Origin of the sequence: Gordonia sp. L191 (genome assembly GCF_030077625.1) — a bacterium.
Taxonomy (GTDB): Bacteria; Actinomycetota; Actinomycetes; order Mycobacteriales; family Mycobacteriaceae; genus Gordonia; species Gordonia polyisoprenivorans_A.
Map to the genome: position 1 here is coordinate 4,538,653 of NZ_CP125996.1, position 57,671 is coordinate 4,596,323.

Here is a 57,671-nt window from a genome sequence, read left to right on the forward strand (position 1 = left end):
CGACGCCGACAACCGCCGCGAGTGGCTCACCGGGCGGCAGACCGCCGGCTTCCCCGTGCTCGTCGCCGTGGACGATGATGTCGCGGACTCCGCCGATAATCCGGCGGCAGCACATGTCCTGGGCTACGCGACCTACGGTCCGTACCGCCCGCACGACGGCTACCGCCACACCGTCGAACACTCGGTCTATGTCCGCGAGGGACAGCAGGGACGCGGTATCGGAAGCCTGTTGATGGATGCGCTGATCACCCGCGCCCGCGAGAATCGGGTACATGTGATCGTCGCCGGTATCGACGCCGCCAACACCGGGTCGATCCGGCTGCACGAACGGCTCGGTTTCTCCCGGGTGGGGTTGCTCACCGAGGTCGGGACGAAGTTCGGGTCATGGCTTGACCTCGCATTCCTCCAGCTCACGCTCGACGATCGGGCGCCCGCCGACGACTGATCGCCCGCCGCCGGGCACCTTGATGAGGCCGCGGGTGAGTGCCACCCCGAACAGGCACAGCACTCCGCCGACGATGCGCAGTGGTGTCGGGATCTCCGAGAGCAGCAGCCACGACAGGACGATGACCAGGGCCGGAACGACGAGGGTGGTCGCGGCCATCGCGCCGGCGTCGGTGCGCGAGAGGGCATACGCCCAGGTGGTGAACGCGATCGCGGTGGGTCCGACGCCGAGGAACACCATCCAGGCGAGGTCGGCGGCCGAGGCCGAGGAAACCTCACCGATCGCGGCGGGCACGAACGGCAGGGTGACCACCAGACCGGCGACCGCGCCCCAGAAGGTCGCGGTCAGGGCGTCGACGGTGGCCAGCGCCACCTTCTGCAACAGCACGCCGGTGGCGTAGAGGACCGCGGCGAGCAGACCCAGCCCGACGCCGAGCCAGTCGGCGTGCGCTCCCCCGCCGCCGAACGTGATGAGTACGACGCCGGCGAAGGCGATGGCGATCCCGACGCTCAACTGGGTGGAGAACCCTTCGCCGAGAAAGAGTCCCGCGAAGACCGCGACGAGGATCGGGGCGAAGTTCACCAGCAGCGAGGCGGTCCCGGCGTCGATGTGGCGTTCGGCCCAGTTGAGCACCACGCTGTAGACGCCGAACCAGGCCACCCCGTAGGCCAGCACGAGTACCAGGGCCCGGCCGCGCGGCGGGCGGAACGCCGAGCGTCGAGCGCCTCGTCGGGTCTTCATGCCGGCGATGGCGACGATCACCGCGAGGGCGGCCACCGCGACGGCCAACCGCCCGAGCGCGAGCACGCCGGGCGAGAATGCGTGCCCGGCCGAACGGATCGCGATGAACGACAGTGCCCACAGCGTGACCGTGGTCAGTGCGGCCAGCGCCGGGAGATTCAGGGTGCGCGATCCGAGGGTCATGTGTCTCATCGTCGACCATTGGAGACTTCAGCACAATTTCATATTTCTACAATGACCCATCAGTGTGACTGTATGGTCGTGGGCATGATCGATCCGCATCGCCTCCGCATCTTCCGCGCCGTGGTCGCCGAGGGGTCGATCGGCGGCGCCGCCGCCGCCCTCGGGTACACCCCGTCCGCGGTCAGCCAGCACATCGCCGGGCTCCAGCGCGAGACCGGACTCACGCTGATCGAACGGGTCGGGCGGGGAATCGTCCCGACCGATGCCGGAACCACGCTGGCCGCCGAGTCCTCGGCGGTCTTCGATGGTCTCGCACGCCTCGACGGTCTGGTCGCCGATCTGCGGCACGGCAACGCCGGCACCCTGCGCGTCGCCTACTTCGCGTCCGCGGGCGCCGCGTGGATGCCGGAGGTCATCGCGACCATCGGTCGCGAGTTCCCGGACACCCGACTCGATCTCCGGCTGATCGAACTGGCCGATCCCGAGGCGAGCGCACCCGACATCGAGATCTACGTGGAGAGCCCGGAGAGCGCCCTGCGCCGCGCACCGATCGTCACCCCGGTTCCCGGCTTCGACTCCGTACCGCTGGTGACCGAGGACTATCTGGTGGTCGTCGGCGAAGGCTCGGCATACGCCGGTCGCGACCGGGTGACCCTACGCGAACTCGCCGACGACGCCTGGATCGACAACGACGTGGCACGCGGACCGTGTCGCGAAGGCCTGCTGAAAGCTTGTGCCGCTGCGGGTTTCACCCCGAACTTTCGGGTCGAGACCCACGACTACGGCACGGCCATGCGCTTCGTCGCCGCCGGTGTCGGGCTGACCGTGGTGCCGGCATTGGCGGTGATCGACCTCCCTGCGGGCGTGCGCACCGTGGCGATCGCCGAGCCCACCCCGCGGCGGGCACTGGCGTTGCGCCGCCATCATCGGGCGCGGCAGAATCCGGTGGCCGAGCGCGTCATCGGCCTGCTCTACGAGCAGGTGCACCGCACGCATCCGACGGTGCAGCCCTCGTCACTGGCACCCGCCGACGTCTGACGAACCGCGAAACCTAGTCGGCGACAGCCAGTTTGCGCAACCGCGGCGCGAGATCCTTCTCGAAGTTCGCCAGGAACCGCCGCTGATCGTGGCCGGGCGCGTGGAACACCAGGTGGTTGAGGCCGGCGTCGGTGTAGAACTTGACCTTCTCGACGGCCTCGTCGGGGTCGGAGGCGACGATCCAGCGCTTGGCGACCTGCTCGATCGGCAGTTCGTCGGCCAACCGCTCCATCTCCGTCGACGAGTTGACACTGTGCTTCTGTTCCGCGGTCAGCGACAGCGGAGCCCAGAATCGGCAGTTCTCCAGCGCCAGTTGCGGATCGGGATCGTAGGAGATCTTGATCTCGATCATCCGGTCGATCTTGGCGAAGTCGCGCTCGGCCTTCTCCGCGCCCTCCTTGACCGCCGGGATCAGCTTCTCGGTATAGAGTTCTGCGCCCTTGCCGGAGGTGCAGATGAACCCGTCGCCGGCCCGTCCGGCGTAGCGCGCGACGACCGGCCCACCGGCCGCCACGTACACCGGAATCGGTTGTTCGGGAACGTCATACATGTACGCACCCTGGGTGTGGTAAAAATCGCCGTCGAAGTCGACCTGGTCACCGGTCCACAGTTGACGCATCAGGGCGATGGCCTCGCGCAGTCGCGCGAAGCGCTCCTTGAACTCCGGCCACTCCCCCTGGAATCCGGTCGCGTACTCGTTGAGCGCCTCACCGGTGCCCACGCCGAGCATGATGCGACCCGGGTACATGCAGCCCATCGACGCGAACGCCTGGGCGATGACCGCCGGGTTGTAGCGAAACGTCGGTGTCATCACCGAGGTACCGATCTGGACCCGCTTGGTGCGTTCGCCGACCGCGGCCATCCACGCCAGTGAGAACGGAGCATGCCCGCCGTTGTGGCGCCACGGCTGGAAGTGGTCGCTCACCGCGACCGAGTCCATCCCGTGCTCCTCGGCGGCGACCGCGATCTCCACCAATTCCCGGGGATCGAACTGCTCCGCCGACGCCTTCAGTCCGAGCTTGAGTTCCTGTGCCATGACTCCACCTCACTGCCGGCCACATCGGCGGCCACGAACCGAACGAACACTCAGTGTTCCAACCTACTCATGGAATCGATCGTCTGTCAGTGCAGCCTCCGCCACCGGCGGCCAGGGACCACCGGCGGCGGAGGGACTTAGGTAAGGCTCCATATAGACTCGCTGCGGATCCGGCGAAAGCGGCACCGAGTGCACCGGGAGAGGTGGTGACGATGACGGCAACGGCGGCAGTACCCCCGTCGACACCCCCATCGACGACGACCGCAACCCGGCGCCGTGTGCTCACCGTGTCGGTCGCGGTCGTCCTGATGCTGGTGGGCGCGGTGCTGTCGATGTGGATCGGCACGCGCTGGACCGACCCGGCCCAGGTGATCGACGCCCTGACCGCGGGTCGGGGCCATGGCGGCGACATCGGGATCATCGTGTGGGATCAGCGAATTCCCCGCACACTGATGGCCATCGCGGTCGGTGCGGCGATCGCCCTGTCCGGTGCGCTCGTGCAGGGCCTGACCGGCAACCCGCTCGGCGATCCGGGAGTCCTCGGCATCTCCGGCGGCGCCGCATTCTTCTCCGTGCTCGCGGTCTTCCTCTTCGGCCTGCAGAGCGTGTCGGCCTACGTGTGGTTCGCCGTCGCCGGCGCGATCATCGCGGCCGCCCTGGTCTTCGGGGTGGCTTCCCTCGGAGGCGGAGGCGCCAACCCGCTGTCACTGATCCTCGCCGGTGCGGCGTGCTCGGCATTCTTCATCGCCGGGACGACGGCGGTGATCCTGAACGATCAGGCCAGCCTCAACCAGTACCGCTTCTGGAGTGCCGGCTCGCTGGTGGAACGCGACCTCGGCATCCTCGCCGGTGTCGCGCCGCTGATGATCGTCGGCGTGGTCGTGGCCCTGGCATGCGGCCCGTCGCTCAACGTGCTCGCCGCAGGTCCGGAACTGGCCACCGCCCTCGGCGTCCGGGTCGGAATGATCCGCGGCGCATGCTTTCTCGCCCTGACCCTGCTGGCCGCCGCGGGCACCGCGGCAGCCGGACCGATCGCCTTCCTCGGGCTGGTGGTGCCGCATATCGTGCGGCATTTCACCGGACCCGACCATCGCTGGCTACTCGTGGCGTGTATGCCCGCCGGTGCCGCGCTGATGCTCGTCGCCGACGTCATCGGCCGGGTGGTCATGCGTCCCGCCGAGGTCCAGGTCGGGGTGATCCTCGCGTTCATCGGCGTGCCGGTCTACATCTATCTGGTCCGTCGCCGGATGGTGCAGACATGACGGCCACTCTTCCCCGCCCCGACGAACTCGTCTGGCCGCTACCGCGCATGCGTATCAAGCGCCGAGGGGTGCTGCTGACGCTGCTGCTGGCGGCGATCGTGGTCATCGCCGCCCTCGTCGAATTGGCGTCGGGACCCTATTTCATCCCGCTGGCCGACGTCGCGCAGGTCGTGGTCGGCGGCGGCGATCGCATCGACCGGGTGACGGTGCTCGACTGGCGGATGCCGCGGGTGCTGGTCGGTCTCGGCGTGGGTGTGGCGCTCGGTGCGGCCGGTGCGATCACGCAGTCACTGGCCCGGAATCCGTTGGCCAGCCCCGATTTGCTGGGCGTCTCGATGGGCGCCTCGGCGGCCGCCGTCACCATGCTCGTGCTACTGCCCGCGGGCCTGGTGATCGGCGGGGTCACCATCGGAACACTCGGGGCCGCGTTCCTCGGCGGCATCCTGGTGTCCGTCGTCATCACCGCGCTGGCCTACCGGGGCGGCCTGGAATCGATGCGGTTGGTGCTCATCGGGGTGGGGGTCAATGCCCTGGCCACCGCCGTCATCTCGCTGATGCTGGTGCAGTCGCGTCTGGCGCAGGCCGCCGACGTCGTGTCGTGGCTGACCGGCTCACTGGAGGCCCGTACCTGGGGACAGGTCGTCCCACTGTGGATCACCATCGGCGTCGGGATGTCGTTGATCGCATTGGCGGCGTTCGATTTTCGGGTCACCCATCTCGGCGACGCCGTCTCCCGCGCGCTCGGTGTACCGATCCGCACCACCCTGTTGTTGCTGTGGATCCCGGCTGTGGTGATGACCGCGGCGACGGTTGCCGCGGCCGGACCCATCACCTTCGTCGCGCTGGCCGCACCGCAACTGGCCCGGCTCCTCTACCGCAGCCCCACACCGCCGGTGATCGGCAGCGCGCTCGTCGCAGCCGCGCTCGTCCTCTACGCCGACCTCCTCGCTCGCTACGTCCTGGGATCGGCTCCGGTCGGCATCGTGACCTCCGCCCTCGGTGCGCCGTTCCTGCTCGTCCTTCTCATTCGCGTGAATCGAAAGGTGACCGTATGAGTGCGCCCACCACCGAGGCCCTGGCCGCCCGCGGAATCAGCGTCGGCTACCGCGGCACGCCGGTGATCACCAACCTGGACCTGACCATCCCGCGCGGGCGGTTGACCTGCATCATCGGCCCCAACGGCTGCGGCAAATCGACTTTGCTCAAAGCACTTTCGAGGCTGATCCCGATCTCGTCGGGTCGCGTGGAGATCGACGGACGCGCGCTCGGTGATCTCTCGACGCGAGAACTCGCCACCGCGATGGCGGTGCTGCCGCAGAGCCCGATCGCACCGGAGGGAATCCTGGTAGCCGACCTCGTCGCCCTCGGCCGCCATCCCCACCAGAGCTGGTTGCGCCAGTGGTCGGCCGGCGACGGCGACGTGGTGCACGCGGCTCTCGCCCAGACCGGCGTGGCCGACCTGGCCGACCGCACCGTCGATTCCCTGTCCGGCGGACAGCGGCAGCGCGTGTGGATCGCGATGGTGCTCGCCCAACAGACCGACACGCTGCTCCTCGACGAGCCGACGACGTTCCTGGATCTGTCCCGCAGCCTCGAGGTCCTCGACCTCATCGACGTCCTGCACACCGAGCAGCGGCGGACGGTGGTGATGGTGCTGCACGATCTGGCGCTGGCCTGCCGCTACAGCGACGAACTGGTGGTGATGCGCGACGGCGCGGTGATCACCCAGGGCGCACCGCAGGACGTGATCACCGAAGAGATGCTGTGGGAGGTGTTCGGTCTGCGCAGCCGCGTCATCGCCGATCCGGTGTCGTCGCGTCCGCTGGTGGTACCCGTCGGCGAGCGGTGCACCGACATCGTGGCGGGGGGCCGCTCAGAATCACGGGGCCGCACCGAATGACGCAGTCGTTGCCGGAACACCACGAGTCCGACACATCCACGCTGCTGCCGATCGCGACACCGCGAGAGGTGATGGCCTACCTCGGCGCCGAGTTGCGCCGGCATCTGCCGTTGAGCATCGGGGTGACACTCACCTCCGTCATCGGCGCGGGAGCCTCGCTGGTCGCGGTGCTCGCGCTCGGTTCGATCGTCGACGCGGTCCGGGCGGGCAACGACCGCGGAATCCTCGTCGACGTCGGGATCGCGGTGGTGATCGCCGCCGTGGTGACCGCCGTGTTCACCGCGCTGTCGGAGACGTTGCTCGCCACCCTGATCGCGCGCCTGCTGGCGACGATGCGCGAGCGGGTGGTGGCCGCGGTGCTGTGTCTGCCGGTCACCCGGATCGAACGGGCCGGACACGGTGACGCGCTGTCACGGGTCGGCGCCGACATCGCAGTTCTCGTCGCGGGCTCGCGCACCGCGATCCCGGCGATCTTCAGCTCGTCGGTACTCATCGCGGTCTCGGTGGCGGGGTTGTTCACCCTCGACTGGCGCTTGGCGCTGGCCGGCCTGGGCGCCGCACCGGCCTATGTCGCGGCCATGCGCTGGTATCTGCCCCGGTCCTCGCCGAAGTATCGTGAGCTCCGCACCGCCGAGGCCGATCACATCGACCGCCTCGTCGGAGGTATCGACGGGCTGACAACAGTCCGTGCCTATGGTCTCGAGACCGCCACCCGCGACCGGATCGACTCCTCGGCCCGCTCGGTACGCGACATCTCCGTCTCGGTGTTCGGGGTACTCGAACGGTTCGTCTCACGCGAGAACCGTGCCGAATTCGTCGGTCTCTCACTGATCATCGTCGTCGGGTGGCTGCTGCTGCGCGCCGGTGACGTCAGCCTCGGCCAGGTGGCCGCGGCCACCCTGCTCTTTCATCGGCTCTTCAATCCGATCGGCGCCATCCTGACCTTCTTCGACGAGGCACAGCGGTCGGGGGCGGCGATGACCCGGGTCGTCGGGGTGATCGACACCCTCGCTCCGGGAACCCGGCCGCATCTGCCGCCCGCCGAGCCGGGGCCGGTGGAGATCGTGGTGCGCGGGCTGCGACACCACTATCACGCGAACGGCGCCCCGGCCGTCGACGACGTCGATCTGACGATCCCGGCCGGCACCAGTCTCGCGCTGGTCGGCGCGTCGGGCGCCGGTAAGACCACCATCGCCTCGCTGACCGCGGGGGTGCTCACCCCGATCGGCGCGCCGCCGGATGCGATCCGCTACAACGATGTGCCGATCTCCGGTCTCGGCGAGGACCGGATCCGCGCGTTCACGAGCGTGGCGACGCAGGAGACCCACGTGTTCGCCGGGACCCTCGGCGACGATCTGCGTCTGGCACGCCCGGACGCCGACGACGAGCAGTTGTGGTCGGCGCTGGCCGAGGTGGGCGCCGATCACTGGGTCCGCGACCTCGACGAGGCCCTCGACACCCGTATCGGCTCCGGCGGCCTCGCGCTCGACCCGATGCGCGCCCAGCAGATCGCGTTGGCACGGCTGTTGTTGCGGGACACCCCGGTGGTGGTTCTCGACGAGTCGACCGCGGAGGCCGGTTCGCGCGGCGCGGCGCGGCTCGAGGCCGCGGCGGCGGCCGTCACCCGCGGACGTACCGCGTTGATCGTGGCCCACCGCCTCAGCCAGTCGGCGGCGGCCGATGCGGTCGCCGTCATCGACGGCGGCCGGGTGGTGGAATACGGCACCCACCGAGAACTCCTCGACGCCGACGGCCGGTACGCCGCGCTGTGGCGCGTGTGGTCGAGCGCGACCGAGCACGATGGGATTCGAGAGGACGGCGCCCGATGAGCCGGACACCCGACCGTGCCGCGGTCGCCCTGCTTCGTGATGCCGTCCGACGCAATCGCGGCGCGGTGGTGGTGGGCTCGGTACTGCTGTGCGTGTATCAGGCCGCCGAGGCGGCGGTGCCGGTCCTGCTCGGTGTCATCATCGATCGTGCGATGACCTCGGGTAGCTGGTGGGCACCGGTGATCTCGATCGCGGCTCTCGGCGCGGTCATCACGTGTGTGTCGGTGTCGTGGCGCACCGCCTATCGCGGGCTGCAGCGGGCCAATGCCGGACACGTGCGCCACCTGCGGGCGATGTTGTCCGCCAAGGTGATCACCGCGCGCGACAACGATTCGCCACTGTCGCGAGACGAGTACGTCACGGTGATCGCCGAGGACACCGCGCAGGCCTCCGACATCATCGAGGTGATCCCGGTGACCATCTCCTCGGCGGTCGGCGTGCTGGCCGGTGCCGTGGTGCTGACGGTGATCGATCCGCTGCTGGGCAGCGTCGCCCTGGTCAGTACGGTGGTGTTGCTGGCCGCACTGAACCTGTTGTCGCGCAAGGTTACCCACCGTACCGAGGAACAGCAGGAGCTCATCGCCCGGGCGACCGGCGCGGTGGCCGATCTGTTGCGCGGACTGCGGCCGCTGAGCGGCTTCGCCGGGCGCGGTCCGGCATATCACCGCTATCGTGCACTGTCGGCCACGACGCGTCGCCATGCCGAACACCTGGCCCGGATCTCCGGTGTGTACGAGGGCATTTCGGCTGGCGCAGCGGCCCTTCTCGTCGGCGTGGTCGGCACGCTGGCCGGCGTCCGCGCATTCTCCGGTGACATCTCCATCGGCGATCTGGTCGCGGTGGTCGGACTCAGCCAGTTCATCGCCGAGCCCCTCGGGCAGCTGAGCCGGATGCCCCGCTTTGCCGCGCTGGCACGGGGTTCGGCGCGCCGGGTGGTGCTGCTGGCTTCGGGGCGCACCGGCGACGGCGGTGCCGCGGTGACCGCCACGGCGCCGTCGGACGCGGCCGACCGCACTACGCATCCCGATCTCCTCCTGCAGGTGGACACCACCGAGATCGCGGTGACCGCAGGCGCACTCGTGGCGGTCGACTGCACCACCGATCAGGCGGCACGGGTCGCCACCGCTCTCGCCGCGGGACCCGATGCACACCACGATGCACCGTCGATCTCGGTGCGCGGCATGGAACTCCGCGATCTCGATGCGGCCGGGCTCCGCAGCGTGGTGCTCGCAGACGCGCGGCACCCGGCGATCTTCGGCGGGCGCCTCGGCGCGGTCGTCCACCCCGACGGAACGCACTACGCACCCGGTTCGGAGCCGGCGGAGATCCTCACCGAATTGGGCCTCGACGAGTTGGTCGACGACGCCGCGGCCCTGCTCGATCACCCGGTCGCCGACCGCGGCGGCAACCTCTCCGGCGGGCAGCGCCAGCGTGTGGCGCTGGCCCGCGCACTCCATGCGAATCCCGACATTCTGGTACTGGTGGATCCGACCTCCGCGGTCGACGCGGTGACCTCGGCGATTGCCGCCGATACCGTCCGCCGACGGCGGCGGGGAAAGACCACTCTCGTCCTGGCCGCGAGTCCCGCGTTTCTCCGGCTGGCCGACCATGTCGTATCTTTGGAGGACAAACAAAGGCTAGGCTAACCAAATCAGGGGTGTGTGATAGTGAAGCCAATGACCACAACTCGCGACATGGTGGGCGTGGGATTCGGACCCGGAAACCTCGGGCTCGCGATCGCCATGAGCGAATACGACGACGCAGCCCAGAACTCTCCACCGCTCGACGCGGTGTTCCTCGAACGTCGCCACACGTTCGGCTGGCACCCCGGCATGCTCCTACCCGGGACCAACATGCAGATCTCGTTCCTCAAGGACCTTGTCACCCAACGCAATCCGCGCAGCAGATTCACCTTCGTCAACTATCTGGTGGAGAAGGACAGGCTGACCGGCTTCATCAACCGGCAGACCTTCACCCCCGAACGGGTCGAATTCGCCGACTACCTGTCCTGGGTCGCCGACCACGTCGCCGCCGATGTCCGCTACGGCCGCAACGTGATCGGGATCGAACAGGTCGATCCCCACGACGCCGACGCCGACGCCCCGGCGGGAGCACGCTTTCGCGTGGTGACCACACTGGACGACGGGTCGGTCGAGACATACTTCTCGCGCACCGTCGTCGTCGCGCTCGGCCTGCGAGAACGGTTGCCGGAGTGGGCCGATCGCCCCGAGCTGACCGAGAGCGGCCGGGTGTTCCACAACCACCGCTTCCTCGACCACCTCGACGCGCTGCCGAGCGACATCGCCGGATCGGAGTTCCTGGTCGTCGGCGGTGGGCAATCGGCCGCCGAGGCCATCGACTTTCTCTACACCCGAGGCGCAGGCGTCACCTCCACATTCCACGGTTACGGCTTCGCCCCCGCCGACGACAGCCCCTTCGCCAACCAGGTGTTCGATCCCTCCGCGGTGGACGATTTCTACGCCGCGTCCGAGGATGTCCGCGCCGACCTGCTCAACCGGCACCGCTACACCAATTACTCGTGTGTCGAGCCGCAATTGCTCACCACCCTGCATGATCACCACTACCGCGAGTCGGTGACCGGCCAGAGCCGTCTGCGCCTGCGACGATCGACCGCGGTGACCGGGGCCGCGCTCACCGATCAGGGACGCGTGCAGGTGGAGTTGTTCGACCGCATTCATCGCACCCGCGACACCGTCACCGTCGATGCCGTCGTCTGCGCCACCGGATTCACCTCACCCGGCGTCGAGGGCATCAGCACCATCGGCGACACGTGCGTCGTGGGCCGCGACCACCAGGCGATCGTCGACGGCACCCGCATCGCGGGTCTGTTCGTTCAGGGGGCCACCCAGGGCACCCACGGCCTCGGGGCCACCCTGCTGTCCAACATCGCCATCCGGGCCGGTGAACTGCGCTCGGCCATCATCTCCGAACTGGCGCGGCCCGAACCGGCCGCATCGGAGTTCGCGGCGTCGGGGCGGGGCGGGCACCACTCGCACTCGGGCATGTGACCTCACCCCACCATCCCGGCTCGATATCACCCGGTCCGACTCCATAGGGTCCGTCACCACCACGGGCCGATCCGCCGGCAGTGCATGGACGTGTCTCTCGCATGCCGCCGGCGCCACAGAGAGGTTGACGATGAGTTCGCTCGGTTCGAATGTCCTCACCACCATCGCCCCGGCGTCGGTGCGCCAGATGCGCTCGCGCCTCGGTGATGTGGGGGCCGGGGCCACCGCAGCCACCGTCGCACTAGCCACCGCCTGGTGGGCCGCTCATGCCGGAGCGGTCGACGGTTCACCGGTCCCGGCGGTATCGCTGCGCGTCGTCGACGGCGGACCCACCGCCGCCAAGATCGGCGCCGCGACGCTGTTCGGATCGCACTCCCCCGGCGAGGTCGGCCTGGTCGACCTGGCCGGCGGGCTGGATACCGTTGCGACGCTGCGAAACCGCACGGACAATCCCGAGGACGTCGCCGTCATCGCCGAGGTGGGATCGGTGCGGGTCAGCACCCGCCTCGACGGCGACGGGCTCGGCGTGAGCATCGACGCACCGGTCTCGCCCGACGACCTCACCGACCTCCTCGGCGATCTCGTCACTTACCCCGACCGCCGGCTGGACTCCGTCCGGCCCGATACCGCCGAGCAGCGTCTGCGGCGCCAGCGTCGATGGAATGACACCGACGCCCCGCGGCGACGACCGGATGTGGTGGAACTGATCGCCGAGCACGTCCGGGCCACACCGGATGCGCTTGCCGTGATCGACGACCGGCATCGATTGTCGTATCGCGAACTATGGCTTCGCGCAGCCTCTCTGGTCGATGATCTCGAACACCACGGCATCGGTGACGAGGCGCTCGTCGGGATCGCGATGGACCGTGGGGCCGACATGGTGGTGGCCATCGTGGCCGCGCTGATGACCGGTGGCGCCTTCGTGCCGGTCGACCCCGCGTGGCCCGATGCCCGCCGACGCGACGTCATCGAGCGCGCGCAGGTGCGGGTGCTCGTCACCCGCCGCGGCGCATATTCGTCCCACGACCGCGCGAATGATCCGGCAATCGTTGAATTCGACTGCGATGCAGCACTACCCGACCAGGCGGTGGATCCCGTCACGCGACCGATGCGCGGAGCCGGGCTGGCCTATGTCGTGTTCACCTCGGGATCGACCGGAAAACCCAAGGGCGCCATGATCCGGCGTGAGGCCATCGTCGAGCGACTGCTGTGGCAACGCGACGAGATCCTCGGGTTCGGCCCCACCGATGCCGCATTGTTCAAGGCGCCGTTGGCCTTCGACATCTCCGTCAACGAAATCTTGCTGCCGTTGATCAGCGGCGGCCGGGTGGTGGTCGCCCATGCCGGTGGTGAGCGCGATCCGCAGTATCTGCTCGATCTGATCGCCCGCGAGCACGTCACCTTCGCCTATCTGGTCTCGTCGATGCTCGACGTGCTGCTCGCACTGGCCGACGGCGGGTCGCGGCTGGACTCGTTGCGGCACGTCTGGTGTGGCGGGGAACTGTTGACGCAGGCACTGTTCCGGCGTTTCCGGGAACAACTGCAGATCCCGATGTACCACGGATACGGTCCGGCCGAGGCGACGATCGGTGTCTCCCACGTGATCTATGCCGGCGACGAGGATCGCATGGGCCCGTCCATCGGATCGGCGAACCCCAACACCGCACTGTATGTGCTCGACGACGAGTTGCGGCCCAGTGTGGCCGGCGAGACCGGCGAACTGTATGCGGCCGGGTTCCTGCTCGGGCGTGGATATGTGGGCCAGGGTGATCTCACCGCGGCTCGCTACGTGGCCGATCCGTTCGGGCGGCCGGGTGAGCGCATGTACCGCACCGGCGATCTGGCCCGACGCCTCGACGACGGATCGCTGGAATTCCTCGGCCGCGCCGACAATCAGGTCAAGGTCCGCGGGATGCGCCTCGAACTCGAGGACGTCGAGGCCGGGCTGGCCGAGCATCCCGACGTGCGGATGCCCTGTGTGACACTGCAGGACGGCCGCCTGATCGGCTACGTCGTCTGCCATCAGGGCCGCCACCCGAGCGGGGCGGACATCCGGGAGTGGTCGCGGTCGGTGCTGCCCGACTACATGGTGCCCGCGACGGTGATGGTGCTCGACGCGTTCCCGATGACGGTCAACGGCAAGCTGGATCGGCGCGCGCTGCCCGATCCGGACTTCTCCGAAGCACTCGGCCCGGAACCCGATCCCGCGATCGGCGAGTCCGGCGCGGAGGCCTCCCCGGCGCTGGCCGCGGTGACCGCGGCACTCGCCGGAGCCCTCGGTGTCGACCGAATCGGCCCAGACACCGACTTCTTCGACGTCGGCGGGGATTCGTTGCGCGCCATCGGAGTCCTCGGCGCACTGCGCCGAGACGGCTGGAGCGCAACGGTGTCCGATGTCTTCGACGCCCGCACGCCGCGCGCATTGGCCACGCGCGTCACGCGCACCGGCCACCAGCCCGACCCCGACGATCGTCCGGACGGCGTCGTCGACGCCATGCCGATCATCCGGTGGGCGGGCGAGATCGCCGAGCACATCCACGGATTCGTGCAGGCCGTCGAGCTCCGCGCCCCGGACGATCTCGATCAGGCTGCCGCGCAGTCGATCCTGACCGCAACGGTGCGCACGCACCCGGCACTCGCGGCGACCGTCGTCACCGGGCCACGGCTGCACCTGCGGATACCGCGCGCCGAGGAGATCGGCGTCGTCCCGGTGACCGAACTGGATTCGGCCACCACGGATGACGGTATCGAGTGGCTGACCGGACAGCTCGATCCGGCACACGGCGTGGTCTTGGCCGCCGGTCTGCGCGTGGCGGCCGACGGCACCCGCGGACTTCTCCTCGTCATCCACCACCTGGTGATCGACGGCGTGTCCTGGGACATCCTCACCGACGACCTGACGCGCGCGATGGCATCGCGACGCGCGGGGTCACTCGACGACTCCGGTTCTCCGACAAACGATTCGGCTCCACCGGTGCAGACCGAGGGCACCTCGCTGCGGCGGTGGAGCGAACTGCTCGCCGCGGCCGCACCTGGACTCGAGGCCGACCGCACCTACTTCGACGAGGTGCTCGCCCGCCCCGACACCCCGCTGGCCGACGACCCCACGGAGCTGACCGCCCGCGTGGCCGACGAGATGACGCGGGTGCACGAGTTCGGCGGGCCGGCCGCCGAGGCACTGCTCGGCGAGGTCGTCACCGGATACGCCGCCACCGCCGAAGCGGTGTTGATGACGGCACTGTCGCTGACCTTGGCCCGGTTCCGATCAGAACAGCGGGGACCCGACCACCAGGGGGCGCACGCCCACACCCACACCCACAGCGTCATCGAACTCGAGGGCCACGGCCGCGAGACCCGCCACATCCCGACCCCGGGTGGCGGCGAGGCCGATCTGAGTCGCACCGTCGGCTGGTTCACCACGCTGTATCCGGTGCTCGTCGACCCCGGCGCCGTCGACCTCGACGACCCCGCGGGCGTAAGCCGCGCACTCAAGGCCGTCAAGGACCAGCTCGCCGTGGTTCCCCACCGCGGAATCGGTTACGGCATCGGACGTTATCTCGGCCCAGAAGCCGATACCGCGCCGGACCGGTCGCCGCAGGTGCTGTTCAACTATCTGGGCCGGGTCGGGACCCCCGAGGCCAAGGACTTCGCGCCGCTGGGTCCGACGGGCCAACTCGGTGAGCGTCGCGACCCGCGGCAACGCCTCCCCCGTGAACTCGAGTTCAACGCCATCACCGAACCCGGCCCCGACGGAGCCGTCCTGCGCACCACGATCTCCTGGGCCGCCGGGCGATTCGGCGACGACCGGATCGACCGGCTCCTCGACCTGTGGGAGCGCTCGCTCCGGGCGGTGTCCGGGATCGCTGCGCTGGCATCGCATTCGGCCGGCGACTTCGCCCTCACCCCGGGCGGTGAGGTGATCCTCGATCAGGACGAGCTCGACGCCATCGACGGTCCTGGCCTCGTCGACGTGCTGCCGCTTACGCCGCTGCAGCAGGGTATGCACTTCCACAGCATCTTCGACGGCGCACAGTCGAGTATGTATGTGGAGCAACAGATCCTGACACTGCGCGGACCCCTCGACGTCGAGCGGCTGCGGACCGCGGCCGCGATGTTGTTGCGGCGCCGCCCGACCCTGGCCGCGGCGTTCCGGACGACACGGTCGGGTCGGGTGTATCAGGTCCTCGACACCGACTGCGCCGATCGGCTCGAGTTCACCGTGCTCGACGCAGCCAGCGGACCGGCGAGCATCGACGAGATCGCCCGGGCCGATCGCGACCGCGGCTTCGATCCCGAGACGGCACCCCTGATGCGCTACACGGTGATCCCCGCGGGCGACGACCACGTCGTGGTGCAGACGGTGCACCACCTGATCGCCGACGGGTGGTCGGTGCCGATCGCGTTGCGCGAGTTGTTCTCCGCTTACCGGGATACCGGCTACCTGGATGCCGGCTACGGGGATACCGCTGAACGCGACCGCACCGAGGTGCCCGTACACCGCCTCGACCGCGGTTTCGCCGGTTACCTGCGCTGGATCGCCGCCCGTCCCCACGACGCCGACGTGGCGCGCTGGCGCGACGAACTAGCCGGTCGGCTCCATCCGGTGGTGGTGGCGCCGGGCGCCACGGCATCGAGTGCGCTATCCGAGATGTCTCTCGACGCACCGGAACTCGCAACACTGGCGGCACGTACCCGTGCGGCCGGGTTGCGCCTCCCCGATGTCGTGGAGGCCGCATGGGGATTGGCGCTGCGCCGAATGACCGGTGTCGACGATGGCACCGACGTGGTGTTCGGTTCGACCGTCTCCGGGCGAGACGCACCGGTGGACGGGATCGACGACGCCGTCGGCATGTTCATCAACACCGTGCCCATCCGCGCGCCGGGCGCGGCGCCCACCCGGCGCGCCCGCGACCTCGTCGAGGATCTCGCCGCACACCACGATCGGGTTCGCGACTGCCTGCACATCGGCCTGACCGACATCGCCCGCACGGCCGGACGGTCGGCGGGAGAGCTGTTCGACACCCTCGTGGTGGTGGAGATCGGCACCGGAGCCGATCAGATCGACACCAGCGCAACGGGCCTGGAGATCGTCGACATCGTCAACGAGGGCGCCCCACATTATCCGCTCACGCTGGTGATCACCTCGGACGCCCCTGCACCGCTGCGAATGATCCACGACGAGTCGGTGATCCCTCGCGCTCGCGCCGAACGCATCGCCGCGCACCTCGTCACCGCGACCACGATGCTGCTGACCGACTGCACCGTCGCGGAGGTGAGTTCGGCCCTCGATGCCCCCGATGATCACGACGAGCACGACGAGCACGACGAGCACGACGACCGGGATGATGCGACGCTCGCGCACGTGTGGAACTCGGCGGTCCGCGCGCACCATGACCGTCCGGCACTCGGCGACCTGCGGGCCCAGTCGGCCCCGGCCGCCCGCACCTACGGCGAGATCGATGCCGCTGCAACAGCACTCGCCGAGCAGATCCGCCGCGCCCTGCCGGCCTCGACAGCCGGTGACCCACCACCGCGCGTCGCATTGCTGATCGAGCGCTCGAGCCGCTTCGCCGAGGCCGTCATCGCTGCGGTACTGGCCGGGGTCACCTATGTCCCGCTCGATCCGTACTCGCCGCAGCAGCGCCTCGACCTCATCGTCGACGACTGCCGGCCCGCCCTGATCGTCGCCTCTCCCGATCATGCGGGGCTCGCGAAACGCATCGCCGACGACCACATCCCGGTCCTGTGCCCCGATCCCGACCGACGCGATTCACCCGCCGGGCCGGGCGGTGCACTCCCGCAACCGCATCGCGTCCGCCCCGACGACCCCGCATACATCCTCTACACCTCCGGCTCCACCGGAGTCCCCAAGGGCGTCGTGGTGACGCACCGCAACGTCGTGTCGCTGCTACGCAACGCCGAGAGCCACGTGGTGACCGGCCCCGACGACACCTGGTGCGTCGCACACTCCTTCGCTTTCGACTTCTCGGTCTGGGAGCTGTGGGCACCGCTGCGCGCCGGCGCGCTGGCCGTCGTGGTCGATCACGCGCTGACCCGCATCCCGGCCGATCTCGCCTGCGCACTGCGCGATGCGCGGATCACCGTGCTCAATCAGACTCCGACGGCCTTCGCCGCGCTCGACGCGACCGGCGTGACGCTTCCGGATCTGCGGTACCTGATCTTCGGCGGCGAACGTCTCGAGCCGGCGCTGACCGGCCGGTGGCTGGATCGCCACCCCGATGCGGTGGCGATCAACATGTACGGGATCACCGAGACCACGGTGCACGTCACGGCGCTGGCGATCACCGAAGGGATACGCGAGGACTCGGGCAGCCCCATCGGCCGTCCGCTCGACGGTCTGGTGACGCATGTGCTCGACGAGCAACTCCGTCCGGTGGCGGTGGGCGACACCGGCATCCTGTACGTCTCCGGACCGCAGGTGTCGGCGGGATACCACCGGCGTCCGGACCTGACCGCCACCCGATTCGTCGCAAACCCGTTCCGTACCACTCCTTTGCGAGCCGGTGGCGACCGTCTGTACTGCTCCGGTGACGTGGTGCGGGTGCGGGCCGACGGCGGCATGGATTACATCGGGCGGGCCGATCGCCAGGTACAGGTACGCGGCTTCCGGATCGAGACGGGCGAGGTGGAGGCCGCGTTACGCCGCTCCGGTGTCGCCACCGAGGCCGCGGTCGTGGCCGTCGACACCGCCGACGGCCCGCGCCTGCGTGCAGCGATCGTCGCCGACGGCGCACCGGGCTCCGGCGGGGATCACGCGGCTCGCGCGCGGCGTGCGGCCCGGGAGTCCCTTCCGGCGCACATGGTGCCCGACGAGGTGCTCGTGGTGGATGCCCTGCCGCGCACCGTCAACGGCAAACGCGACGACGACCGGCTGCGGGAACTACTCGCCGAGATCCCCGTCGCCGAGATCCCCGAGATGACAGCACCGGACAGCGGAGACCCCCACGTCCCGGACTCGCGGGTCACCGCCGTGGCGTCGGTGATCGCCGAAGCCCTCGACGTCGACGAGGTCGGCGGCGATGACGATTTCTTCATGCTCGGCGGCGACTCGATCGTGGCGATCCGGGTGGCCAACCGCCTCGCCGCGCGCGGTGTCAAGGTGACCCCGCGCGATGTGTTCCTCGGCCGGACCCCGGCACGGATCGCCGAACGCCTCGGCGCCGACGCGGTGGCCGTCATGAGCAGTGCGGCAACCGATTCCGGAGCTCGCGCGGCACCCGTGCCGACGCCCATCCTGCTCCGCCAGCACGAGTGGGGATTCCCCGGCGACCTGGTGCAGGCACGGCTGCTCCGGACGCCGCAGGGCGTCACCGCCGATCAGCTCCGCGCTGCTCTCACCGCCGTCGTCGAGGCGCACCCGATGCTCGGCGCCGTGATCACCGGCACCGAGCCCGAAGCGGCGCTGTCGATCTCGATGCCGGATTCCGGTCCGGTGGCGCCGCCGGTGCGGGAGTCGGCGTCGGCCGACCCGGCCGATGCGGTGCCTGAACTGATCGGCAACATCAGCCTCGCCGACGGCCGACCGATCGCCGCCGCCCTCCTCGACGCCGGACACGGCGTGGTGCTGCTGGCCCACCATGCGGTGGTCGACAGCGTGTCGTGGATGGTCATCATCGACGACGTCGAGCAGGCCCTTCGTGGCGGGCGTCCGGCTGCGGAGCCGAGTTCGTATGCCACGTATGCGCAGCAGGTGATGCGCGCGGCCTACAGCCCCGTCATCGCATCGGACCTCGGTCATTGGCGAGACCTGCACACCACCGAGCCTCTGGTCGCGGCAACGGTATTCGACGCAGACCGGATCACCGCCCACACCGTCGAGGTCGACGGTCCGGAGGTGGCCGTCGTCGTCGACGAGGCCGCGCCCGCGCTCGGCGGGGCGGTCACCGAGGTGATCGTCGCCCTCATGCTTGCGTCGGTCGCACGTCTGCTCGGCACCGAACCCACCCTGCTCGTCGACGTCGAAGGGCACGGTCGCCCCGATCCGGGTGAGCCGGTGCGCGGCGGCGACGCGGCACTGGACTGCGGTCGCACCGTCGGATGGTTCACCCAGATCGCTCCGGTGCGGGTGACGGCCCGCGCCGACGCCGCGGTGACTTCCCGCGAACTGACCGCGGCTCTCGCCGATCGGCCGGACCCGTTGGGCTACATGGCGTTGCGCCACGTCCACGCGCGGACGTCACGACTGCTCGCCGAGGGCGGCGCACAGATCCTGGTGAATTATCTGGGCCGCGGCGAGAGCCGTGAGGTGCTGCCCACCCCGCCGCCGTCCGCCCCGCCGCGCACCCCGTACGCCGTCGAGGCCGACGTCTGGGTCAGTGGGTCACCACCGCGCCTGGTGGTGCAATTTGCCGTGGCCGAGTCGATCTCGGATATCGCCGGCCAGGAGATCACCGCCGAAACGATCACCGACGCGGTGCGGAGCAGCGTCGGTGCGCTGGCCGCCGAGATCGACCGGACGGCCGATCGCGGCCCGGTGCAGGTGCCGCCGACGGTATTGCAGCGTGGCCTGCTGTTCCAGTCACAGGTCGCGCCGTCGGGGTCGTATCACGCGCAGACCGCGTTGACCTTCGATCGCGAGATCGACCCGGATCAGCTCGCCGAGGCGTTCGCCGACGCCGTCGTCGTGCACCCGGCGATGGGCGCGCGATTCGACCTGGCCGCGGCAACACCCACCCAGTACCTACCCGGCCGTGACGAGCGCGTGCTGTTGCCGGTCGAGATCGTCCACACCGACGGCACCTCGGCCGACGAGCACACCCTGCGAGAACGTGATCGCGCACAGCCGATTCCGCTCGATCGCTCTCCCGCAGCCCGTGCGACCATCGTCCGACGCGCAGGCCACGGAGACACGGTGTTGTTCACCTATCACCTCGCACTGCTCGACGGGTGGTCGAGGGCGCGTTTCCTCACCGAGTTCCTCGACCGGTTGCACGATCGCGAACAGTCCGCGGTGCGTACCCCACGGCCGGCACGGCCCGGCTTCGCCGAGGTTGCCACACTGCTCGAGGACCGAGATCACCAGCAGGACATCGCGTTCTGGCGTTCGGTTCTCGGCGGGATGGCCGGGCCGACACTGCTCGGCCGGCCCGCGGCGCTCGACGCGCCGCCCCCGGCTGCCGCCGAGGCATTGCCGCGCAAGATCATCCGCTCCCTCGACACCACCGAGACCGCCGATCTGCTCGCGGCGGGACGTGCACACGGCGTGACGCTGACGGCGTTGGCCACCGTTGCCATGGCGTTGACCCTGCACCGGGCGACCGGTGAGTCCGATGTGCTGTTCGGGCTGTCGGTGTCGGGGCGCGATCTGCTGGAGGTGCCCGGCATCGACGAGGTCGTGGGAGTTCTCCTCAACACCGTGCCGGTCCGTGTCGAGGTCGACGCATGGCGTCCGGTCCGGGAGATGCTGCGCAGCGTCTCCGACGATCGCGCCGCGGCGATGCCGCACGACGGGGCCGATCTCGGTGAGATCCATCGCGAGCTGGGCGTCGCCGCCCTCTTCGATTCGCTGGTGGTGATCCAGAACTTCCTCGATCCGGAGGCGGCCCGCGAGACCCGGGATCGGCACGGGATTCTCACCGAGGAGGCCGAGGACTCCACCCACTTCGCGCTGACGTGGGTGTTCACCCCCGGCGATGAGATGACGCTGAAGGTCGAGTATCGCGCCGAGTTGGTCGACGAGACCACCGCAACGGGGCTGGCCGACCACGCCATGGCTGTGCTGCGGGCACTCTCGCGCACCGCTCAGGCACCGGATACGCCGTTGGCCGCCCTGCCGGTGGCATCCGATCCTGCTGTGTCAGGCCCGAATCCGGCTGCGGTGGCGGCCGCGAACGGGCCGTGGTCGTCGACCGTGGTGGACGAGTTCGCCGCGGCGGTGCGCCGCGAACCGGAGTCGGTGGCACTGGTGTGCGGCGCGGTGCGGTGGAGTCTCGGGGAGCTTGCCGATCGGGTGATGCGGCTGGCCGGCCGGCTGGCGGCGTCGGTCGCGCCCGGCTCGACCGTCGCGATCGCGGTTCCGCGCTCCGCCGAGGTGGTCGTCGCCATCCTCGGGGTGCTGTGGTCCGGCGCGCGTTACACGCCACTGGATCTCGAGCATCCCGACAATCGGCTGCGTGCGATCTGCGACGACTGCGATCCCGACATCGTCCTGGTCTCCGACGAGTCGAGCCAGCGCATGTCGACGGTGGTTCCCGCCGACCGGCTGATGCCGGTCACCGACGATCCCGCGGCACCGGCACTCGCCGCCTCGCGCGCCCGCGCGGACGGCGACGCGTACGTGATCTATACCTCCGGGAGCACCGGAACCCCCAAGGGCGTCGTCATCGGCCACGCCGGCCTGGCCAACATGCTGGCCAATCACCGGCGTCGGATCTTCGCCCCGGCGGTGCGGGCCGCCGACCGGAGATTCCGAGTGGCCCATGCCATCTCGTTCGCCTTCGACATGTCGTGGGAGGAGTTGCTGTGGCTCGCCGAGGGTCACGAGGTGCACATCTGCGACGAGGAGTTGCGACGCGACGCCACCGGGCTCGTCACCTACGTCGCCGAGCAGCGGATCGACGTCCTCAATGTGACGCCCGGACAGGCCGATCAACTCGTGGCCGAGGGACTACTCGGGGCACAGGCACACATTCCGCCACTCATCCTGCTCGGCGGCGAGGCGGTGTCGACCACCCTGTGGGCGCGGTTACGGGCCACCGCGGGTACCCGAGGCTACAACCTGTACGGGCCCACCGAATACACCATCAACACCCTCGGCGTGGGTACCGACGAGTCGGCCACGCCGTCCATCGGACGGCCGGTGGACAACACCGAGGTGATGATCCTCGACAAGTGGCTGCGTCCGGTTCCCGACGGGGTGGCCGGCGAGTTGTACGTCACCGGTGTCGGATTGGCTCGCGGCTACCTCCATCTCGCGGCCAGGACCGCTGCGACGATGGTGGCGTGCCCGGCCGGCGCCGCCGGTGAGCGGATGTATCGCACCGGAGATCTGGTACGGCGCAACACCGACGGCCTGATCGACTATCTCGGCCGCACCGACGACCAGGTGAAGATCCGCGGCCATCGCGTCGATCCCGGTGAGGTATCGGCGGTGGTGCTCGAGCGGTTCGCCGACCGCGTCCGCGATGCGGTGACCCTCGCCCGCGACGGGGTGCTGTGCTGTCATCTGGCCGCCGACACCGACGATCCGGCGGCTCTGATCGGTCTGGTGCGCAACGGTCTGCGCGATGCGCTGCCCGATTATCTGGTGCCCACCCGGTTCTCGGTGCAGGAGCGGATTCCGTTGACACTCAACGGCAAGATCGACCATGCGAAGCTCGGCGCCGGAGAGCTCGTCGAGTCCGGCGGCCGCCCATTGGCCGGGCCGCAGGAGGAGCTCGTCGCCGAACTGATGGCCGAGGCCCTCGACTGCGACGATCTCGAGGTCGATGTCGACTTCTTCGCGGTCGGCGGCCATTCGATGTCTGCGGTTCGGCTGGCCGCGCTGCTGCGTGGCGAGTTCGGCCGGCCGGTATCGGTACGGGAGGTCTACGAGCTTCGGACCGTCTCGGCGATCGCCGCCGAATTCGGATGAGACACAATGACTGCGACCAGGTGGTCACAGCAGGTTCAGTGCCGTGTGGTGAGCTCGTCGCAGAGGTCACGGACCAGCGCGAGCCGCCACACGGCATGATCGTGGCCGCCGTCGATGACACGCATGGTCGCCCGGGCGCCGCGGTCGGCGAGCGCGGCGCGCACCGCGTCGATGTGCCGGTGCATGGCGGGCTCGCCACTGCCGACGGTGAACCGGAACGAGCGGGCCGGCGACGAGAGGTCGAACGTGTCGTCGTCGAGTTCTCCGAGGACCGCACCACCGTCGGGTCCGTCGAGTGGCCCGCCCGCCGCCGGAGCCGGCCACCAGAACGAGGGTGATTGTGCGACAACGGCATCGATACCCTGTGTCGCCGAGCCCGCGCGCGCGGCGGCCACCGCGGCACGCACCGCGGCGATTCCGCCGAGGCTCTGCGCGGCCAGGACGGTGTATCCGCGACGCAACCCGCGCCCGACGAGATCGGCGTCCACGGCGGCCAGCACCGACGTCGCCACCGCGGATGCCGTTGCGGCCGAGGTCAGTTCGTCCTCCCGCGCCGACCGGTCGAGCGGTGCGGGCAGGTAGGCCAATGCCACCGAGTCGAGCACGGACACCCACTCGGACGATCCGGCCGCCGCGGCGGCCAGCGCGGACGACAGCGGATACAGGTGCAGCCAGTCATCGCCGTCGAGCAGCAACACCACCGGGACGACGCCGTCGTCGTCGGGCCGACGCGGAACGCTCAGGTGCATCGTCGCGCGACGTCCGAGGACGCCACGATCGAGTCGAATGCGCTGCGGGCGAGCACCTTCGGCCGCCTCGGCGGCCCCGTCGGGCGAATCCGGTCGCCACAGGTCCACCCCGTCGAGCCCCGACCGCGGCGCGTGCGGATGGGTGAGCAGCGACACCAGCCCACCCGGGCTGTCGGCGTTGAACGGGTCGGCGCCGGGTGCATCGTCACCGAGTGCGATGCGATAACTGGTTGCCGGAAAGGCGATCTCGACGCGGGCGACGCCGGGCGCCTCGGGCAGCGGCAACGACGCGCCACCCACCAGCGCCGCGAGATCGTCGGCCGCGATCGGCACGAACCCGACCGTCGGACCGCCGTCCTCGCGGACGACGGTGGCGCCGCGCGCGTCGAGGTCGGTGATCAGCAAGGCCTCGGCACCGCCGTCGGGCAGAACGCGATACCGCGGCCAGCACGGCGATCTGCGCTCGTCCACGAGATCGAAGACCACCCCGGGGTGCGGTGTGAGCAGGTCAGCGGAGACGGGCATTTTGACCCTTTCGTGGAATTGACTCATAAGCTAAGGCTCCACTAACCTACCGTGGTGCGCGTAGTGACCTTCGGTTATCAGACCTGGGGACACCGGACTCTCACCGCGGCCCTGAAATCGGGGCACGACGTCGTCCTGGCCGTCACCCATCCCACCAGCTCCCACCCCTACGAGCAGATGTTCAGCGACTCCGTCGAGGATCTCGCGCAGGCTCACGGTGTACCGGTCCACGTGGCCCAGCGGGCCGACGACGCCCTGATCGACGCGGTGCACCAGGCGAAGCCCGACGTGATCCTGGCCAACAACTGGCGGACCTGGTTGCCCAAGAGCGTCTTCGACCTGCCCACCCACGGCACCCTCAACGTCCACGACTCCCTGCTGCCCGAGTACGCGGGATTCTCGCCGATCCTCTGGGCCCTGCTCAATCGGGAGAGCCGCGTCGGGGTGACGGTCCACCGCATGGACGAGACGCTCGACGGCGGCCCGATCGTGGCGCAGCAGTCGATTCCGGTGGGACCGAGCGCCACCACCACCGAACTGGTGGCGGCGACCACCGAGTTGATCGAGCCCCTGGTGCTCTCGACGCTGTCGGCCCTCGCCGAGGGCGCCCTCACCGATCATCAGCAGGACCCGGCTCGCGCCACGTATTTCCACAAGCGCTCCGACCGCGAGTCCCGGATCGACTTCACCGCGAGCGCCGCCGACATCGAGTTGCTGGTGCGCGCCCAGTCCGACCCGTACCCGAACGCGCACTTCCGATTCCGCGGTGAGCGGCTGCGGGTGATTCGCGCGCACGTCTCGCGGGGCCGCTTCGGCGGCACCCCCGGACGCGTCACCGTCGAATGCGAAGGCGGTATCGCGGTGGTGTGCGGCTCCGACGCCCCCAATCGTCCGGCCCCGGCGATCGTTCTCGATCGTCTGCGCCTCGACGACGGCCGGGAGGTACCGGCTACCGAGTACTTCGGCACGCGTGCCGGTTATGTGGACGAAATCTGATCGGCTTCGCCGAGAGAACACAGGAGATATGGTGACGTTCAACAAAATTCGTGGTGGTGCGATCCTGATGGCGCTCGTCGCCCTGGTGGCGGCGCTCCTCACGGCCTGCGGCTCGGATTCCGACGACTCGTCGTCGAGTGCGGCGCCGGCGGCCGAGCAGGGTGCATTGCCGGCGACCATCACCCACAAGTTCGGTTCCACCGAGGTCACCGCGGTACCCAAGCGTGTGGTGTCGCTGGGCTACACCGACCAGGACGCATTGCTCGCACTCGGCGTGGTGCCGGTGACGGTGCGCAACTGGGACGGCATGACCACCACCAAGGGCGCTGCGGTCGGCGCATGGGCCACCGATCTGCTCAAGGGCCAGAAGCCGGAGATCTACAACGCCGAGGAGATCGATCCGGAAGCCATCGCCGCGATGAAACCGGATCTGATCGTCGCCGTCTACTCCGGCATCGACAAGGACACCTACGACGCGCTGTCCAAGATCGCCCCGGTGATCGCGCAGAAGGCCGACTACGCCGACTACGAACAGCCGTGGGACGTGACCACCGAGGAGATCGGTGCCGCGGTCGGACAGCCCAAGAAGGCTGCCGAGCTCGTCGCAGGCGTGAAGAAGAAGATCACCGACCTCGGTGCCGCCCACCCGAATTGGAAGGGCAAGACGATCAGCGTCGCCACCTATGACGGCAGCGCACTGTCGGCGTTCTCCGCGGCCGATCCCCGCACGCAGTTCTTCACCTCGCTCGGCTTCGCGCCGAACACCCAGGTCGATCAGGCTGCCGGGGACAAGTTCTATGCGACGCTGTCGCTGGAGGAAGCCCGCAAGCTCGACACCGACGTGATCGTGTGGGATCAGCTGTCCTACGCCCCCAAGGGCAAGCAGACGATCCTGGACCAGAGCGCGCTGGCCAACCTGCCCGCGGTCAAGGACAACCACAGCGTCTACCTCGAGGGTGAACTCGAGAAGGCGTTCGGTTGGCAGACCGTGCTCAGCCTCGGTTACGTCGTCGACAACATCGGGACGCCGCTGGCGCAGGCCGCCGGCTGACACTCACGGCCCCCTCGACGAGGGCCCGTACCGTCACCTCTCCCCGAGGTCTCGGTACGGGCCCTTCTCGTATTCCGGACCAGTCGTTCTGCCTCGGGATCTGGACATCAAGTTCGCTTGAAGTTCTAACCTGGCTGCCATGAGTATGGAATCGGTCGCGTGGGACGTCATGTACAAATCGATGACCTCCCCCGACGCCACGCCCCGCAGCCCCGATCGGCTCGGCGCACTGCGCCGGATCGGCGGCTTCGCCCGCCCGCATGCCCGCCGGATCGTTGCCTTCTTGGTGCTGTCGATCTTCACCGCCGTGCTGACGGTGGTGACACCACTGCTGGCCGGGCACGTGGTCAACCTGATCACCGCACAGGATTCCGGTGCCGCCGCGGCCATCGCGGGCTTCGCCGGTCTGATCGCCGTGATCGCGGTGGCCGAGGCGGCTGCGTCGGTGGTGACGCGATGGCTCTCGGCCAACATCGGCGAGGGCCTGATCCTGGATCTGCGACGCGCGGTCTTCGACCACGTCCAGCGCATGCCCATCGCATTTTTCACCCGCACCCGCACCGGCGCCCTGGTGAGCCGGCTCAACAACGACGTCATCGGCGCCCAACGTGCATTCAGCGACACACTCTCGGGCGTCGTGTCGAATCTGGTGACACTGGTGCTGACGCTCGGCGTGATGATCGCGATCAGCTGGCAGATCACGGTCCTGGCGTTAATCCTGTTGCCGGTCTTCGTCATTCCGGCCCGCCGCCTCGGCAGGCGGATGGCCGCATTGTCGCGGGAGGCCGCCGAGCACAACGCCCGCATGTCGACGCAGATGACCGAGCGGTTCTCCGCTCCGGGAGCGACGCTGGTCAAACTGTTCGGACGCCCGGAGCAGGAGTCGGCGGAGTTCGCCGACCGCGCGGATCGTGTGCGCGACATCGGGGTTCGGCGCGCGATGCTGCACACAGTGTTCATGACGGCGCTGACGTTGGTCTCCGCACTGGCACTGGCGTTGGTGTACGGACTCGGGGGCTGGCTGGCCGTGCACCAGCACCTGTCGGCCGGGGCCGTCGTCTCCCTGGCCCTGCTGCTCACTCGCATGTACGCGCCGCTGACCGCACTGGCCAACGCCCGCGTCGAGATCATGAGTGCGCTGGTCAGTTTCGAGCGGGTCTTCGAGGTGCTCGACCTGCGACCACTGATCGCCGACAAGCCCGACGCCGTCGACCTACCCCGCTCCGACGCCGGGGTGTCGATGCGCTTCCGGGACGTGTCGTTCGCCTACCCATCGGCCGACAAGGTGTCGCTGGCCTCCCTGGAAGAGGTTGCGCAACTGGATAATCGGGGCGGTCAGACGGTGCTGCACCACATCGACCTCGACGTCCCCGCAGGCGGCATGCTCGCCCTCGTCGGCAGCTCCGGCGCGGGCAAATCGACCGTCGCATCGCTGGCCACCCGGCTCTACGACGTCGATGACGGCGGTATCGAGCTCAACGGCGTGGACCTGCGTGACCTGACCGCCACCACCGTGCACCGCACCGTCGGATTGGTCACCCAGGACGGCCACCTCTTCCACGACACCGTCCGCGCCAATCTGGTTCTGGCACAGCCGGAGGCATCCGATGACGAGATCTGGGAGGCGCTGCGCCGGGCCCGACTCGAGGAGTTGATCGCGTCGCTGCCCGAGGGCCTCGACACCGTCGTCGGCGAACGCGGCTACCGGCTCTCCGGCGGTGAGCGGCAACGGTTGACGATCGCGCGACTGCTCCTGGCGAGACCGTCGGTGGTGATCCTCGACGAGGCCACCGCACATCTGGATTCGACGTCGGAGGCCGCGGTCTCCGAGGCGCTCGGCGAGGCCCTGGCCGGACGCACCTCCATCGTCATCGCGCATCGCCTCTCGACGATCCGCGCCGCCGATCAGATCGCCGTCATCGAGGACGGCCGGATCGTAGAACGCGGTGACCACCCCACGCTTCTCGCGCGCGGCGGTCGATATGCACAGCTCTATCGCACCCAGTTCGCCGCCGACGACGACGAGGCGTGCTGCGCGGCCGGGGCGTAGGGCGTGTGCCGGTTCCGCGGGATCAGCTCTCGGGTGCGCGGCCGGTGGTGCGCCGCGCGATCAGTGTCGGCGGCAGGACGAGCCTGCGCGACGACCTCATGCGCGAGGCGGTCCTGTGGCACAGCGACTCCCCGGCCGGTGTGAACCGGGCCAGCACATCGTCGGCGGGCTCGCCGGCACCACCGTGATCAAAGAACCTTCGATCGCCTCGTGGACGAGGTCGTCGCCGCGGTCGGCCTGACGGCGCCGACGCACGACGATCACTGAGCGAGCGCGCCACATACGAATACAGATTCCACATGAGCGGACCCTCGACCCCCAAAATCAGGGTTTTTCGGCCAACTTGGTGGAATCTGTATTCGTATGGCACGGTCGCGGCGATCCCGCGGGAGGGGTCAGTCGTCCTCGTCGTCCGCGGGCTGTGCGGGCGGGGTGAGCCGAGCCTTGCGGTAGGTCATCACGAGCATCGCGATGTTCACCACGATCAGGACGATGCCGAGGGTGACCCACAGCCACCGGCCGTCGCGCCACCAGATGTAAGTGAGGAAGCCGACGCAGACCATCACGATGATCGCCCCGATGGTCACCATGCCCCGCGAGAAGGTCTGCGCGGCGCTCTGGAACTGGTGATCGGTCATGGTGACGCCGACCCTCCTGGTCTGTGGCTCGGGAAGTACTCAGTGGCTCGAGAAAAATTCAGTGCCCGATGACGATCGTCAACGCGATCGCCACCGCAATCACCACTATGGCAGCGACCACCACCAGCAGATGCGAGGACCCCGGCATCGGGCCACCCTCACGCAGCGCACGATCGGTCCGGCGCCACCGCCAACCGCCCATGACGGCGATCGCACACCCGAGCGCCACCATCACCAGGCCCAAGGTCGTCTCCAGCGCGCGATCGGTGATGTCGGGCGCCACGTAGACGATGGCGACGCCACCGGCCAGGAACCCCAGCGACGTCCGAACCCATGCGAGCAGCGTCCGCTCGGCCGCCAGCGTGAACCGCGCATCCGGCGCGCCAGCTACGCGCGCGGGCTGGTCCCGCTCGTCATCCGGCCCACTTGCTCTCTCGGTCGTCAGCGCTCTTCGCCTCTCGGATCGCGCGGCCGGCGAACTCGGCCGACACCTCGATGGCCTCCAGTGTCTCCCGATGGTGCGAACCGAAGACCGGGAACGCGTGAATCTGCCACGAATAGCTGTGGGCCTCCGCACGGACCCCGGCCACGTCGAGGTTCTCGACGAGATCGATGACATCGGGTTCGAGGAGTTCGTTCTCCGCGGTGATCATGATGGTCGGCGGGAAGTCCTCGAGGTCGAGGGCGGCGATGCGGCGCACCCCGGTGAAGGCGACCGGGCCGCGCAAGAAGTGCGGCGCGAGCTTGACCAGCTGGGACAAGGGGATGTAGGCGTCGGAACGGCTGCTGCGGTCGGGATTGTCGGCCAGATCGAGATCCAACAGCGGCGAGAACCCGATCAGCGCTGCCGGTGCCGGGAGCCCTTGTGCGGCAGCCCCTTCGACGACCTTCGCGGCCAGGAATCCACCCGCCGAATCGCCGGCGACGACGACGCGTCGGTATCCACGTTCGGTCAGCAACTCCCGGTAGGCCGACATCGCGTCGCTGACGGAGGTACCGACCCCGGCCGCGGGCAGCTGCCGGTAAACGAGGGAGAACACCGGCACCTCGCAGGCGCGCGAGAGTCGCGCCGCGATCGATCGATGCGTCCCCACCCCGCCGACGACGAAGGCGCCGCCGTGCAGATAGAGGATCGCGGTGTCGGAGTCCCGGCGTGAGGGGCCGGTGGGCAGGATCACCTCGGCCGGCCGGTCGCCGAGGCGGATCTGCTCCCGGACGACGTTGTGCGGTTTGGGCCCGACGGCGAACATGCGATCGATGAGGAAGAGTCCGGCCATTCCCTCCCGGTTGAGCGGCCATACCGACAGCAACGGTTTCAGGAACACCCGACTGCCCACCCAGATCGGATACGAGAGCGCGCTGGCCTTGCGGTGTTGGACGATCGGCATACGACTACCTCCTGTGCCGGCGTCGGGCGGGTCCGATAGGGCGTGACCGGTCTGGACGGGTCAGCTCCAACCTCTGGCGTAAGCGAACCTACACCGAGATCAGAGTTCGTTCCGGTTGTTCGGCAGCCTTTGCGTGCAGGGTCACCGGATGCGGGAGAACGGGGACGATCGACACCTTCCGTTCACCCGTGTCCGACGCAACTCGACGACTGGTCGCGATATATTTCTCGTTCCATGTCTAGACAACGGTGGTGAGTGTGGAGATCCCAGCACAGTATTTGCTGTCGTCGCAGGCCAGCGACCCGCGAACACTTTGTGACATTCTCGACGAGACCGCCGCTCGGTATCCCGACGCGCCCGCGATCGACGACGGTGAGCGGGTGTACAGCTACGCGCAACTGCGCGCAGTGATCCGCCGCGGCGCCGACCGTCTCGCGGCGGCCGGGGTGCGGCGCGGCGGGCGTGTCGGTATCCGGATGCCGTCGGGGTCACGCGACCTCTACACCGCGATCCTCTCGGCGATCTACGCCGGAGCGGCGTATGTGCCGGTTGACGCCGACGACCCCGACGAACGCGCCGAACTCGTCTTCGGCGAGGCCGGGATCGACGTGCTGATCGACGCCGACGGCGTGCACCCGACGTCGACTCCCGAGGAACCGCATGCCGCGACCGGTGATGCCGGCGCCTGCCGTCCCACCACCGCCGACGACGCATGGATCATCTTCACCTCCGGATCGACCGGGACCCCGAAAGGTGTTGCGGTGACCCATCGCAACGCCGCGGCCTTCGTCGACGCCGAGGCCCGGCTGTTCCTCACCGACGAGCCGATCGGCCCGGGTGACCGGGTGCTGGCCGGATTGTCGGTGGCCTTCGACGCCTCGTGCGAGGAGATGTGGCTGGCCTGGCGCAACGGTGCGTGCTTGGTGCCGGCACCGCGGTCACTCGTCCGCAGCGGAATGGACCTGGGCCCGTGGCTGGTTTCCCGAGACATCACCGTCGTGTCCACCGTTCCGACACTGGCGTCGCTGTGGCCGCCGGAGGCGCTCGAGGCGGTGCGTCTGCTGATCTTCGGCGGGGAGGCGTGCCCACCGGAACTCGGTGAGCGACTGGCTGTTCCGGGTCGCGAGGTGTGGAACACCTACGGGCCCACCGAGGCGACGGTGGTGGCCTGTGCGGCACCGCTGGGTGGGCCGGGACCGGTGCGGATCGGATTACCGCTTCCCGGTTGGGATCTCGCGGTGGTCGATGCCGAGGGCCGGCCGGTCGCCGAGGGCGAGATCGGCGAGCTCATCATCGGCGGCGTCGGCCTGGCCCACTATCTGGACCCGGCCAAGGACGCCGAGAAATACGCGCCGATGCCCGCCCTCGGCTGGGAACGCGCCTATCGCAGTGGTGATCTCGTCCGGCTCGACGCGCAGGGCCTGGTCTTCCAGGGGCGCGCCGACGATCAGGTGAAGGTCGGCGGTCGGCGCATCGAGCTCGGTGAGATCGACAATGCGCTGCAACATCTTCCGGGGGTGAGCGGTGCGGCCGCCGCGGTACGCCGATCGGTGGCCGGCAATGCACTACTCGTCGGCTACCTGGTCTCCACCGACCCCGACTTCGACGTGTCGGCGGCGCACGCCCTGCTCTCCGAGCGACTGCCGGCGCCGATGGTGCCGCGACTGGCACTCGTCGACGAACTGCCCACCCGTACCTCCGGCAAGGTCGACCGCAACGCGCTGCCCTGGCCGCTGCCCGGGGCGGGCACCGACGACGACGATGACGCCGATGACTTCACCGCCACCGAACAATGGCTCGCCGACCGCTGGACCGACGTCCTCGGCGCTCGCATCGCCAGCGTCAACGCCGACTTCTTCACCGAGGGCGGCGGCTCGCTGTCCGCGGCGCAGCTGGTGACCGCGCTGCGGGAACGGTATCCGCAGGTCACCGTCGCCGACCTCTACGATCACCCGCGGTTGGGGTCGCTGGCGCGGATGCTCGACGCGATCGCGCCGGCCACGGTCGTCGTCGAACGCGAGGTCACCCCGACTCCGCGTCGTACCGGTATCGCCCAGATCCTGCTGTCGGTGCCGCTGACCACCCTGACCGGGCTGCAGTGGGCGACGTGGCTGGGCGTGACCAACAACGTCGCGGGCGCCGCGGCCCGTGCACTCGATGTCTCGGTGCCGTGGCTGGTCGAGGTGAACTGGTGGGTGGTGATCGTCGCCTTCGCGATCTTCATCACGCCGCCGGGCCGGATGCTGATTGCCGCGGCCGGAGCGCGGGCACTGCTGGCCGGCGTCACCCCCGGCGACTACCCGCGGGGTGGGTCGGTGCACGTCCGCCTGTGGGTGGCCGAGCGGCTGCTGGAGGCCGCGGGTGCGGCAAACATGTCCGGTGCACCGTGGATGATCTACCTGGCACGAGCGCTGGGCTCGAGCATCGGCCGCGGCGTCGACCTGCACACCATCCCCCCGGTGACCGGGATGCTCACCGTCGGTGAGGGCGCGTCGATCGAACCCGAGGTCGACCTGTCGGGATGGTGGATCGACGGCGACGTCGTGCGCATCGGTGAGATCGTGATCAAGCGCGGCGCCTCGATCGGCGCCCGCTCGACGCTGGCACCGGGCGCGGTGATCGGCCGCGACGCCGAGATCGGGCCGGGCTCGGCGGTGTTCGGCCGGGTGAAGAAGGGCCAGCACTGGGCCGGTTCGCCCGCGGTCAAGGTGGGCAAGGCCGACCATCCGTGGCCGGCACATCGCCCGCCCCGACGATCGGGCTGGGTCCCGGTGTACGGGGTGTCGTCGTTGCTGCTGGCCGCGATCCCGCTGATCTCGCTGGCCGCGGGCCTGGTGGTGATCGGCACGTGGGCACTGCACGCCGATCGGCTGCGTGACGTCGCCGTCCGCGCGTTGATCCTGACCCCGGCCGCGACGCTGGTGAGCCTGGGCGTGTTCGCCGTGATCACCGCGGTGCTCGTACGACTGCTGGGCCTGGGGATGACCAAGGGGTATCACCCGGTGCGGTCGCGGGTCGGCTGGCAGGTGTGGATGACCGAACGGCTGCTCGATTCGGCGCGGACGTACCTGTTCCCGCTGTACGCAAGCCTGTTGACGCCGTGGTGGTTCCGCATCCTGGGCGTCAAGGTCGGCAAGGGCACCGAGATCTCGACCGCACTGGTGTTGCCGAAGTTCACCACCATCGACGACGGTTCCTTCCTCGCCGACGACACCATGGTCGCCTCCTACGAACTCGGCGGCGGCTGGCTGCACATCGACGACGCGAAGATCGGCAAACGCTCCTTCCTCGGCAATTCCGGGATGGCCGGGCCGGGCCGCAAGGTACCCAAGAACGGCCTGGTCGCCGTGCTGTCGGCGGCTCCCGACCGGGCGAAGTCCGGCTCGAGCTGGTTGGGCAGTCCGCCGGTTCGGTTGCGCCGCACCGCCGCCCATACCGACACCTCACGCACCTTCGATCCGCCGATGCGCCTGAAGGTGGCCCGGTCGGTCATCGAGACCCTGCGTCTGATCCCGGTGATGGTGTCGTTCGTGCTCGGGCTGTTCATGCTGATCGGTCTGCAGTACATCGCTTTTCACGCGAACTACGTGATCGCCGGGTTGGTCAGCGGACTGATCCTGCTCGTCGCGGGCGCGGCGGCCTGCTGTATCGCCGCAGCCGCCAAATGGCTCGTCGTCGGACGCATCGTGGTCTCCGAGCATCCGCTGTGGAGTTCATTCGTGTGGCGCAACGAGCTCTCGGATGCGTTCGTCGAAACCGTTGCCGCACCGTGGTTCGCCAATGCCGCCACGGGTACGCCGATCCTGAACCTGTGGCTGCGGATGCTCGGCGCCACCATCGGTCGTGGCGTGTGGTGCGAAACCTACTGGCTTCCCGAGGCCGACCTGGTGACGTTGGGTGACGGCGCCACCGTCGAGCGTGGCTGCGTGGTGCAGACCCACCTGTTCCACGACCGGGTGATGGCCATCGACCGGGTGGTCCTGGAACCGGGTGCGACGATGGGCCCGCACTGCGTCGCCCTGCCCGCCTCGGGGATCGGGACGTCGGCAACGGTGGGTCCGGCGTCGTTGGTGATGCGTGGTGACGTGGTGCCTGCACACACCCGGTGGCAGGGCAATCCGATCGCGCCCTGGTTCGGCTGACGCGAAGGGCCGCAACCGGAATCCGGTTGCGGCCCTTCTTTTCGATTGTTCGCACACGACGCGCTCAGAGGGTGTCGGGGCCGCTCTCGATCTTCTTGGGCAGCGTGCACAGTGTGACGATGCTGATGACGACGAGCATGACGCCGCCGACGAAGACGACGACCGTGACTGCGTACTGACCGAGGACGATCATCACGATGCCGGCGATCACCGAGATCACGCCGGAGAGGATCAGGAACCAGGTCGGGGAGTGTTGTGAACCGGAAACCGCACTGAACAGGTCGTGGACGCCCTGGAAGATCCAGCCGATGCCGATGAACAGTGCGAGCAGCCACACCGCGTCACCCGGGCTGAACAGGGCGATGATGCCGACGAGCAGGGTCAGCACCCCGACGACGCCGAGCAGCGCCCGCAATCCGGTGGAGAGAAATGTCGCGGCAAATGCCTGGTAGAGCCGGAAGATCCCGGCGATGATCAGCGAGATGCCGAACAGCACGGCGAGCACGAGAGTGGTCGCGCGGGGCCAGAAGACGGCGACGAGGCCGAGCACGATCCCGACGATGGACGTCACGATCAATGCCGTGCGGACCGCGCCGATGATCTCGTTCGGGAATTGTCTGGTGTTCACACCGAATGTCATTGCCGAAGATTATCCCGAATTCGGTGTCGGGGATGAGAGGTCGGCGCAGGTTGGGCCGAAGGACTCTCGGCGGTATCGCCCGATCGACCCGCGCATCATCCGCAGCGGGTGAACCGGTAGACAAGATGATGTGAGCGATATCGCCTTCTTCCGGCCCGACACCGACGGGCGGGTGTTGCCACTTGCCTACGCCCGCAGCCTGTGGGCGCCGGGCACCCTCAACGGACCCGCGGTCTGCGCGCTGGCCGCGCATGCAGCCGAGCAGCGGATCGCCGAGCCGGGTTTCCGGGCGGCACGTTTCACCATCGACCTGTTCAAGGCGGCGCGGGAGATTCCGACCACCACCCGAGCCCGTGTGCTGCGAGCGGGTGGGCGGATTCGGGTCGCCGAGGTCGACGTCGTGCAGTTCCCCGACGACAGCGCGGCAGAGGCCGAGGCCGAGGTAATCGTGGCGCGGGCGACCGCGGTGTTCCTGCGCGAGTCGCAGAATCCGCCGGGGCAGCGGTGGCAACGTGATGCCGGGGCGCGCACCTTCTCGCCGCCGACGACCGCGGTCGACGACTGGGCACCCCGCTTCGCCTCCGACGCCGCTGGTGTCGGGGAATGGGACCAGAACATGGGCAACCACCAGAACGGGCTGCGCAAACGGGTGTGGACACGGGCCGCACCGGCGGTCGTCGGGACGGAACTGACACCGTTCGTACGCGCCGCGATCAGCGCCGAATCGACCAGCCTGATCTGCAATTGGGGGACCACGGGGATCGGTTTCATCAATTGCGATCTGACCGTGGCCCTGTCGCGGTTGCCGCGCGGCGATCGCATCGGCGTCGAGGCCGACTCGCACACCGAGCACGACGGGATCTCGGCGTCGACGGCCGGGCTCTACGACGCCGACGGGATGTGGGGTGTCGGGATGGTGACGGCGGTGAACAACGCGGCGGCCGAAATCGACTTCACCAGCGTTGATGTGCGCGGGCGCTATCGCGAAGCGTGATCGCTGGGCACACGCGTGATCCACTCGCCTTTGCTAGGGTCCACCGCATGACCCGGCCTCGCCTGCGCCCGAGATCGATTCCCCTGGGCCCGAGGACGGCGGTGGCCGTCGCGGTCACGACGATCGGCCTGATGGTGGCGGGCGTGGGCGGCGGACCGGCCGGCGCCACCACATATGCCGCAGGCATGAGCAGTACTGTCGCCCGGCTCACCGGCCCCGGCGCCATCAACGACACCGTCGGACGCTACGACATCCTCGGCACCGACCTCGGCGTCATGTGGGACAACGGACGCGGCGAGATCCTCACCGCCTTCGGCGATACCCAGTCCTTCGACGGACGGTCCCTGCTCTACGGGTCGTTGTTCCACTGGCGCTCGAATGTGTTGTTGCGCAGCACCGATCACAACCTGGCCGACGGCATGACCTTCACCGGCCACACCGGCCCACCCGGACATGCCGGCCGACTGCTCAAACCCGACCTGCGCAAGGAGATCACCCTGATCCCGACCGCCGGTGTGGCCGTGGGCAAGACGCAGTACCTGAACTTCATGTCGGTCAAACATTGGGTCGCCAACAGTCATTGGGTCACCAACTTCTCCGGCCTCGCGCGCTCCGATGACAACGGACGCACCTGGCGGCGTGTGGGACCGCAACGCGCCAACTCGGGCGGCAACGTCAAGTTCCAGATGGCCGCCTACCTCAAGGTCGGCGACACCGTGTACCAGTACGGCACACCCGACAGCCGTTGGGGCGCAGTCTATCTGGCGCGTGTTCCGGCGTCGCAGATGGAGAACATCAACGCCTACGAGTATTTCTCGAACGGCCGGTGGGTGCCGCGCGTCCCGAGTGCGGCTACACCGATCATGGCGCCGAAGAACGGCGAGATGTCGGTGGCGTGGGATTCGTATCTTGGCAAATACATTTCGTTGGTACAGACCGAGCCGGGCGTCAAACTGCGGACCGCGGATCGGCCCGAGGGACCGTGGTCGGCCGGCGAACTCGTCGTCTCCCGCGACGACCCGTACTCGGGGTACGCGCCGTTCATCCATCCGTGGTCGACGTCGGGCTCGACGCTGTATTTCACCTACTCCGTGTCGTTCGGCTATCAGGTCTATCTGATGCGGTTGCCGTTGCGTCGCGGGTGATCGCGGGTGAAATACAGCGTCGAGCGGGGACCTACCGGCCGAGCATGGCGTTCATCCGATCGATCTCGGCCTGCTGAGTGTTCTTGATCTGCGTTGCCAGCGACCGTGATTCGAGGTCGATCCCACCGGCAAGTTCCGCATCGGCCATGGTGATCGCCCCTTGGTGATGGGCGATCATGCCCTGCAACCACAACGTGTCGAACTGTGCGCCGCGGGCGTTCTCGAGCGACGTCATTTGCGCGTCGGACATCATCCCGCCCATGTCACCGCTCATCGAGTGACCGCCGTGGCCGCCCTCGTCGTCGACCGCGACGCCCCACGACTTCAGCCGCGCGGTCATCTGATCGATCTCTGGCTGCTGGGCATTCCTGATCTGCGTTGCCAGCGCACGCAATTGGGGATTGTCGGTTCGGCTGGGCACCAGGTCGGCCATCTCGACCGCCTGCTCATGGTGCGGGATCATCATCTGGTTGAACATGACATCGGCCTGGTTGTGCGCTGCGTTCTGGGTCGACGAGGTTGCCGTCGTGCCATGTCCCGAGGACTCGTGCCCGGCGGGCGACGAGGACTCCGACGACGAACAGCCCGCCACGATCAATGTGGCCGCGGCGAGTGCCGTTGCCGCCGAGGCGGCCCTGCGGGTGGTGCGAAGAGACATCTGAAAGCTCCTGTGTGAGAGTCGATATGGCTGTGATGGTGGTCCGGGACCGGTCCATCAGCAGCGGATCACCGACAGGCTCAGATGTGTGGGCTGCGCCCAGGGTGGTGGTCGCCCGAGGTGCCCGAGGAGAGCGGGGGCGATGCCCACCAGGGCGGGCAGCGCCGCGAATCCCCAGACGAGCACCAACAGAATGATCGGCGGCAGTGGCGCGTCGTCGGCGCGCACGAAGACGCAGTGATGACCCAGGACGCAGTCTCCTGCGTCGCTCAGGTGGGAGACTTCCGGGTCCGCGGCGTCGGTCATCGTCGCGGCGCTGTGGTGTTCAGTGCCGTGGTGTTCAGTGCTGTGGTGCGTTGCAGCGTGTGCCTCGCGCGGGGCGCCGGCGACGAGGGAGTGCATGAGCAGCACCGCGATGGCGAGCAGCCCGATGACGCAGACCCGAAGCAACCACTGCCGGTGGTCGATTCGTGGGACGCGCATCGCCGACCAGCCTAACCGGTGGGGCCGCCTCAGCCGACGGGCGACGCCTCGGCGTCTGCCTGCGCCCTGCGTTTGTTGCGTGGCGCGATGAGCTTGCGGTCGACGAGTTGGTAGACGGCGACGACGAGGGCCGCCAATGCCCAGCCGAGCAGGATGTCGAACACGTAGTGCTCGGCGGTGTAGACGAGGGTGAACGCCATCGCGAACGCGTAACCCAGGAACAGTGTTCGGCCGAGCGCTTTGACGCGCGGCCACATGAACAGGGCGAGCAGCATCGTCAGCGCGGCGTGCAGCGAGGGGATGGCGGCGACCAGGTTGGATTTCCCCTGGCCGATCTCGATGAGGTTGGACGCGACGTGGATGTTGAGGAACTCCCACCCGCGCGCGGAGATCCGTTCGACGTACGGTGCCGCGCCGGCGTGACTCGGGTCGAACGGGCCGAGAATCCCGCCGGGCTCAGTGGCCTGCGGGGTGGTCATGCAGATCGCCTCGCGCGGTCCGTCGGCGACCTCGGCGGCGGTGCACCGGGCGGCCGCCCATGGTGGTGCGGCGGGAACGAACGTGTATCCGATGAGCCCGAGGAATGTGGTGGCGATGAAGCATGCGGCGAAGCGTCGCCACGTCGCCCGGTCGCGCAGCCAGAGGATGGCCGCGAGCGCGTAGGGGACGACGAAGTACGACATGTAGACGACGCTGGTGATGACCTCCCACCACGGCGCCGACGGCGACTTCAGGTGCTCCTGCAGCCACACCGTGGGAACCACCCCGAAGATGTCCTTGTCGACGTCGGGGGCGAGGTGCCAGGCCACCGGGACCTGGATGAACTCGGCGACGTTGCGGGTCCAGTCGTAGAGCAGCAGGATCAGCGCGAACGGCGCCCAGTCGATGACGACCGTGATGACGCGGCGGCGCCCGATACTGGCCGCGATCAGCCCGAGGCACAGCAAGATGATCAGACGGGTGCGGTCGAAGGCGAGCCCGTGCTCGACGATCTCCCACACCATGAACAGCGCCCACGCGACGATCGCGACGCGACGGACCATCGTCAGGTCGCGGCGCTTCTCGGGTTCGGCCTCCATCTCGGCGGCTGCGGCGATGTCGGCGAGGATCGGTCCGAGTTCCGGCGGGTCGTCCGCGCCGGATGTTGCGTCGGTCCCCGCGTCGTCGGTCCCCGCCTCATCGACGCCGGGATCGTCGACGCCGGGATTGTCGTCCTGTTCCGCTATGGATTCGCGTACGGCCTGCTCAGGGGCCTGCCGTCGGCGGCGGTCGTCCAGCGAGGGCACATCGATTGCCTCGTCAACACTCACGCGAAACCGCCTCTTCATCACCGCACTACCGACACGTAACCCGCAGTCAGCCTAATGAACATTCCTGAATGTGGCCGGTCGCCTCGCCCCTTCGCACGTCAGGAGTGCCGAAGATGCCGACGGGCCGACGCTGGTCGACCTTGCGACCTAGACTTCGAGTGGGACACATCACACGCGCTTGCGATTGTGAGACACGTGCCCGATCGGCAAGGCCGGCATCCGGTCAGGAGGTTGTAGATGCCCAACAGGTTCCTGCGCTACGGCGATCAGCGCTACATCATCACCAAGGAAGCCGAAGCGCGGCTCGACCGTGCGCTCGAGTCCGTGTACTCGCACGGCGGCGGTCATCAGTGGTTGAACCTGTACCCCGACACCGAGGCACCGTGCCGACTGCTGATCGCGTCCGGCGTACCGATCACCGTCGAGACCGAACCCAACGACTGAGCGACTCCGATCCGCGGGGTGCGGGCTGCAGGGCTCGGGTCGGGGTGCGCGCCCTAAGCTGGCAACCATGCGCATCGGAGCTCACTTGCGGGAGGACGACGACCCGCTGACCACCGCAACGGACCTCGGCGTCGACGTCTTCCAGATGTTCGTCACCGATCCTCAGAAGTGGAAGAAGCCGGTCCCCCGTCCGGACGCGCAAGCCTTCCGCGAATCCCCGATCGACGTCGTCGTTCACTCGAGCTATCAAATCAATGTGGCCAGTCTGAACAACCGGCTCCGCATGCCCTCCCGTAAGGCCGTCGAGGAGCAGGCCGCCGCAGCCGCCGACCTCGGGGCGTTCGGTCTCGTCGTCCACGGCGGTCACCTGCGCGACGGGGAAGATTCAGCGGAGGGGTTTGCCAACTGGCGCAAGCTGTTCGACCGTCAGGTCGACAAGGGCGGCTTCGGGGTCCCGATCCTGATCGAGAACACCGCGGGCGGCGACCATGCGATGGCCCGAACCCTCGATGCCATCGATCGGCTCTGGGAGGCGGTCGGCGACTTCGAGCAGGCCGGCTTCTGCCTCGACACCTGTCACGCGTGGGCCGGCGGCGAGGATCTCGTCGGACTGGTCGAGCGGGTTCGGGAGATCACCGGGCGCATCGATCTGGTGCATCTCAACAACTCCCGCGACGAGTTCGACTCCGGCCGCGACCGTCACGCGAACCTGGCGTCGGGGCACATCGACCCGGAGGTTCTCGTCGCCGTCGCGGCGGCGGCCGACGCGCCCATCATCCTCGAGACGCCGGCCGAAGGAATCCCCGACGATCTCGACTACCTGCGGTCGGCCCTGTAGCGCCCCGGTGATCGAGGCGCCCTGTTTCTGATGGTCGAGGACCTTCCCCCGATGGTCGAGGTGCGAGGCGCGTGCGCCGAGCCTCGAGACCCGATGAGCCACAGCTGGTTCCACCCCACAGACATAGAGATCGTCACCGCGGGAATGTGACAATCACCTGCCCCGTCCGTCGACTCCGCCACTCCACCCGCCGATCCAGAAAGAGCGTCGGCACCCACTCGGCGAGATGCTTGCGTTGATGATCGGCCCGGCACAGTGGGATCAGATCACCGAGCACCGTCCACCCGCCGGCTTCGGGGTCGGCATGGTTGAACGGCCGCCAATGATCGAGGTCGCACAGGTGTGACGGCATCCCACAGTACGGGTATCGGCACCAGGCGTCGTTGGCGAGCACCTCAGCGCGCAAGGTCGCGCTGGGTGCATACGTCAATGCCCCAGGGGGTGGCACGGTGTGACCACCGTGTCCGGTCGGATCCGTAATCCAGGACGATCTCCTCGAACGACATCCCGGACTCATCACCGGTATCGACGCTGTCGGTGTCCGCGTCAATGTCCGCGCCACGGTGGGCGGCGCGCGCCATGATCGAGGCCCGATTCGTGGAGAGTTCCCCGTTCAGATAGGCGGCGCGGATCAGTGGGAGTTCTTTGAGGAGGTCCGCCAGCGCTATCCAGCTGCCGGCTTTGCTTCGGGAGATCGTGAATTGTAGGGACACTTCGGCGCGTGCGAGTTTGTCGGCGTGCTCGATCACCGAGCCCCACACCTCGACCTCGGACTGGCCCGCCAAACGCTCGCGATACACCCGATCGGCCAGCGCGGCGGCTGCCAGGACCGCGCGCGCTTCATGTTTGCGGGACTCGCGGAGCAGGTCCGGGCCGGTCTCGGTGAGCTCGTCGCGGGACATCGACCCTATGGTGGTCGCGTCGGCATCCGGATCGGTGAACGTCAATGTGGTCGACATCCGAACAACCTCCCCTCCCGCGATCGGACTTGATGAGAACAAGTGTACGAAGAGGTACCGACAAAACCTGCGTGGCGATCGCTCGGCTCCAGAAATCTGTGGATAACTATTTTCTACTCATCGACCGGGCGCTCAATTTCATCGACCGGGCGCTCCATTGCGTCGAGTGGGTCATGGATGTGGTTGCGATGCTTGTCATCTCGCCGGGTCTCGAGGCTCGCCGCACGCGGCTCGCACCTCGACCATCGGGGGGAAGGGGCGAGCGTCGGATGGCGGAACCCCTCGACCATCGATCCAAGAAAACCGAGTGATGCTCCGGCCCTTTCCATCCGATGGTCGAGGTGCCGAGGAGCGATAGCGACGAGGCCTCGAGACCCCTCTCGCCGATGAGTATCCGCACCACCCGCCGAGCCGAACCAGCACCGACGCAAGCGGTCTCGAGGCTCGCCGCAAGCGGTCTCGAGGCTCGACGCACGCGGCTCGCACCTCGACCATCAGGGGGCGGGAGCGCACTAGCAACGGGGGCGGGAGCGGTCGACGACCGGATCAGACCGCGGCGTCGAGCCTCGTGCGCTGCTCGTCGGTGAGGGTCAGTTCGGCGGCGTCGAGGGCGGCGTCGAGCTGGGCCGGCGTGCTGACGCCGACGATCGGGCGGATCATTGGCGAGCCGCCGAGTAGCCAGGCGAGGACGACCTGACCGGGAGTGGCATCGAGTTCATCTGCGACGCCATGCAATTCGGCCAGGCGTCGGGTTGTTCCCGGGTGGTCGTAGGCCTCGGGGAACGGACGGTCGGCGCGGTCGAAGCTGCCCTGGATCAGCGGGCTGTACGCCCACAGTTCGATCTCGGGATGGGTGGTGACGTAGTCGATGGTCTCGTCGGTGACGAATCCGAAGCGGTGATCCTTACCCGGCACGGTGGTGTCCGGGCGTGGCCGGACGTACGACGTCGACAACTGCAGTGCGGTGAACGGCGCGGTGCCGGCGACCGACGCGAGGGCGCGCGCCTGCTCCACGCGCCATGTCGGATGGTTCGAGATACCGATCCGTCCGACCACGCCGTCGTCGACGAGCCGACCGAACGTCGAGACCACTTCGGCCATCGGAGTCTGCCGGTCTTCCAGGTGTGCCCAGTACAGATCGATGTGATCGACCTGTAGTCGCGCGAGACTCGCCTCGATCGACCGCATGACGACGTCGTGACCGAGACCGACAACCTCACCCGGCCGTCCGGGGACGGGCTCCGGCCCGACCTTCGTCGCCAGCGTCACCTGTTCGCGCACTCCGGGGTTGTCGGCGAACCACCGACCGAGCATCGTTTCGCTCTGTCCGCCCGAGCCCGTCCCCGATGCCCAGAACGCGTAGCAATCCGCGGTGTCGAGCGTTGTTCCGCCGCGTTCCAGGAATCGCTCGATCAGCACCCGGGAAGTGGCATCGTCGGTGCGCGTGCCGAAGTACATACATCCGAGGACCAGGGAATCAGTGGGCATGCGGACAGGCTAGCCGCCGGGGTTTTCGATAACGGCCCAGAGATTCGCGCTACAGCACATCGCGCTTGCAGAAGTTAGCGGACGTCACAGAAATCTCGGCTTGTCGACCCTGCGAACGAGTTGTATCCTGGGGTTACCGGCGAGTAACTTAGCGGTCGTTCGGTCGTGTTCCCTTCAGAGCATCCACCGGGCGTTTGCACGAGTTCACCTGCCGACACATCCAGCGACCACCCGCGAGGGATTCAGCCCGCATCAGATAGGAATCCAAATGGGCCACTACAAGAGCAACATGCGCGACCTGCAGTTCAACCTCTTCGAGGTCTTCGAACTGGACAAGGTGCTCGAGTCGGGGGAGTTCGGCGATCTGGATCATGAGACCGCCGTGGACATGCTCCGCGAGGTCCGGACTCTCGCCGAGGGCCCGATCGCGGAATCCTTCGCCGAGGCCGACCGCAACCCGCCGGTCTTCGACCCGGACACCCACAGCGTCACCATCCCGGAAAGCTTCAAGAAGTCCTACAACGCCCTCGTCGAGGGTGGCTGGGACAAGGTCGGCGTCAACGAGGAGCTCGGTGGCATGCCGGCGCCCCGATCGCTGTACTGGGCGATCGGTGAGATGATCCTCGGCGCCAACCCGCCGGTGTTCATGTACGCAGCAGGCTCGGGCTTCGCGAACATCTTCTACGACAACGGAACCGACGAGCAGAAGAAGTGGGCCGCCATCTGCTCCGAGCGCGGCTGGGGCGCCACGATGGTGCTCACCGAGCCCGACGCCGGTTCCGATGTGGGCGCCGGACGTACCAAGGCTGTTCAGCAGGAGGACGGCTCCTGGCACATCGACGGCGTGAAGCGCTTCATCACCTCTGCCGACCAGGACATGACCGAGAACATTTTCCACCTGGTGCTCGCCCGCCCCGAGGGCGCCGGCCCGGGCACCAAGGGGCTGTCACTGTTCTTCGTCCCGAAGTTCCATTTCGACTTCGAGACAGGTGAACTCGGCGAGCGCAACGGCGTTTTCGTCACCAACGTCGAGCACAAGATGGGCATCAAGGCGTCGGCCACCTGTGAGGTCACCTTCGGCCAGCACGGGGTCCCGGCCAAGGGCTGGCTCGTCGGCGAGGTTCACAAGGGCATCGCGCAGATGTTCCAGGTGATCGAGCATGCGCGAATGATGGTGGGCACCAAGGCGATTTCGACGCTGTCGACCGGTTACCTCAACGCTCTCGACTACGCCAAGGAGCGTGTGCAGGGCGCCGACATGGTGCAGATGACCGACAAGGCCGCGCCGCGGGTCACCATCACCCATCACCCCGACGTCCGTCGTTCGCTGATGACCCAGAAGGCCTACGCGGAGGGGCTGCGCGCGATCTACCTTTACACCGCCTCGCACCAGGATTCCGTTGCCGCACAGATCGTCTCCGGCGCCGATCCCGAGATGGCACACCGCGTCAACGACCTGCTGCTGCCGATCGTCAAGGGTGTCGGCTCCGAGCGTGCCTACGCCAACCTCGGTCATGAGTCGCTGCAGACCTTCGGTGGGTCGGGCTTCCTGCAGGACTACCCGATCGAGCAGTACATCCGCGACTCGAAGATCGACTCGCTCTACGAGGGCACGACGGCCATCCAGGCGCAGGACTTCTTCTTCCGCAAGATCATTCGCGACAAGGGTCAGGCCCTCGCGCATGTTGCCGGGCAGATCCAGTCGTTCATCGACACCGAGGCCGGCAACGGCCGTCTCAAGGCCGAGCGCGCGCTGCTCAAGACCGCCCTCGAGGACGTGCAGGCGATGGCCGCATCCCTGACCGGCGACCTGATGGGCGCGCAGGAGAACCCGAAGGACCTCTACAAGGTGGGTCTGGGCTCGGTGCGCTTCCTGATGTCGGTCGGCGATCTGCTCATCGGCTGGCTGCTCCTGCGCCAGTCCGAGATCGCGCTGGCCAAGCTCGATGAGGGCGTGACCGGCGACGACAAGTCCTTCTACGAGGGCAAGGTCGCCGTCGCGAGCTTCTTCGCCAAGAACATGCTCCCGCTGCTCACCTCGATCCGCACCACCGTCGAGAACATCGACGGCGAGATCATGGAGCTCGACGAAGCCGCCTTCTGACACAAGAGAACGCCGCACAGCCGAGGGGCCGGGGTCTCCGTCGAGATCCCGGCCCCTCGGCGATTCGGCGCATACTGGACGACGTGAGCGCACGGACCTTCCGGATGCACTCCGTCTGGCCACTACCCTTCGACCACCACATCGTGCTGGCCGCGCTCGCCGACGCCGATTCCTACCCCAGCTGGTGGCCGCAGGTCCGCGAGGCGACGAGGGTCGACGACACCTCCGGCGATGCGGTGCTGCGGTCATTGCTACCGATATCGCTTCGGGTGCACGTGCGTGAGGACATCGTCGACCCCGCGGCCGGCGTCCTGCGGGCGCGCGTGGACGGCGACCTGACGGGGTGGACGCGGTGGACCATTCACCCAGGCACCTCCGCCGACGACTGTCGCGCCGAGTTCCGTCAGGTCGTCGACCTCACCACACCGCTGCCGCTCACCCTCATCCGCATCGGCCGTCCGGTGCTGTACGCCAACCACCGGTTCATGATGTGGTCGGGTAGGCGCGGCCTGATCCGGCATCTGAACTGCGCGCGGACCTCCGGCGAATTCTCATATTGACACGCATCCGGGCACCGATCGGTACCCATGTCCGGGCGCGCATACGTAACGTGAGTTGCGGGGGCCTGAGACACCCGGGGGGACCGACCACGTGAGGTGACACCAGATGAAGGCACTCGTTTTCCACGGCCCCGGCCAGAAGGCCTGGGAGGACGTCCCCGACCCAAAGCTCAGTGAACCCACCGACGTCATCGTCAAGATGGACACGACGACGATCTGCGGCACCGACCTGCACATCCTCAAGGGTGACGTTCCCGCCGTCACCCCCGGGCGCATCCTCGGACACGAGGGCGTCGGCACAATCACCGAGGTCGGCGACGCCGTGACCACGCTGGCCGTCGGCGACCAGGTGATCTTGTCCTGCATCTCCTCATGCGGGAAATGCTCGTTCTGCAAACAGGGCGTTTACTCGCACTGCCTGGGCAGCGAGGGCACGTCGGGTATCGGGTGGATCTTCGGCCATCTCATCGACGGCACCCAGGCCGAGTACGTGCGGGTGCCCTACGCGGAGAACTCGGTCCACAAGCTGCCGTCGGCGGTCAGCCCCGAGCAGGGCACGTTGCTCTCCGACATCCTGCCCACCGGCCATGAGATCGGCGTCCGCCACGGTGCGGTGAAACCCGGTGATGTGGTCGCGGTGATCGGGACCGGCCCGGTCGGGCTCGCCGCCATCGCCACCGCGGGTCTCTACGGGCCCAGCCGGGTCATCGCCGTCGACATCGACGCCAACCGGGTCGAACAGGCCCGCCGGTTCGGGGCGACCGATGGGGTCGTGTCGACCTCGTCGGGGTGGCGCGAGGAGATCCTGGCGATGACCGACGGTCTCGGCGTCGACGTCGCGATCGAGGCCGTCGGCATTCCCGACACGTTCCAGATGTGCCTCGACATCGTCCGCCCCGCAGGCCATGTCGCCAATGTCGGTGTGCACGGCAAGCCCGTCGAGTTGCCCATCCAGGATCTCTGGATCTCCAACATCGTGATGTCGATGGGCCTGGTGAACACCAATACGCTTGGCACACTACTGAAGTTGGTGGCACAACGCCGTATCGATCCAGAACCGTTCATCAGCCACCGATTCGGGCTCGGCGAGATCATCGACGCCTATGACGTGTTCTCCCGTGCAGCAGAAACCAAGGCGCTCAAAGTGATCATGAACGCCTGAGGTCCCCGAGAACCACCACGGCCGCGTCGGACCCGAGGGTTCGACGCGGCCGTGACCGCGAGAGGGCTTGTGCCGGAATTACTTCGGTGGCATCCGGATGCCGCCGTCGACGCGGACGACCTCGGCGTTCATGTAGGAGTTGGTGACGAGCTCGACGACCATCGACGCGAGTTCGTCGGGCACGCCGAGACGACGCGGGAACAGCACCGACTCGCCGAGCTTGGCCTTGAATGCCTCGGCGGCCTCGCCCTCCCCGTAGATCGGGGTGTCGATCAGGCCAGGGGCGACGGTGTTGACGCGCACGCCCACGGCCGCGAGGTCACGCGCGACCGGCAGGGTCATGCCGACGACGCCGCCCTTGGACGACGAGTACGACGCCTGGCCGATCTGGCCGTCGAATGCCGCAACACTCGCCATGTTGACGATCGCGCCACGCTCGTTCGATTCCAGCGGCTCGTTGCGGCTCATTGCGGTGGCAGCCAGCCGAATGGCGTCGAAGGTACCGATCAGGTTGATCGCGATGACCTTCTTGTACGCGTCGAGGTTGTGCGCGGAAGCGAAGTCACCATCTTTGCCGATGGTGCGCTGCGCCCAGCCGATGCCGGCCGAGTTGACCAGCACCCGCAGCGGGCCCAGCTCGGTCGCCTGGTTGACGGCGTTCTCGAGATCCTCGGTCTTGGTCACGTCCACGGCGACGAACTTGCCGTCGACCTCCTTGGCGAGCTCACCACCTTTTTCTGCGTTGAGGTCGGCGATGATGACCTTCGCCCCCTTGGCCGCCAGCTGGCGAACCACCGCGGCGCCGATGCCCGACGCCCCACCCGTCACGATTGCACTTGCTCCGTTGATATCCACGACGTCAGCCTACGACGCCTTGTGACAGGCCTAACAACCCGGGCCCGAGCGATCAGTCGGTAAGGGACCGGGCCGCGAACAACGCGACGAGCTCAGCCCGCCGCGCGGACTCCATCGAGGGGTCCAGCCGCCCGCACCTGCGCAACTCGCACACCCCGTGCAGCGCGCTCCACAGCAGTTCCGCGCGCACCTGAACGCCGACGTCCTCACCGAGGGCATCCCCGCCACCGAGCGCCTCGACGAAGGTCGAGAATGCGCGACGCATGATCTCAGGAGTCTCGTCGTGAGCGAACCGCGCGGCGATCGGCATGGCGAACATCGCCTCGTACGTGGCCGGGTTGCGTTGCGCGAAAGCAAGATACGCATCGATCAGGCCACCGACCCGACCTTCGGAGTCCGTTTCGCCGGACACCGAGTCGCCGGACACCGAGGCAACGAACTCCGCGAATCCGAGCATCGCCACCGCCGTCACGATCTCGTCGCGCCCCCCGGGAAAGTGCTGATAGAGCACCGGCGGCGTGTACTCGATCTCATCGGCCAGCCGACGGGTGGTCACCGCGGACCCTGCGACGGCCGTCGCCGCGACGATCGCCGCGTTCGTCACCGGCCACTCCGGTACGGCGCTGTGGTGCACGGTTGCGGTGGCCGCATTGACGGTGTGGCTCGCCCTCTATGCCTTCGTCGCCAAACCGATCAACACACGGCAAACCGGTGCGGCGCTCAGTGGTGTCATCCCCTCCGACGCCGAGGAACTGCAGGAGCGATGGGACTCGGTGATGCCGGCGCGCATCGCATTGCAGACCGTCGCGCTCGCCGCACTCGTCATCGCCCTGGCGATCTGAGCGGCAACCATGACCAGCATCCTGTGGTGGATCGGGGCGGCGATCGGTGTGGGGATCGCGCTGGGCATCATCGTGATCGGCGCCGCCTATCTGGCCCGCAGCGCCACCAACGCCGCCGGTTTCGGCCTGCCGACATCGCTGTCGCCCCACGACCGTGGATGGTGGCAGGTCAAAGGGATTCGTGATGTGACATCCGGTGTTCTGGTACTCGCATTCCTTGTTGCCGGCACCGATCGCGTGCCCCTGCTCCTCGGCGTGCTGGCGCTGATCCCGCTCGGCGACATGCTGATCGTGCTCGGGCAACACGGCAGCCGATCCCGCGCACTCGGGATCCACGGGGTGACGGCGGCGGTTCTGCTCGGCGCCTGCATTCTCACCGCGGTCGGGCAGGCGCCGTGGTGAGCGTTTCGTGATCAAGGTCGAGGAGAACGCGTACTGCCGCGAGGTCCTGGGCACCGAGGCCCACGGAGACGAACATCGTGATCTCGTCGTCCCCGGTACGGCCGATCGCGTCTCCGCTGATAACCGCCCCCAGGTCGGTGGCAACATCGGCGGGATCGACGACTCCATGCCGCAGGGCCGCAACGACGGCCCCGGAGGCGGTCCTGGCGGTGGCCACATCGTCGACGATCACCCGCGACCGACGGAGCGCCTCGGCGTCGATCTCCCGATGGTCCGGCCGGGGTGGCGCACCGACGACATTCAGATGCGTTCCGGCGCGCAGCCATTCGCCGCGCAGGATCGGCGTCGGTGACGGCGTAAGTGTGCAGACGATGTCGGCACGAGAACAGACCTCACGGGGATCGTCGACCACCTGAACGTCACAATCGAAGTGGCTGATCGCACTGACGAACTCCCGTGTCCGCCGAGCGGATCGGGACCAGACGACGACGGTGTCGAGGCTGTCGATGCGCGCGATCAGAAATCGGACGTGCTCGAGGGCCAGCCGGCCCGCACCGATCACCCCGAGAACACGGGCGCCCGCGGCCGCGAGATGACTCGATGCCACCGCGCTCGCCGCCGCGGTACGGGCGGCGGTCAACCGACCACCGGCCAGTATCGCGCGCACCCGACCCGAGTCGAGGTCGGTGACCAGGATCGTCGAGAGTTGGCGTGGTGCACCGCGATTGTTTCGTTCCGGTGAGTCGGTCATGATCTTCGCGACGCAGACACCGTCGACCCCAGACACCGCGATCATCGGATGCACCGCCGCCTGCGCTCCCGGCACCACGATGTCGGCGGCCACCGGGTTGGCGACGACTCCACAATGCAGATCGATGTGCACCTGCTCCACCGCAGCCATCAGACGCAGTGGGTCGAGGAGGTGGTCTATCATCTCGTCGTCGATGGCCACCCCCTCGACACACTGGCCGGTCATCGCACCGGATGGGCGGCCGAAACGGCCAGCGCCGACTCGTCGATGAGATCACCATATGCCAAAGGCTTACGGATCATCCTCTCGTCAAACAGGATTCGGAGCCAGCGGTCGGTGGCGGCCGCGTCGATGCGCGGGGTATCCCAGGTCTGGGACGCCTGCAGCCGGGCGCAGGACTGCGCCAGGTGAGCTGGGTCGGCAGTGGGCCAGCGCTCGGCCATCAGCGGCCTGAGATCTTCGACCAACGCAGTCGCCAACAGATCCATCGCCTCGCCGATGGCATCGACGAACGCACCCAGAGCCGGCACGAGCTCGTCGAAACGGTCCTTGCGGCAGTAGAAGACACTGTTGGGGCCCAGCCCGCCCGACACCGTGTAGTCGACCGCGATGTGTCCGTCGCCCCGGCGCTGTGCCGCCAGCGCGTTGGGCAGATCGAGCACGATCGCATCCCCCAGTCCGCCGCGGAACAGGTCGAGGAACATCGGCGTCGACAGATCGCGCAGGAAGGTGACCGATCGCGGATCGGCTCCCGCCTCTCGCATCAGTCCGGCGGTGAACGCATACGGGGCGCTGCCCCCAATGCCGGGCGCGAGGATTGTGGTCCCCTCCATATCGGTCCAGGCGAACTCACCGACGAGAGCGTCCGTGCGCACGACCAGGGCCTTGGGGAACTGGTGATTCAACTGGGCGAAGGTGGTGAATTGCGTTGCGGTACCGGCGTACATGGCCGGTACCCACAGTCCGCCCAGGGCGACCTCGGCGCTGTCGGCAGCGAGGTCATCGAGGACCCCGGTCCACGGGTCGCGTGCGATGAGCTCGACATCGAGGCCACGTCGGGCGAAGAGACCGTCGGAGTCGGCGAGGTAGGCGGGCAGATAGTTCAGAGCGTGGGAGGTCGCGCTGATGGTCAGGCGTTGCATTGCGAAACCTTTCGAAATTGGATGGATCGTTAACGTGCGGAAAGGGTTTGATCTAGGACTCGGTGTGGATCTCTTCCAGGGACCGCCCGAAGGTCTCTGGGCCGAATCGGGCTGCAACAACGAGGAGTGCGTACATCGCGGCGATCATCAGGAAGACACCGGCGACGCCGGCGAGGCCGAAGAAGTACAGCGCGGCGAACGGCATGACCGCCCCCGCCACATTGCCGATTCCGTTGACCACCGAGGCGCCCATCGCCCGCACCGAGGTCGGGAAGAGTTCCGGCGACCACACCGAGAGCATGGTGTTGAGCAGCATCGTGAAAAACTGGAACACCGCGCCGAGGATGAGAATGGTCGCCACCGAATTAGCGAAGGCGGCGAAACAGATCGCCGAGGCGCAGCCGAGTGTGGCCGCCGACATGACCGTGATCCTCCGCGGCACCCGACCCGCGAGAACTGCTGCGGCGCACGCACCGACAAGGCTGCCGATATTCATGATCATGGTGAACACGAGCGAGTCTGTCAGCGAGTATCCGCGCGACACCAACAGAATTGGCATCAGGAACAGCAGCGTCACCTGCGCTCCGAACGACATCCATGACGCTGTCCCGATGGCCGCGGTACGGCGGAGGTTGCTGCCGCGAAAGACCTCCACGATGGACACTCTCTGCACCACCACCGGGATGTCGGTGGTGGCCACGAACGAGGTCGGCGAGCCTTTCCGGCGAAGATCCGAAAGGCGTTTTCCACCAAGACGGTTCAGGCTCTCGTTGGCTTCGTCAACGCGTCCCTTGTCCACCAGGAAGCGGGGCGACTCCGGAAGGTAGCGGCGGAACGCGACGACCAGCAACGCGGGCACCGCGAGAATGACGTAAGTCCAGCGCCAGGAGTGCGTATTGCCACCGAGGAGGCCGCCGAGCGAGCCGAGGACCAGCGCGAAGAAGCCGAAGGAGGCGATGTTGCCGATGCCGCCGGACGAGATGTTCAGGCTCGCAAGCACCGACCCGCGATAGCGCGTGGCCACGACCTCCGCGAGCAACGCGAGACCGACAGTGAACTCACCACCCAGCCCGACACCGACGATGAACCGGCTGCAGAGCAGCATCTCGTAGTTGACGGCCACTGCACTGATCAGCCCGCCGAGGGTGTAGATCAGCAAGTTGAAGCTGAGTGCGAACCGCCGGCCCCACCGGTCGGCGGCATAGCCGCCGACCAGCCGTCCGACGAGCCCGCCGATGACGGTCGCTGTGTTGATCGCCGTGAGTTGGGCGTTGCCGATCCCCAGTGAGTCCTTGATCAGCGGGCCCATGGAACCGGTGGAGTTCTGTTCGAGGCTGTCGAAGAACAGCCCGGCCATCAGCAGAACGATCACCCAGCCCTGGGCGCGGGTGAATCCGATGCGGTCCAGGGCTGCGGCGAGCGATCCCGTCGCCACGGCATCGCGACCGTTCTGCGGGAAACCGCCTGCGGACGGGGTGGGCTCGGGTGCGGAGGGGACGTCTTTCGGCGCGGCCGAAGGTGAGGTGGTGGACATGAGCGTGTGCTCCAAATGAGAGGTGGAAGTGGGTTGCCGCAGCACCGCGACCTCTAAAGTTGTATACAAACTGTGTTGCATGACGGTGAACTACCGCGTCTATTGCGTTACATCGCGAAGTTGGTCCGCATTTTCGTATACGACTCTCAATCCGGCGCCGCGAATCGCTCCTCGTCCTTACGGAGGTGTTCCTCCATCATGAATCCGGCCTGCACCACGGCACCACTGACGATCGCGTGTGCAATGGCCATGTGATCGAGGGTCGCTCCGTGTCGATCGTCGCCGAGCGCCCACGCCACACGACGATTGACGTCGGCGAGCATCGTTGCGAGCTGCGAGTTGCCGGCACCGGTCACGACCAGTTCGTGGAACGAGGGCCCGTCACCGGCGCGTACAGGTCGTTCCGAGCGTGCGACCGCAGCCAATTCGTCGACGCTCGCGCCGCCACGCCGCTCGGCGGCCAACTGCGCGGCGAGTACCTCGAGCCCTCGCCGCACCTGGAGCAGGCCGAGGCCGTCGGTACGGGGCGCCTGAGCCACCGTGGCCCCGCGATACCGAACCGTGAGAACAAACCCCTCGGACTCCAACTGCGCCAGCGCTTCTCGAACCGGCACCCGTGAGACACCGAAGCGTCGGGCGATGGATTCTTCGATCAGGCGCTGCCCCGCGGGGAGGTCACCGCCGAGAATTTCCTCGCGCAGCGTCTCGGCGATCAGGTCTTTGGGGGAACGATCGTCGGTTCTCTGGGCCACATCCACGCACTGCAGTGTAGGGCGCCGATACGTCGGGCGCCGTCGGCGAACTGCGGAGCGCCGTCGGCGAACTGCGGAGCGCTGTCGGCGTCGGGACGAGCGCCGTCGGCGTCAGATGCACCGCACGATCGGCTCGGGCGCGTAGCGCACGGTCCGGGTGTGCCGGCTGATCAGTGCGCCGCTGCGGGCATCGGTGATGACCCGGGTGTCGCTGGTGGTGAATCCGCGGCTGCCGCGACTCGCGATGCAGTCGGGCCCGCGCGGCACCCGCCGCACCTCCGGCGCGGTGTAGGCGTAGCGCTCACCGGTGATCGACTGGACCTCGACACTTCTCGTGCCCCACAGCCGAACCGTCACCGACGACGGACTCCACGTGGTCTCGATCAGGACGCCGTGGCGCGAGGTGTTGCCGATGACGAGGTCGATGGCGCCCTCGAACACCGTCGCCTCCCGCGCTTCGGGGTACCGCGAGATGTAGTAAGCGTGTTCGGTGTGGTCGACGTCGGCGAGTCCGGCGAAGTAGGCGGCGTTGTAGAGCGTGGTGGCGAACTGGGAGATACCGCCGCCCACCGCGTTCGACGCGCGGCCGTGATCGATGATCGTCGAGCTGACGTAGCCCTGCGCGGTGCCCCGCGGCCCGGTGTGGGTGTTGAGGGAGAAGTTCTTGCCCGGCAGGACCAGCGCGCCGTCGACCTCCGCCGCCACCAGCCGGATGTTCTCACCGGACGCGGACGAGAAACCGCCGGTGGTGTACTCGCCGATCACCTCGGTGACCCCGAGCGAGCGTGCCTTCTCGGTGGACAGGGCGGGCGGCACCGTCCGGTAGACGGCTGCGGCGGTGCGTCGCCCGGCGCCGACGACGGCGCGTTCGAGTGCGGCGAAGGTCTTGTCCCAGTCGACGTGTGCGCCGTCGCGGGCCGGCACGACGCGCGGGCGGCCCGTCGCTAGCGAGAATCTCGCATCGGCGGGCCGGGTCTCGGAGTCGCGCAGCGCGGCCAGCGCCGCACGACCGCGTTCGCGGTCGACGTGCGCGACGAGCCCGCCCCGTCCGTCCGGAACGAAGGTGAGGATGGCGCCGATCTGCCTGGGTGACAGACTCACCCGAACACCGCCGCGACCGGTGATCTCGACCTCATCGGACACCGCACGCGCCGCCGGACCCGCCACGGTCGCCCGCACCACCTCGGCACTCACGGTCGGCGCGAACGGCTCCATCGGCAGTTCCACGACATCACCGTCGAGCCACTCGCGGGCCAATGCCGCGCGCGCCGCGTCACGGTCGACGCGCCGACCGGCGGCGGGCAGATCGGCGACCGGACGGACCCCGTCGTAGTGCACCCCGCCTTCCACCGCGGACCGTTCCAGATCGCGATGATGAGCGGAGATCGCCTCGTCGAACCGCGCGGCGTCGACCCGGACCACCGGCGCGACGCTGTGCGTGCGGCCGAAGAGCGCCAGCAACCGGGTGAGCGGACTACGCGGCTGACGTTGCAGGGCCACCGCGGTCGCGTCGGCGTCGAACATCACGCCCAGCGCTGCGGGGTCGACGGACGCCGAGCCGGATTCGGTACGCAGCCGCACGGGCTCACCCGCCTGCTGTGCCACCTCGTCGAGCCTGTGGTCCAGACGCACCGGGGACAGGTTGCCGACGTCGCGGCCGGCGGTGACCGCACCGCGGGCGGTGTGCCCGGAGGTGACCAGGAGGTCCATGGACAACGTCAGGAGTATGACGTAAATCACACCTATGGTGATTCGTGCGCCCAACCGCCATCGACGTCGCCGCACTGTTCCCACGCTGTCACTCATACCGAACAAATCCGGTCAATGCGACCCGGGTGGCTTCTCCCCATAACGCAATCGAGGGCCTGACCGGCGATTACACGCTGATCAGGCCCTCTGTGAGAGGCGCTCCGGTTGAGCTGTCGGGTCGGGGGTCTGACAGCTCAACCGAAGCTACCCCGTATATCTACGGGACTTTCGCCTTCGTTACAACACGGGGTGTCCATTCATCGGAGGAATCCTGCGCCGAGGAACCCCACGCTGAAGGAATCCCACGCCGAAGAAATCCCGTCAGCCTTCGATGATCGCGGTGACGCCCTGGCCGCCCGCGGCGCAGATCGAGATCAGCGCGCGCCCGCCGCCGTTCTCCTTGATCTGCTTGGCCGCCTGGGCCACGATGCGTCCGCCAGTCGCGGCGAAGGGGTGTCCCGCGGCCAGCGACGAGCCGTTGACGTTGAGCTTGCTGCGGTCGATCGCGCCGAGCGCCTTGTCCAGGCCCAGCCGCTCCTTGCAGTACTCCTCGGACTCCCACGCCTGCAGCGTCGCGAGCACCACCGAGGCGAAGGCCTCGTGGATCTCGTAGAAGTCGAAGTCCTGCAAGGTGAGGCCGTTGCGCTCGAGCAGTCGCGGGACCGCGTAGGTCGGGGCCATCAGCAGGCCGTCGGGGCCGTTGACGTAATCGACCGCCGCAGACTCGGAGTCGACGAAGTACGCCAGCACCGGAATGCCCTTCTCCTGCGCCCACTCATCGCTGGCGAGCAGCACGGTCGACGCACCGTCGGTCAGCGGCGTCGAATTGCCCGCGGTCATCGTGGCGTCGCCCAGCGACACCCCGAAGACCGGCTTGAGCTTGGCGAGCTTCTCGACACTGGAGTCGCCGCGCAGGTTCTGATCACGGGTCAGGCCGAGGAACGGCGTGACCAGGTCGTCGAAGAAACCGGCGTCGTAGGCGGCGGCCATCTTCTGGTGGCTGGCCGCGGCGAGTGCGTCCTGGTCGGCGCGCTTGATGCCGAACTCCTTGGCGGTAATCGCCGCGTGCTCACCCATCGACATCCCGGTGCGGGGCTCGCCGTTGCGCGGGATCTCGATGCCGAGCTTGGGCAGGGCCTTGAGCAGTCCGAGGACCTGATCCTGGGTGCTGCGGGCCCGGTTCACCTCGAGCAGGCCACGACGGAAGCCCTCGGAGACACCGATGGGTGCGTCGGAGGTGGTGTCGACGCCGCCGCCGACCGCGACGTCGTAGCGACCGCGTGCGATGCCGTCGGCGACGGCGGTGATCGCCTGCAGGCCGGTGCCGCACGCCTGCTGGATGTCGAAGGCCGGGGTGTAGGGCGAGAGCGCCGATCCCAGCACGGACTCGCGGATGAGATTGAAATCACGCGACAGCTTCAACACCGCGCCACCGGCCACCATGCCGAGGCGTTCGCCCTGGAGGCTGTAGCGACTGACGAGGCCGTCGAGGGCCGCGGTGAACATGTCTTGGTTGCTGACCTTGGCATATGCCTTGTCCTGCCGCGCGAATGGAATGCGGTTGCCGCCGAGGATCGCAACCGGGCGCTCGGTGCGGGTCTTGGGTGTGTTGGCCACGAGAGATCTCCCAGGTGTCGATTGGTACCTTTAACGTATTCTTACTCCAGAGTAAGTTAGATGTCGAACGGCGCTCCACCCAGCAGCGTCCTCGATCACACCGAGCGTGAGAACAATTCAGAGGAGATTCACGTGGCTGCCAACTCCACGACCGCAGGCCTGTACTCGAGTTTCGTGCACTCCGGGCCGGGTGCGTTCATCGCCAAGCAGGCCGGACTGCCCGTCCCGCCGCCCCTGCGGCGCTACAAGGCCTCCGAGCCGCCGCTCCCCGGCCCGGTGTTGCTCGGCGGGGCCGGCCGTCTCGTCGAACCGTTGCGTGAGCTCCTCTCGGGCCCCGACTACACACTGATCGAGAACGCCACCACCGGTCGCAGCGCCGACAAGTACGGCGGCCTGGTCTTCGACGCCACCGACATCACCACCCCCGCCGAACTGCAACAGCTCTTCGAGTTCTTCCAGCCGATCATGCGCTCGACCGCGGCGTGTGCGCGCTTCGTCGTGCTCGGCACCACCCCCGAACTCATCACCGATCCCGACGAGCACGTCGCCCAGCGGGCCCTCGAGGGATTCACCCGCTCGCTCGGCAAGGAACTCCTCAAGGGGTCGACCGTGCAACTCGTCTACGTCTCCCCCGACGCCAAGACCGG

General features: G+C 68.1%; 43 protein-coding genes and 1 pseudogene (2 of these 44 only partly in view). 24 read left to right on the forward strand and 20 right to left on the reverse strand.

Going from position 1 to position 57,671, the window contains the following annotated elements:
• Positions 1-445: the 3' portion of a GNAT family N-acetyltransferase gene (locus tag QNM97_RS20595; protein ID WP_283820096.1), read on the forward strand. Its footprint begins 164 nt before the window's first position; only the last 445 of its 609 coding nucleotides appear in the window; its start codon lies beyond the left edge, outside the window; its stop codon occupies positions 443-445.
• On the opposite strand, the gene QNM97_RS20600 is transcribed toward QNM97_RS20595, so the two are convergent.
• On the reverse strand, positions 383-1,378 hold the full coding sequence (locus QNM97_RS20600; RefSeq protein ID WP_283820097.1) for a DMT family transporter: 996 nt from the start codon (positions 1,376-1,378) through the stop codon (positions 383-385). The genes QNM97_RS20595 and QNM97_RS20600 overlap by 63 nt on opposite strands.
• A gap of 75 nt (positions 1,379-1,453) precedes the next feature.
• Here QNM97_RS20600 and QNM97_RS20605 point away from each other — a divergent pair, with 75 nt between their 5' ends.
• On the forward strand, positions 1,454-2,407 hold the full coding sequence (locus QNM97_RS20605) for a LysR family transcriptional regulator (RefSeq protein WP_283820098.1): 954 nt from the start codon (positions 1,454-1,456) through the stop codon (positions 2,405-2,407).
• A gap of 13 nt (positions 2,408-2,420) precedes the next feature.
• Here QNM97_RS20605 and fgd read toward each other — a convergent pair whose 3' ends face one another.
• The gene (gene fgd / locus QNM97_RS20610; RefSeq protein WP_283820099.1) at positions 2,421-3,443 is read right to left on the reverse strand and encodes a glucose-6-phosphate dehydrogenase (coenzyme-F420); all 1,023 of its coding nucleotides are present in this window, start codon (positions 3,441-3,443) and stop codon (positions 2,421-2,423) included.
• A 212-nt stretch (positions 3,444-3,655) separates the two neighbouring features.
• On the opposite strand from fgd, the gene QNM97_RS20615 reads away from it, so the two are divergent.
• From QNM97_RS20615 to QNM97_RS20645, 7 genes are all read left to right on the forward strand, one after another.
• Positions 3,656-4,705 (forward strand): FecCD family ABC transporter permease, encoded by a 1,050-nt coding sequence (locus QNM97_RS20615; protein ID WP_283820100.1) that lies wholly within the window; start codon positions 3,656-3,658, stop codon positions 4,703-4,705.
• Positions 4,702-5,760, forward strand: coding sequence for a FecCD family ABC transporter permease (locus QNM97_RS20620; RefSeq protein ID WP_283820101.1), 1,059 nt, complete (start codon positions 4,702-4,704; stop codon positions 5,758-5,760). Before QNM97_RS20615 ends, QNM97_RS20620 begins: the two co-directional genes overlap by 4 nt.
• Positions 5,757-6,605, forward strand: coding sequence for an ABC transporter ATP-binding protein (locus QNM97_RS20625; protein WP_283820102.1), 849 nt, complete (start codon positions 5,757-5,759; stop codon positions 6,603-6,605). Before QNM97_RS20620 ends, QNM97_RS20625 begins: the two co-directional genes overlap by 4 nt.
• Positions 6,602-8,434, forward strand: coding sequence for an ABC transporter ATP-binding protein (locus QNM97_RS20630; RefSeq protein WP_283820103.1), 1,833 nt, complete (start codon positions 6,602-6,604; stop codon positions 8,432-8,434). The genes QNM97_RS20625 and QNM97_RS20630 overlap by 4 nt, the downstream gene beginning before the upstream one ends.
• Positions 8,431-10,080: an ABC transporter transmembrane domain-containing protein gene (locus QNM97_RS20635; RefSeq protein WP_208793940.1), complete on the forward strand. Its 1,650-nt coding sequence runs from the start codon at positions 8,431-8,433 to the stop codon at positions 10,078-10,080. Before QNM97_RS20630 ends, QNM97_RS20635 begins: the two co-directional genes overlap by 4 nt.
• Before the next feature lie 30 nt (positions 10,081-10,110).
• Positions 10,111-11,463: a lysine N(6)-hydroxylase/L-ornithine N(5)-oxygenase family protein gene (locus QNM97_RS20640; protein ID WP_283820104.1), complete on the forward strand. Its 1,353-nt coding sequence runs from the start codon at positions 10,111-10,113 to the stop codon at positions 11,461-11,463.
• A gap of 130 nt (positions 11,464-11,593) precedes the next feature.
• Complete coding sequence (locus QNM97_RS20645) at positions 11,594-23,056, forward strand: non-ribosomal peptide synthetase (RefSeq protein ID WP_283820105.1); 11,463 nt, start codon at positions 11,594-11,596, stop codon at positions 23,054-23,056.
• A gap of 35 nt (positions 23,057-23,091) precedes the next feature.
• Here the strand turns inward: QNM97_RS20645 and QNM97_RS20650 are convergent, their stop codons facing one another.
• The gene (locus QNM97_RS20650) at positions 23,092-24,330 is read right to left on the reverse strand and encodes an alpha/beta hydrolase-fold protein (protein WP_283820106.1); all 1,239 of its coding nucleotides are present in this window, start codon (positions 24,328-24,330) and stop codon (positions 23,092-23,094) included.
• A 54-nt stretch (positions 24,331-24,384) separates the two neighbouring features.
• Here QNM97_RS20650 and QNM97_RS20655 point away from each other — a divergent pair, with 54 nt between their 5' ends.
• The 3 genes from QNM97_RS20655 to QNM97_RS20665 all read left to right on the forward strand — a co-directional run bounded on the left by QNM97_RS20655 (position 24,385) and on the right by QNM97_RS20665 (position 28,427).
• Positions 24,385-25,326: a methionyl-tRNA formyltransferase gene (locus QNM97_RS20655; protein WP_283820107.1), complete on the forward strand. Its 942-nt coding sequence runs from the start codon at positions 24,385-24,387 to the stop codon at positions 25,324-25,326.
• 28 nt (positions 25,327-25,354) lie between these two features.
• Positions 25,355-26,377: an iron-siderophore ABC transporter substrate-binding protein gene (locus tag QNM97_RS20660; protein ID WP_283820108.1), complete on the forward strand. Its 1,023-nt coding sequence runs from the start codon at positions 25,355-25,357 to the stop codon at positions 26,375-26,377.
• 139 nt (positions 26,378-26,516) lie between these two features.
• Positions 26,517-28,427, forward strand: a complete 1,911-nt coding sequence (locus QNM97_RS20665) for an ABC transporter ATP-binding protein (RefSeq protein ID WP_283820109.1) — start codon at positions 26,517-26,519, stop codon at positions 28,425-28,427.
• Positions 28,428-28,822: 395 nt separating this feature from the next.
• Here QNM97_RS20665 and QNM97_RS20670 read toward each other — a convergent pair whose 3' ends face one another.
• From QNM97_RS20670 to QNM97_RS20680, 3 genes are read right to left on the reverse strand one after another with little or no spacing between them, the layout of a single operon-like run.
• The gene (locus tag QNM97_RS20670; RefSeq protein WP_079931335.1) at positions 28,823-29,065 is read right to left on the reverse strand and encodes a hypothetical protein; all 243 of its coding nucleotides are present in this window, start codon (positions 29,063-29,065) and stop codon (positions 28,823-28,825) included.
• A gap of 58 nt (positions 29,066-29,123) precedes the next feature.
• On the reverse strand, positions 29,124-29,582 hold the full coding sequence (locus QNM97_RS20675; RefSeq protein WP_349632365.1) for a YidH family protein: 459 nt from the start codon (positions 29,580-29,582) through the stop codon (positions 29,124-29,126).
• Positions 29,479-30,453 carry an alpha/beta hydrolase gene (locus tag QNM97_RS20680; RefSeq protein ID WP_283820110.1) on the reverse strand — a complete coding sequence of 325 codons (975 nt, stop codon included), beginning with the start codon at positions 30,451-30,453 and terminating at the stop codon, positions 29,479-29,481. Before QNM97_RS20680 ends, QNM97_RS20675 begins: the two co-directional genes overlap by 104 nt.
• A gap of 248 nt (positions 30,454-30,701) precedes the next feature.
• On the opposite strand from QNM97_RS20680, the gene QNM97_RS20685 reads away from it, so the two are divergent.
• Positions 30,702-34,595, forward strand: a complete 3,894-nt coding sequence (locus QNM97_RS20685) for a Pls/PosA family non-ribosomal peptide synthetase (RefSeq protein ID WP_283820111.1) — start codon at positions 30,702-30,704, stop codon at positions 34,593-34,595.
• Between the two features lie 64 nt (positions 34,596-34,659).
• On the opposite strand, the gene QNM97_RS20690 is transcribed toward QNM97_RS20685, so the two are convergent.
• Complete coding sequence (locus QNM97_RS20690) at positions 34,660-35,235, reverse strand: HdeD family acid-resistance protein (protein ID WP_014358660.1); 576 nt, start codon at positions 35,233-35,235, stop codon at positions 34,660-34,662.
• Positions 35,236-35,365: 130 nt separating this feature from the next.
• Here QNM97_RS20690 and QNM97_RS20695 point away from each other — a divergent pair, with 130 nt between their 5' ends.
• Both QNM97_RS20695 and QNM97_RS20700 read left to right on the forward strand, forming a co-directional pair.
• The gene (locus QNM97_RS20695) at positions 35,366-36,229 is read left to right on the forward strand and encodes an acyl-CoA thioesterase domain-containing protein (protein WP_283820112.1); all 864 of its coding nucleotides are present in this window, start codon (positions 35,366-35,368) and stop codon (positions 36,227-36,229) included.
• 47 nt (positions 36,230-36,276) lie between these two features.
• Complete coding sequence (locus tag QNM97_RS20700; protein ID WP_502874943.1) at positions 36,277-37,374, forward strand: glycoside hydrolase family 183 protein; 1,098 nt, start codon at positions 36,277-36,279, stop codon at positions 37,372-37,374.
• A 31-nt stretch (positions 37,375-37,405) separates the two neighbouring features.
• On the opposite strand, the gene QNM97_RS20705 is transcribed toward QNM97_RS20700, so the two are convergent.
• Genes QNM97_RS20705 through QNM97_RS20715 form a run of 3 tightly spaced genes read right to left on the reverse strand, consistent with a single transcriptional unit; the run spans position 37,406 to position 39,825 of the window.
• On the reverse strand, positions 37,406-38,032 hold the full coding sequence (locus tag QNM97_RS20705) for a DUF305 domain-containing protein (RefSeq protein ID WP_283820113.1): 627 nt from the start codon (positions 38,030-38,032) through the stop codon (positions 37,406-37,408).
• 57 nt (positions 38,033-38,089) lie between these two features.
• A complete protein-coding gene (locus QNM97_RS20710; RefSeq protein ID WP_283820114.1) occupies positions 38,090-38,515 on the reverse strand; it encodes a hypothetical protein in 426 nt (141 codons plus the stop codon).
• A gap of 29 nt (positions 38,516-38,544) precedes the next feature.
• Positions 38,545-39,825 carry a phosphatase PAP2 family protein gene (locus QNM97_RS20715; RefSeq protein WP_283820115.1) on the reverse strand — a complete coding sequence of 427 codons (1,281 nt, stop codon included), beginning with the start codon at positions 39,823-39,825 and terminating at the stop codon, positions 38,545-38,547.
• A gap of 237 nt (positions 39,826-40,062) precedes the next feature.
• Here QNM97_RS20715 and QNM97_RS20720 point away from each other — a divergent pair, with 237 nt between their 5' ends.
• Together QNM97_RS20720 and QNM97_RS20725 are read left to right on the forward strand one after the other, a co-directional pair.
• Positions 40,063-40,269: a hypothetical protein gene (locus tag QNM97_RS20720; protein WP_006369443.1), complete on the forward strand. Its 207-nt coding sequence runs from the start codon at positions 40,063-40,065 to the stop codon at positions 40,267-40,269.
• Between the two features lie 67 nt (positions 40,270-40,336).
• Positions 40,337-41,107, forward strand: a complete 771-nt coding sequence (locus QNM97_RS20725; protein WP_283820117.1) for a deoxyribonuclease IV — start codon at positions 40,337-40,339, stop codon at positions 41,105-41,107.
• A gap of 133 nt (positions 41,108-41,240) precedes the next feature.
• On the opposite strand, the pseudogene QNM97_RS20730 reads toward QNM97_RS20725, so the two are convergent.
• Positions 41,241-42,066: pseudogene (locus QNM97_RS20730) on the reverse strand (HNH endonuclease signature motif containing protein).
• 71 nt (positions 42,067-42,137) lie between these two features.
• Here QNM97_RS20730 and QNM97_RS20735 point away from each other — a divergent pair.
• Positions 42,138-42,377, forward strand: a complete 240-nt coding sequence (locus QNM97_RS20735; protein ID WP_283820118.1) for a hypothetical protein — start codon at positions 42,138-42,140, stop codon at positions 42,375-42,377.
• A gap of 235 nt (positions 42,378-42,612) precedes the next feature.
• Here QNM97_RS20735 and QNM97_RS20740 read toward each other — a convergent pair whose 3' ends face one another.
• Positions 42,613-43,554 (reverse strand): aldo/keto reductase, encoded by a 942-nt coding sequence (locus QNM97_RS20740; protein ID WP_283820119.1) that lies wholly within the window; start codon positions 43,552-43,554, stop codon positions 42,613-42,615.
• 268 nt (positions 43,555-43,822) lie between these two features.
• On the opposite strand from QNM97_RS20740, the gene QNM97_RS20745 reads away from it, so the two are divergent.
• From QNM97_RS20745 to QNM97_RS20755, 3 genes are all read left to right on the forward strand, one after another.
• Positions 43,823-45,658 carry an acyl-CoA dehydrogenase gene (locus QNM97_RS20745; RefSeq protein WP_283820120.1) on the forward strand — a complete coding sequence of 612 codons (1,836 nt, stop codon included), beginning with the start codon at positions 43,823-43,825 and terminating at the stop codon, positions 45,656-45,658.
• A gap of 83 nt (positions 45,659-45,741) precedes the next feature.
• Positions 45,742-46,218, forward strand: coding sequence for an SRPBCC family protein (locus QNM97_RS20750; RefSeq protein WP_283820121.1), 477 nt, complete (start codon positions 45,742-45,744; stop codon positions 46,216-46,218).
• A 106-nt stretch (positions 46,219-46,324) separates the two neighbouring features.
• Positions 46,325-47,380 (forward strand): zinc-dependent alcohol dehydrogenase family protein, encoded by a 1,056-nt coding sequence (locus tag QNM97_RS20755; protein ID WP_283820122.1) that lies wholly within the window; start codon positions 46,325-46,327, stop codon positions 47,378-47,380.
• A 78-nt stretch (positions 47,381-47,458) separates the two neighbouring features.
• On the opposite strand, the gene QNM97_RS20760 is transcribed toward QNM97_RS20755, so the two are convergent.
• Complete coding sequence (locus QNM97_RS20760) at positions 47,459-48,235, reverse strand: SDR family NAD(P)-dependent oxidoreductase (RefSeq protein WP_283820123.1); 777 nt, start codon at positions 48,233-48,235, stop codon at positions 47,459-47,461.
• Positions 48,236-48,287: 52 nt separating this feature from the next.
• Positions 48,288-48,791, reverse strand: a complete 504-nt coding sequence (locus tag QNM97_RS20765) for a TetR-like C-terminal domain-containing protein (protein WP_283820124.1) — start codon at positions 48,789-48,791, stop codon at positions 48,288-48,290.
• On the opposite strand from QNM97_RS20765, the gene QNM97_RS20770 reads away from it, so the two are divergent.
• Entirely contained in the window at positions 48,784-49,077 is a 294-nt protein-coding gene (locus QNM97_RS20770; RefSeq protein ID WP_283820125.1) for a hypothetical protein, read from the forward strand. The two genes, QNM97_RS20765 and QNM97_RS20770, sit on opposite strands and share 8 nt — an antisense overlap.
• 9 nt (positions 49,078-49,086) lie before the next feature.
• Entirely contained in the window at positions 49,087-49,479 is a 393-nt protein-coding gene (locus QNM97_RS20775) for a DUF4267 domain-containing protein (RefSeq protein ID WP_283820126.1), read from the forward strand.
• Here the strand turns inward: QNM97_RS20775 and QNM97_RS20780 are convergent.
• The 6 genes from QNM97_RS20780 to QNM97_RS20805 all read right to left on the reverse strand — a co-directional run bounded on the left by QNM97_RS20780 (position 49,451) and on the right by QNM97_RS20805 (position 57,024).
• Positions 49,451-50,455, reverse strand: coding sequence for an ornithine cyclodeaminase family protein (locus QNM97_RS20780; protein ID WP_283820127.1), 1,005 nt, complete (start codon positions 50,453-50,455; stop codon positions 49,451-49,453). The two genes, QNM97_RS20775 and QNM97_RS20780, sit on opposite strands and share 29 nt — an antisense overlap.
• Positions 50,452-51,372 carry an ABC transporter substrate-binding protein gene (locus QNM97_RS20785; RefSeq protein ID WP_283820128.1) on the reverse strand — a complete coding sequence of 307 codons (921 nt, stop codon included), beginning with the start codon at positions 51,370-51,372 and terminating at the stop codon, positions 50,452-50,454. Before QNM97_RS20785 ends, QNM97_RS20780 begins: the two co-directional genes overlap by 4 nt.
• 52 nt (positions 51,373-51,424) lie before the next feature.
• Positions 51,425-52,987: an MFS transporter gene (locus QNM97_RS20790; RefSeq protein ID WP_283820129.1), complete on the reverse strand. Its 1,563-nt coding sequence runs from the start codon at positions 52,985-52,987 to the stop codon at positions 51,425-51,427.
• Between the two features lie 65 nt (positions 52,988-53,052).
• On the reverse strand, positions 53,053-53,664 hold the full coding sequence (locus QNM97_RS20795) for a GntR family transcriptional regulator (RefSeq protein WP_283820130.1): 612 nt from the start codon (positions 53,662-53,664) through the stop codon (positions 53,053-53,055).
• Between the two features lie 105 nt (positions 53,665-53,769).
• On the reverse strand, positions 53,770-55,464 hold the full coding sequence (locus QNM97_RS20800; RefSeq protein ID WP_502874944.1) for a VanW family protein: 1,695 nt from the start codon (positions 55,462-55,464) through the stop codon (positions 53,770-53,772).
• 264 nt (positions 55,465-55,728) lie between these two features.
• On the reverse strand, positions 55,729-57,024 hold the full coding sequence (locus tag QNM97_RS20805; RefSeq protein ID WP_283820131.1) for an acetyl-CoA C-acetyltransferase: 1,296 nt from the start codon (positions 57,022-57,024) through the stop codon (positions 55,729-55,731).
• Positions 57,025-57,156: 132 nt separating this feature from the next.
• Between QNM97_RS20805 and QNM97_RS20810 the strand changes: the two genes are divergently transcribed.
• Positions 57,157-57,671: the 5' end (the start) of a 3-oxoacyl-ACP reductase gene (locus QNM97_RS20810; protein ID WP_283820132.1), read on the forward strand. 853 nt of this gene lie beyond the right edge of the window; the window shows 515 of its 1,368 coding nt (coding positions 1-515); the start codon lies at positions 57,157-57,159; its stop codon lies beyond the right edge, outside the window.

Bases quoted from the DNA above. Each gene is read 5' to 3' on its own strand.
- QNM97_RS20605 (WP_283820098.1), top strand. From the start codon at position 1,454: ATGATCGATCCGCATCGCCTCCGCATCTTCCGCGCCGTGGTCGCCGAG.
- QNM97_RS20690 (WP_014358660.1), bottom strand. From the start codon at position 35,235: ATGACATTCGGTGTGAACACCAGACAATTCCCGAACGAGATCATCGGC.
- QNM97_RS20780 (WP_283820127.1), bottom strand. From the start codon at position 50,455: ATGACCGGCCAGTGTGTCGAGGGGGTGGCCATCGACGACGAGATGATA.
- QNM97_RS20800 (WP_502874944.1), bottom strand. From the start codon at position 55,464: ATGAGTGACAGCGTGGGAACAGTGCGGCGACGTCGATGGCGGTTGGGC.
- QNM97_RS20650 (WP_283820106.1), bottom strand. From the start codon at position 24,330: ATGCCCGTCTCCGCTGACCTGCTCACACCGCACCCCGGGGTGGTCTTC.
- QNM97_RS20640 (WP_283820104.1), top strand. From the start codon at position 10,111: ATGACCACAACTCGCGACATGGTGGGCGTGGGATTCGGACCCGGAAAC.
- QNM97_RS20680 (WP_283820110.1), bottom strand. From the start codon at position 30,453: ATGCCGATCGTCCAACACCGCAAGGCCAGCGCGCTCTCGTATCCGATC.
- QNM97_RS20725 (WP_283820117.1), top strand. From the start codon at position 40,337: ATGCGCATCGGAGCTCACTTGCGGGAGGACGACGACCCGCTGACCACC.
- QNM97_RS20720 (WP_006369443.1), top strand. From the start codon at position 40,063: ATGCCCAACAGGTTCCTGCGCTACGGCGATCAGCGCTACATCATCACC.
- fgd (WP_283820099.1), bottom strand. From the start codon at position 3,443: ATGGCACAGGAACTCAAGCTCGGACTGAAGGCGTCGGCGGAGCAGTTC.
- QNM97_RS20600 (WP_283820097.1), bottom strand. From the start codon at position 1,378: ATGAGACACATGACCCTCGGATCGCGCACCCTGAATCTCCCGGCGCTG.
- QNM97_RS20745 (WP_283820120.1), top strand. From the start codon at position 43,823: ATGGGCCACTACAAGAGCAACATGCGCGACCTGCAGTTCAACCTCTTC.
- QNM97_RS20660 (WP_283820108.1), top strand. From the start codon at position 25,355: ATGGTGACGTTCAACAAAATTCGTGGTGGTGCGATCCTGATGGCGCTC.
- QNM97_RS20620 (WP_283820101.1), top strand. From the start codon at position 4,702: ATGACGGCCACTCTTCCCCGCCCCGACGAACTCGTCTGGCCGCTACCG.
- QNM97_RS20785 (WP_283820128.1), bottom strand. From the start codon at position 51,372: ATGCAACGCCTGACCATCAGCGCGACCTCCCACGCTCTGAACTATCTG.
- QNM97_RS20635 (WP_208793940.1), top strand. From the start codon at position 8,431: ATGAGCCGGACACCCGACCGTGCCGCGGTCGCCCTGCTTCGTGATGCC.
- QNM97_RS20670 (WP_079931335.1), bottom strand. From the start codon at position 29,065: ATGACCGATCACCAGTTCCAGAGCGCCGCGCAGACCTTCTCGCGGGGC.
- QNM97_RS20665 (WP_283820109.1), top strand. From the start codon at position 26,517: ATGAGTATGGAATCGGTCGCGTGGGACGTCATGTACAAATCGATGACC.
- QNM97_RS20775 (WP_283820126.1), top strand. From the start codon at position 49,087: ATGACCAGCATCCTGTGGTGGATCGGGGCGGCGATCGGTGTGGGGATC.
- QNM97_RS20790 (WP_283820129.1), bottom strand. From the start codon at position 52,987: ATGCAACACAGTTTGTATACAACTTTAGAGGTCGCGGTGCTGCGGCAA.
- QNM97_RS20755 (WP_283820122.1), top strand. From the start codon at position 46,325: ATGAAGGCACTCGTTTTCCACGGCCCCGGCCAGAAGGCCTGGGAGGAC.
- QNM97_RS20705 (WP_283820113.1), bottom strand. From the start codon at position 38,032: ATGTCTCTTCGCACCACCCGCAGGGCCGCCTCGGCGGCAACGGCACTC.
- QNM97_RS20740 (WP_283820119.1), bottom strand. From the start codon at position 43,554: ATGCCCACTGATTCCCTGGTCCTCGGATGTATGTACTTCGGCACGCGC.
- QNM97_RS20625 (WP_283820102.1), top strand. From the start codon at position 5,757: ATGAGTGCGCCCACCACCGAGGCCCTGGCCGCCCGCGGAATCAGCGTC.
- QNM97_RS20615 (WP_283820100.1), top strand. From the start codon at position 3,656: ATGACGGCAACGGCGGCAGTACCCCCGTCGACACCCCCATCGACGACG.
- QNM97_RS20630 (WP_283820103.1), top strand. From the start codon at position 6,602: ATGACGCAGTCGTTGCCGGAACACCACGAGTCCGACACATCCACGCTG.
- QNM97_RS20645 (WP_283820105.1), top strand. From the start codon at position 11,594: ATGAGTTCGCTCGGTTCGAATGTCCTCACCACCATCGCCCCGGCGTCG.
- QNM97_RS20700 (WP_502874943.1), top strand. From the start codon at position 36,277: ATGACCCGGCCTCGCCTGCGCCCGAGATCGATTCCCCTGGGCCCGAGG.
- QNM97_RS20710 (WP_283820114.1), bottom strand. From the start codon at position 38,515: ATGCGCGTCCCACGAATCGACCACCGGCAGTGGTTGCTTCGGGTCTGC.